44 protein-coding genes and 2 pseudogenes (2 of these 46 cut by a window edge) are annotated in these 57671 nt (G+C 61.2%); 32 read left to right on the top strand and 14 right to left on the bottom strand.

Annotation, left to right across the window (positions count from 1 at the left end):
- The 8 genes from GEM_RS23360 to GEM_RS23325 all read left to right on the top strand — a co-directional run.
- A protein-coding gene (locus GEM_RS23360; RefSeq protein ID WP_014899876.1) for an MDR family oxidoreductase crosses the window boundary here: on the top strand, positions 1-585 show its 3' portion. It extends 417 nt beyond the left edge of the window; 585 of the gene's 1002 nt are visible here — the last part of the coding sequence; its start codon lies off the left edge, out of view; it ends in the stop codon at positions 583-585.
- A 39-nt stretch (positions 586-624) separates the two neighbouring features.
- Positions 625-2757 (top strand): acetate--CoA ligase family protein, encoded by a 2133-nt coding sequence (locus GEM_RS23355; RefSeq protein ID WP_014899875.1) that lies wholly within the window; start codon positions 625-627, stop codon positions 2755-2757.
- Positions 2758-2830: 73 nt separating this feature from the next.
- A complete protein-coding gene (locus tag GEM_RS23350; protein WP_014899874.1) occupies positions 2831-3643 on the top strand; it encodes an enoyl-CoA hydratase/isomerase family protein in 813 nt (270 codons plus the stop codon).
- 174 nt (positions 3644-3817) lie between these two features.
- Positions 3818-5146, top strand: a complete 1329-nt coding sequence (locus tag GEM_RS23345) for a TauD/TfdA family dioxygenase (protein WP_014899873.1) — start codon at positions 3818-3820, stop codon at positions 5144-5146.
- Positions 5147-5175: 29 nt separating this feature from the next.
- Positions 5176-5739: an HD domain-containing protein gene (locus GEM_RS23340; RefSeq protein ID WP_014899872.1), complete on the top strand. Its 564-nt coding sequence runs from the start codon at positions 5176-5178 to the stop codon at positions 5737-5739.
- A gap of 189 nt (positions 5740-5928) precedes the next feature.
- Positions 5929-7398, top strand: a complete 1470-nt coding sequence (locus tag GEM_RS23335; RefSeq protein WP_014899871.1) for an APC family permease — start codon at positions 5929-5931, stop codon at positions 7396-7398.
- 88 nt (positions 7399-7486) lie between these two features.
- The gene (locus tag GEM_RS23330; protein ID WP_014899870.1) at positions 7487-9121 is read left to right on the top strand and encodes a choline dehydrogenase; all 1635 of its coding nucleotides are present in this window, start codon (positions 7487-7489) and stop codon (positions 9119-9121) included.
- A gap of 57 nt (positions 9122-9178) precedes the next feature.
- Positions 9179-10603 carry an aldehyde dehydrogenase family protein gene (locus GEM_RS23325; RefSeq protein ID WP_014899869.1) on the top strand — a complete coding sequence of 475 codons (1425 nt, stop codon included), beginning with the start codon at positions 9179-9181 and terminating at the stop codon, positions 10601-10603.
- Positions 10604-11089: 486 nt separating this feature from the next.
- On the opposite strand, the gene choX is transcribed toward GEM_RS23325, so the two are convergent.
- The gene (gene choX, locus GEM_RS23320) at positions 11090-12031 is read right to left on the bottom strand and encodes a choline ABC transporter substrate-binding protein (protein WP_014899868.1); all 942 of its coding nucleotides are present in this window, start codon (positions 12029-12031) and stop codon (positions 11090-11092) included.
- 1049 nt (positions 12032-13080) lie between these two features.
- Here choX and GEM_RS23315 point away from each other — a divergent pair.
- Together GEM_RS23315 and GEM_RS23310 are read left to right on the top strand one after the other, a co-directional pair.
- Entirely contained in the window at positions 13081-14142 is a 1062-nt protein-coding gene (locus tag GEM_RS23315; protein WP_014899867.1) for a polyamine ABC transporter substrate-binding protein, read from the top strand.
- Between the two features lie 172 nt (positions 14143-14314).
- On the top strand, positions 14315-15367 hold the full coding sequence (locus tag GEM_RS23310) for a proline racemase family protein (protein WP_014899866.1): 1053 nt from the start codon (positions 14315-14317) through the stop codon (positions 15365-15367).
- Positions 15368-15459: 92 nt separating this feature from the next.
- Here GEM_RS23310 and GEM_RS23305 read toward each other — a convergent pair whose 3' ends face one another.
- On the bottom strand, positions 15460-16434 hold the full coding sequence (locus GEM_RS23305; protein WP_272148396.1) for an Ldh family oxidoreductase: 975 nt from the start codon (positions 16432-16434) through the stop codon (positions 15460-15462).
- A 718-nt stretch (positions 16435-17152) separates the two neighbouring features.
- Here GEM_RS23305 and GEM_RS23300 point away from each other — a divergent pair.
- A complete protein-coding gene (locus GEM_RS23300; RefSeq protein ID WP_014899864.1) occupies positions 17153-17992 on the top strand; it encodes an N-formylglutamate amidohydrolase in 840 nt (279 codons plus the stop codon).
- A gap of 47 nt (positions 17993-18039) precedes the next feature.
- The gene (locus GEM_RS23295) at positions 18040-19050 is read left to right on the top strand and encodes a LysR family transcriptional regulator (RefSeq protein WP_041490802.1); all 1011 of its coding nucleotides are present in this window, start codon (positions 18040-18042) and stop codon (positions 19048-19050) included.
- Here the strand turns inward: GEM_RS23295 and betI are convergent, their stop codons facing one another.
- A complete protein-coding gene (betI, locus tag GEM_RS23290; protein WP_014899862.1) occupies positions 19051-19728 on the bottom strand; it encodes a transcriptional regulator BetI in 678 nt (225 codons plus the stop codon).
- 410 nt (positions 19729-20138) lie between these two features.
- On the opposite strand from betI, the pseudogene GEM_RS23285 reads away from it, so the two are divergent.
- The 8 genes and pseudogenes from GEM_RS23285 to hutG all read left to right on the top strand — a co-directional run bounded on the left by GEM_RS23285 (position 20139) and on the right by hutG (position 33091).
- A pseudogene (locus tag GEM_RS23285) lies at positions 20139-21287 on the top strand (branched-chain amino acid ABC transporter substrate-binding protein).
- Positions 21288-21491: 204 nt separating this feature from the next.
- On the top strand, positions 21492-23102 hold the full coding sequence (gene pruA / locus GEM_RS23280; protein ID WP_014899861.1) for an L-glutamate gamma-semialdehyde dehydrogenase: 1611 nt from the start codon (positions 21492-21494) through the stop codon (positions 23100-23102).
- Between the two features lie 179 nt (positions 23103-23281).
- Entirely contained in the window at positions 23282-24358 is a 1077-nt protein-coding gene (locus GEM_RS23275; protein WP_014899860.1) for an ABC transporter ATP-binding protein, read from the top strand.
- A 190-nt stretch (positions 24359-24548) separates the two neighbouring features.
- Positions 24549-25868 (top strand): ABC transporter permease, encoded by a 1320-nt coding sequence (locus tag GEM_RS23270; protein ID WP_014899859.1) that lies wholly within the window; start codon positions 24549-24551, stop codon positions 25866-25868.
- 5 nt (positions 25869-25873) lie between these two features.
- A complete protein-coding gene (locus GEM_RS23265) occupies positions 25874-26710 on the top strand; it encodes an ABC transporter permease (RefSeq protein WP_014899858.1) in 837 nt (278 codons plus the stop codon).
- Between the two features lie 70 nt (positions 26711-26780).
- Positions 26781-30521, top strand: coding sequence for a bifunctional proline dehydrogenase/L-glutamate gamma-semialdehyde dehydrogenase PutA (gene putA, locus GEM_RS23260; RefSeq protein WP_014899857.1), 3741 nt, complete (start codon positions 26781-26783; stop codon positions 30519-30521).
- Between the two features lie 444 nt (positions 30522-30965).
- The gene (locus GEM_RS23255) at positions 30966-32108 is read left to right on the top strand and encodes a porin (RefSeq protein WP_014899856.1); all 1143 of its coding nucleotides are present in this window, start codon (positions 30966-30968) and stop codon (positions 32106-32108) included.
- A 182-nt stretch (positions 32109-32290) separates the two neighbouring features.
- Positions 32291-33091, top strand: a complete 801-nt coding sequence (gene hutG / locus GEM_RS23250; RefSeq protein WP_014899855.1) for an N-formylglutamate deformylase — start codon at positions 32291-32293, stop codon at positions 33089-33091.
- Positions 33092-33231: 140 nt separating this feature from the next.
- Here hutG and GEM_RS23245 read toward each other — a convergent pair whose 3' ends face one another.
- Genes GEM_RS23245 through GEM_RS23230 form a run of 4 tightly spaced genes read right to left on the bottom strand, consistent with a single transcriptional unit; the run spans position 33232 to position 36727 of the window.
- Entirely contained in the window at positions 33232-34161 is a 930-nt protein-coding gene (locus GEM_RS23245; protein ID WP_014899854.1) for an electron transfer flavoprotein subunit alpha/FixB family protein, read from the bottom strand.
- Positions 34162-34911, bottom strand: a complete 750-nt coding sequence (locus tag GEM_RS23240) for an electron transfer flavoprotein subunit beta/FixA family protein (RefSeq protein WP_014899853.1) — start codon at positions 34909-34911, stop codon at positions 34162-34164.
- An 18-nt stretch (positions 34912-34929) separates the two neighbouring features.
- Positions 34930-35529 carry a HutD family protein gene (locus GEM_RS23235; protein ID WP_014899852.1) on the bottom strand — a complete coding sequence of 200 codons (600 nt, stop codon included), beginning with the start codon at positions 35527-35529 and terminating at the stop codon, positions 34930-34932.
- Between the two features lie 10 nt (positions 35530-35539).
- Positions 35540-36727: an NAD(P)/FAD-dependent oxidoreductase gene (locus GEM_RS23230; RefSeq protein WP_014899851.1), complete on the bottom strand. Its 1188-nt coding sequence runs from the start codon at positions 36725-36727 to the stop codon at positions 35540-35542.
- 346 nt (positions 36728-37073) lie between these two features.
- Between GEM_RS23230 and GEM_RS23225 the strand changes: the two genes are divergently transcribed.
- The 11 genes from GEM_RS23225 to GEM_RS23170 all read left to right on the top strand — a co-directional run bounded on the left by GEM_RS23225 (position 37074) and on the right by GEM_RS23170 (position 51084).
- Positions 37074-38747 carry an electron transfer flavoprotein-ubiquinone oxidoreductase gene (locus GEM_RS23225; protein WP_041490801.1) on the top strand — a complete coding sequence of 558 codons (1674 nt, stop codon included), beginning with the start codon at positions 37074-37076 and terminating at the stop codon, positions 38745-38747.
- Between the two features lie 346 nt (positions 38748-39093).
- Positions 39094-39909 (top strand): pyrroline-5-carboxylate reductase, encoded by an 816-nt coding sequence (gene proC, locus GEM_RS23215; protein ID WP_014899848.1) that lies wholly within the window; start codon positions 39094-39096, stop codon positions 39907-39909.
- A 278-nt stretch (positions 39910-40187) separates the two neighbouring features.
- Positions 40188-41549, top strand: a complete 1362-nt coding sequence (locus GEM_RS23210) for an MFS transporter (RefSeq protein ID WP_272148395.1) — start codon at positions 40188-40190, stop codon at positions 41547-41549.
- A 284-nt stretch (positions 41550-41833) separates the two neighbouring features.
- A complete protein-coding gene (locus tag GEM_RS23205) occupies positions 41834-43165 on the top strand; it encodes an FAD-dependent oxidoreductase (protein ID WP_041490800.1) in 1332 nt (443 codons plus the stop codon).
- 35 nt (positions 43166-43200) lie between these two features.
- Complete coding sequence (locus GEM_RS23200; protein ID WP_014899845.1) at positions 43201-43566, top strand: RidA family protein; 366 nt, start codon at positions 43201-43203, stop codon at positions 43564-43566.
- 66 nt (positions 43567-43632) lie between these two features.
- On the top strand, positions 43633-43920 hold the full coding sequence (locus tag GEM_RS23195) for a DUF1330 domain-containing protein (protein ID WP_014899844.1): 288 nt from the start codon (positions 43633-43635) through the stop codon (positions 43918-43920).
- A gap of 21 nt (positions 43921-43941) precedes the next feature.
- A complete protein-coding gene (gene fadB, locus GEM_RS23190) occupies positions 43942-46419 on the top strand; it encodes a fatty acid oxidation complex subunit alpha FadB (RefSeq protein ID WP_272148393.1) in 2478 nt (825 codons plus the stop codon).
- A 9-nt stretch (positions 46420-46428) separates the two neighbouring features.
- On the top strand, positions 46429-47676 hold the full coding sequence (locus GEM_RS23185) for an acyl-CoA dehydrogenase family protein (protein ID WP_014899842.1): 1248 nt from the start codon (positions 46429-46431) through the stop codon (positions 47674-47676).
- A gap of 216 nt (positions 47677-47892) precedes the next feature.
- Positions 47893-48879: an NAD(P)H-dependent flavin oxidoreductase gene (locus GEM_RS23180; RefSeq protein ID WP_014899841.1), complete on the top strand. Its 987-nt coding sequence runs from the start codon at positions 47893-47895 to the stop codon at positions 48877-48879.
- Positions 48873-49874 (top strand): NADPH:quinone oxidoreductase family protein, encoded by a 1002-nt coding sequence (locus tag GEM_RS23175; protein WP_014899840.1) that lies wholly within the window; start codon positions 48873-48875, stop codon positions 49872-49874. The genes GEM_RS23180 and GEM_RS23175 overlap by 7 nt, the downstream gene beginning before the upstream one ends.
- A gap of 61 nt (positions 49875-49935) precedes the next feature.
- Positions 49936-51084, top strand: coding sequence for an acyl-CoA dehydrogenase family protein (locus GEM_RS23170; protein ID WP_014899839.1), 1149 nt, complete (start codon positions 49936-49938; stop codon positions 51082-51084).
- A 105-nt stretch (positions 51085-51189) separates the two neighbouring features.
- Here GEM_RS23170 and GEM_RS23165 read toward each other — a convergent pair whose 3' ends face one another.
- The 5 genes from GEM_RS23165 to GEM_RS23155 all read right to left on the bottom strand — a co-directional run bounded on the left by GEM_RS23165 (position 51190) and on the right by GEM_RS23155 (position 55585).
- Positions 51190-52473, bottom strand: coding sequence for an MFS transporter (locus tag GEM_RS23165; protein ID WP_014899838.1), 1284 nt, complete (start codon positions 52471-52473; stop codon positions 51190-51192).
- Positions 52474-52710: 237 nt separating this feature from the next.
- Entirely contained in the window at positions 52711-53931 is a 1221-nt protein-coding gene (locus tag GEM_RS23160) for a UxaA family hydrolase (RefSeq protein ID WP_014899837.1), read from the bottom strand.
- Positions 53928-54221 carry a UxaA family hydrolase gene (locus tag GEM_RS30460; protein WP_080599508.1) on the bottom strand — a complete coding sequence of 98 codons (294 nt, stop codon included), beginning with the start codon at positions 54219-54221 and terminating at the stop codon, positions 53928-53930. The genes GEM_RS23160 and GEM_RS30460 overlap by 4 nt, the downstream gene beginning before the upstream one ends.
- Before the next feature lie 917 nt (positions 54222-55138).
- The gene (locus GEM_RS31520) at positions 55139-55339 is read right to left on the bottom strand and encodes a transposase (protein WP_014899835.1); all 201 of its coding nucleotides are present in this window, start codon (positions 55337-55339) and stop codon (positions 55139-55141) included.
- A 9-nt stretch (positions 55340-55348) separates the two neighbouring features.
- The gene (locus tag GEM_RS23155) at positions 55349-55585 is read right to left on the bottom strand and encodes a hypothetical protein (protein WP_014899834.1); all 237 of its coding nucleotides are present in this window, start codon (positions 55583-55585) and stop codon (positions 55349-55351) included.
- A 50-nt stretch (positions 55586-55635) separates the two neighbouring features.
- Here GEM_RS23155 and GEM_RS23150 point away from each other — a divergent pair, with 50 nt between their 5' ends.
- A complete protein-coding gene (locus GEM_RS23150) occupies positions 55636-56595 on the top strand; it encodes a LysR substrate-binding domain-containing protein (protein WP_014899833.1) in 960 nt (319 codons plus the stop codon).
- Here the strand turns inward: GEM_RS23150 and GEM_RS30455 are convergent.
- A pseudogene (locus GEM_RS30455) lies at positions 56596-57125 on the bottom strand (DUF3363 domain-containing protein); the annotation flags it as partial.
- A 416-nt stretch (positions 57126-57541) separates the two neighbouring features.
- Positions 57542-57671, bottom strand: the end of a protein-coding gene (locus GEM_RS23145; RefSeq protein WP_334311452.1) for an acyl-CoA synthetase. The gene runs 1361 nt beyond the window's last position; the window shows 130 of its 1491 coding nt (coding positions 1362-1491); its start codon lies off the right edge, out of view; its stop codon occupies positions 57542-57544.

Genomic DNA, 57671 nt, shown 5'->3' with positions numbered 1-57671 from the left:
CAGACGCTCGAGGAAGCAGGTATCGAACCCGGTGCAGGAAGCGTGCTGGTTACGGGCGCGGCGGGCGGCGTGGGTAGCGTCGCCGTTGCGCTGTTGGCGTCCCTGGGTTACCGGGTGTCGGCCCTCGTCCCTCATCCAGCATTGGCCGAGCAAGTCGAGTATTTGCGCAACCTGGGCGCGCAAGAGGTGATTTCGGGGGACGAATGGCGCACCGCGCCGGCGCCGCTTGAAAAGCAGCGATGGGCAGCGGCGATCGATACCGTCGGGTCGGTCGTTCTTGCGCGTGCGCTGGCTGAAGTGTCGTACGGCGGGGCGGTGGCCGCGTGCGGGCTTGCCGGCGGATCGGACCTGACGACAACGGTGATGCCTTTCATTCTGCGTGGCGTGAGGTTGCTGGGCGTTGACTCGGTGCAATGTCCGGCGGAGCGGCGTGCGAACGTCTGGGAGCGAATCGCGCGGCAAATTGCGGACACGCGGCTCGATCAGGTTGCTTCGACCATCGGCCTGAGCGAAGTAGTTCGGTACGGCGCCGAGCTGATGAGCGGAAAGACGCGTGGGCGGACCGTGGTGGATGTTAACCGCTGAGCATACGAATCACACAACACAAAAAAGTCGGAGACACCCATGTCGAACATCGCACATTCGCTACAGCCGCTGCTTGCGCCCGCGTCGATCGCCCTGGTCGGCGTTTCGCCGCAAGCCGACGCGACCGGCAACGATATGCTGCTGGAACTCAGGCAGTCCGGCTATGCCGGGACGATCTATTTCGTCAATCCGAAGTACGACCAGATTGACGGGGTACGCTGTTACGCTACGCTGGCCGAGCTGCCTGGCATACCGGACTTGACGGTTCTCGCCGTCGGCAACGCGCGGCTCGAGGTTCTGGTCGACGAGGCGATCCGGAGCGGTACACGAGCGCTCGTGCTTTTCGGCAGCGCTCACCTCGAGGAGGAGCACGGGTGCGAATCGAAGCTGGTGGATCGCATCCGCGCCAAGGCCAGGCAGGCCGGAATCCCGGTATGCGGTGCAAACTGCATGGGCTATTACAACCTCGATCAGAGCCTTCGCGTGTTCCCGCAGTTTCTGCCGAGGCGACTGGTTAGCGGGAACGTCGCCTATATCAGCCAATCCGGCTCCGCGCTGACCGCATTGCTCTGGAACAACAGCAAGTTGAGGTTCAATCTCGCCGTGTCGTCCGGCCAGGAAATCGTAACAACCGCGGCCGATTACCTCGACTATGCGCTGGACATGCCGACCACCCGCGTAGTGGCAATGTTCCTTGAGGCAATCCGCGATCCCGACAAGTTCGCGCGTGCGCTCGAAAAGGCGAACGCGAAGGAAATTCCGGTCGTGGTGCTGAAGGTTGGTCGCACCGAGGCATCGGCCGCGCTCGCACTCAGTCATACGGGGGCTGTCGCCGGGAATGATGCGGTGTACCAGGCGTTGTTTGCCCGTTATGGTGTCGCGGTGGTGGAAACGCTCGACGAGCTCGCGGCCACGGCCGCGCTGTTCTCGATGCCGAATCGCGTAGCCGCGGGCGGAGTCGCGGCGATCCTCGATTCGGGCGGTGAGCGCGAACTTCTTGTCGACGTTGCCGAGAAGATGGACGTTCCGTTCGCAAGTATCTCGGAAGAAACCCGGGATGTGCTTCGAAACGAGCTCGACCCTGGTCTCGAGCCGATCAACCCGCTCGACGCATGGGGTACCGGGAGGGACTACGAAAGGATCTTCAGCAATTGCTTCAGTGCGCTGGTTCGGGACCCGGCCACGTCGGTGGGTGTGCTGGTTGCCGACGTAACTTCGGGCTTCTGGCTTCACGAGGGTTTTGCACGTGTTTGCCGCAGTCTCGCATATCGCAGCGACAAGCCGATCGTGCTTGTCACGAACCACGTCGGTACGGAAACACAAGATCTCGCGATGAGACTTGTCGACCAGGGCGTGTGCGTTCTGGACGGTACCAAACCGGCACTGCTGGCGTTAAAGCACGCGATGGCTTATCGCGACTTCCTGCACCGAGCGTACGACACACTTCCCGACCCTGTGGAGCCGACGATCAAGGCGCGCTGGAGACATCGGCTGGCTGCCGGCGGGACGCTTGGCGAGGCCGAAGGGCTGTCTCTGCTGGCCGATTACGGAATTTCGGTCCAGCGGTCCATGCATGCCGAGTCGGTCGAAGCGGCCCTCGATGGATCCGACTCGCTCGGTTATCCCGTCGTTCTGAAGACTGCGATGCCTGACATTCTCCACAAATCCGACGTTGGGGGTGTCGCACTGAATCTGCGGGATCGCGAAGCGGTGCGTGACGCGTATCTGAACATCTCAGGTCGCCTCGGTCCGAAGGTGCTCGTGGGGGCGATGGCTGAAGGGTCGGTTGAACTGGCAATCGGCGTGCTGCAGGACGAGCAGTTCGGATCGGTCGTGATGGTTGCAGCCGGGGGGATCTTCATCGAGTTGCTACGCGATCGTGCAGTTCGCCTCGCCCCCTTCGGGGTGACGACTGCGCACGCGATGCTGGATTCCCTTGCTTGTCGCCCGCTGCTTGATGGCTTGCGTGGAGCGCAAGCGTGCGATGTCGGCAAGTTGGCGCTCGCGCTGTCACGCGTGTCCCTGCTTGCACACGATTTGGGCGATCTCATCGGAGAAATGGACATCAATCCGATCAAGGTCAGCCATCGTGGTTGCATCGCTGTCGATGCATTGGTCACGCCGAAGCATACGCCTGTCGACCATCGCGAAGAAGCACGTGAAGTGGTCTAGGGTTGTTCGGCCGAGCAACGCGGATGGCAACGCAATATCACTCCGAATCGACACGATTGAAAGGTAGCGATCAATGGCAGACTACACAGCAACCGTCGAGTGCGAGATCGACGGCAGGGTCGGAATCCTGCGTCTCAACCGACCGAGACAACACAATGCAATCAACCAGCAGATGATGACCGAGGCGACCGAGGCTTTGCGTCGCTTCAACGAAGACGAGCGGATTCACTCGATTCTCGTGACAGGTAGTGGCGCATCGTTCTGTGCCGGATTTGACCTCAAGGAAATCGCGGCGAAGGGCTATACGACCATGTCGCAATGGCGCGATGCGATTACTGCCGACTTCGAATTCGTCATGCAGTTCTGGACATCGGTTAAGCCCACCGTCGCTGCGGTGCACGGCTATTGTCTTGGAAGCGGCCTGGAACTGGCTGTCGCGTGCGATGTGACGGTGGCGGACGAGAAGGCGACGTTTGGCGAGCCGGAGGTGAAGTTCGGCTCAAGCATAGTGGCGCTGATCTTACCCTGGATCGTCGGGCCGAAGTACGCGAAGGAATGGTTGCTGACCGGCAACGATCGTATGCCGGCGTCGCGTGCGGCTGAAATCGGCTTGGTGAATCGGGTCGTGAGCGAGGGGACAGTAGAGGCCCGGGCACTCGAACTGGCGCACGAAATTGCCGCCGCATCGCCCATGTCCGTGCAGATGACCAAGCGGGCCATCAACCGCACTGCAGATATCCAGGGAATGCGAGAAGCGCTGCTGTCTGCGGTCGATACATCGATCCTCATCGAATCGAACTTGAGCCCGGAAACCGCGGAGTTCAACCGAATCGCCAATCGCGACGGTATGAAAGCCGCGGTTGCCTGGCGCGACGGCAGACACTGACTGGATGCCTGAACTGCAGCAAGGACGCCAGCCCGGCGTCCTTGCTCTTTGCGATTGCGCGGGACGATCAAACCCGCTCACGGTGCCGCTGCTGCGAGCATCGCCAAATTCCAAGTCCTCATCGATGGATCACGATTCTGCATTTCCTGGCACCGTCCATGCGAGGCAGTTCAAGTGTTCACCCGCGAGGTGATCGCGGTAGATTGCCGGTCCGAGCTGCGCCATAAGAAAAATGCATTGCTTCCATGCAATTTCTGGTGGTGGTGCGCCGATTATGGTTGTCGATACTGGAACCGTCTCCCGAGTCAGCCAAACCAGTTTTCGCGGCTCACGGGGAACGAGAAATCACCGCTAACCGACATCACCTATCAGGGACGCAGCATGGCATCGCTCTCATTTCACATCGACGAGGCGTCTGGGCGCATCGATATCGTTTCAGACAGTCAAGTGCGGCCGGTCAATGCACTTTGGTTGCGCGAACGTGCCCAGGACACCGGTAGTCTGGATCCGATCACGCAGCAACGGCTTTTCGATCCCCACATGATGGATCCGGAGCTACGAATCGTGAAAGTCGTGCGACTGGACAACGGTGAGATTCGGGTGACCTTCAGCGATGGTTATACGGGAAGCTATTCCACATCGATCTTTCTGGCCGAGTTTGATTCCAGCGATGGATTGCCGCGAGCCGAACCATGGATGAGCGATCTCGACCAATCGAGAATCCGCTTCTCCTATCTCCATCTCGACGACGATCGGCAACGTCTCCTTGCGATGGAGGCGTACCTTCGCTTCGGTGCGATCATTCTCCAGGATGTACCGACCGACCCGGAGCGCATCCTGGAAGTTGCGGAGAAATTCGGCCACGTGCGGGTGACGAACTTCGGCCGCTATTTCGAAGTGTATTCGCGCCCGAACTCCAACGATCTCGCCTATCGTCCGGTCCGCTTGGGCCCGCATACCGACAACCCGTACCGCGAGCCCGTGCCGGGCATTCAGCTCCTGCACTGCTTGATCAACGAAACGAGCGGCGGCGATTCGACGCTTGTCGACAGCCTCAGCGTCCTGCGTGATCTCGCGCATGAGGATCCGACGGGCGTCGACCTGCTCGCGAAGATCTCGGTGAAATTCCGCTTCCTCGATGGAGATACGGAACTGATCGAACGCCGACCGATGATCGAACTGGATCATCTGAAGCGCCCGACCGGCGTGCACTACAGCCCGCGGCTGGATTACTTGCCGCTGATGGACGCGGTGACGACCGTCGCCTTTCATCGTGCGCGCATGCGTCTTGGGGAAATGTTCTCCGATCCGCGCTACGAACTGCGCTTCAGATTGCAGGCTGGCGAACTGATGATGTTTGACAACAATCGCGTCTTGCATGGACGGACTGCATTCGATCCGAACGAGGGTCGTCGGCACCTTCAGGGATGCTACATCGATCTCGACGGACCGCGAGGGCGCTACAAATCTCTTGCACGCCGGCTCGCCGGCTGCCTTGCGTAATCGCATTCGCTCGATCCATCGGAAAAATCATGACCGAAAAGGTGAAGTTCAAACAGATGAAGGACGGCACGTTCGAGGAGTACGCGCTCCTTCGAGAGCTCGAAGAGCCGTTCCTGCGCCGCACGGCTCAAAGGCTGATCGATGAGTTGAAGCGCCAGAAGTTCGAAACGCTCGAAGGCTATCGCGTCACTCGATATGAGCACGCTCTGCAAACCGCTACGCGTGCGCTGCGGGATGGTGCCGATGACGATTGGGTCGTGGGTGCACTGTTCCATGACATCGCGGACGGTTTGGCGCCGCAAAACCACGATCGCGTTGCCGCGGAAGTGTTGCGTCCGTTCGTCCGTGACGACGTGTGCTGGGTCGTGCAGCACCATGGCATATTTCAGACGTACTACTACGGCCATCACTATGGCTGGGACCGGTTTGCCCGAAACGAGTTTCTGACCCATCCGTTCTATCAGAAGGCAGTCGACTTCTGCGAAAGGTGGGATCAGTCGTCGTTCGACGACGAATACGCTTCCGAGCCGATCGAAACCTTCGAGCCGATCGTCATGCGCGTTTTCTCCCGAAAGGCGTATGCCACGAGTTGATTTCATCGAAGCACGTGGTGCGATCTGCCATTCGCCAGCGGCCGGATGTTGGTTGATCCTGGTTGCGACGAGTGACGGATTGACCGATGCGAGAAAACCGGGCATCCGTCTCGAATAACGGGAAGCGCCAAAGCGACCTGGCTCGTAAGCCGTGCGCGAGAACATATTCAAAACATGGAGTGAGACAAAATGAGTGAAATCGAGTACGTCCCCCAACAGTCCGGCTCGCATGGACGACCAAGCGACGAGGCCCCGAAGACATTGTCTGGCCATCTGGGAACACTGGACATTGTGTTCACCGTTCTTGCGTACAACGCACCGCTGACGGTCGTCATCGGCATGATCCCGCTCGTCATGTCGATGGGAAACGGCCTTGGCGCGCCGGTGACGTTTCTCGTGGCCGGCGCAATGATGCTGCTCTTTGCCGTGGGTTTCACGACGATGTCGAAACACGTTCCCAACGCCGGCGCGTACTACGCGTATATTTCGGCTGGCCTGGGTAAGCCGCTTGGGCTCGGCAGCGCGTTCATGGCAATCACGGCCTACTTCTTGATGATCGTCGGGGTATATCTGTACGTGGGCGTCATCTACGTATCGTTATTCAAGTCGTTGTTCAACGCCGAGCCGCTTCCGTGGTGGCAGTGGTCGTTGCTGGTCTGGGCGATCGTTTCGGTTCTCGGTTATCTGCGGATCGAATTCTCTGCGAAGGTGCTGACAATAGCGCTGGCGTGCGAAGTGATTCTGGTATGTGCGTGGGAGCTTGCGATTGTCGGCACACGCGGGGCGTCGCACTTGACCATCGACTGGCTCAAGCCTTCCGTCGTCACGTCCGGATCAGCAGGACTTGCCATCCTGTTCGCGGTGACGTGCTTCGCTGGCTTCGAGGCGACTGCGGTGTTTCGTGAGGAGGCGCGCGATCCGGCCAGGACGGTTCCTCGCGCAACCTACGTGGCCATCCTGGTCATGGCAGCCCTGTTTGCGTCGGGCGCGTACTTCTTCATCACGGCGACGGGCCCGGCAAAGGCGCTGGCCTTGTCTCAGTCAGATCCCAGCAATTCCGTGTTGAGCTCGATCGGAACCTTCCTGGGGAAAACGGGCCTTGAACTGGTGAATGTGCTGATGTGCTCCAGCATCTTCGCATGCGCGCTGGCGATGCATAACATTTTGTCGCGATACATCTACTCTCTCGGCGTCGACGGGACTTTCCCGAAAGCGTGCAGTGCCGTTCATCATCGGCATGGTTCGCCTCATCGCGCGTCGCTGATCGTATCCGTACTTTCCATTGCTGGCCTGTTCTATGTCGTCCAGCAATCGATCGCACCGTATGACGGTTACGCTGCCCTGATGGGCGTGTCCGGCTATGCGTTGCTTTTGCTTCAGGTATTGACGTCGGCATCCGTCATCTCGTTCTTCATCGGCAGATCGTTGGCAGTATCCCGGATCAAGACATTCTGGATTCCACTGGTCAGTCTCACCGGGCTAACGGCGACGGCATGGCTCGCGACGATCAACATGGCGTTGCTGACGGGCAGCGAACGCGCGGCCGAGATCTTGCTCTTCATCATCTTCGGGTCGCTGGTGGTGGGTGCGATCTACGCCCTTGTTCTTCGATCGAAGAGACCAGCGGTGTATCGAGCGATCGGCCGGCAGACGATTTAGCGGGGCGGTCGGTATGTGCACCCCGGCTATGGAGTGTCGGGGGCGAAAGGCAGCACTTCAGTATCCATTTGAGCAGCAAAAGACCATCATGAAAAAGTCATACGATTATGTCGTCGTCGGTGCGGGATCGGCCGGTTGCGTTTTGGCGAACAGGCTGACGGAGGACCCGGATGTCCGAGTGCTGCTGCTCGAGGCGGGGCCCGTCGATCGCAGCTTGTTCATCCATATGCCTGCCGGTGTGTATCGAGCATGGAAGGATGAGCGGATCAACTGGAACTACGTCAGCGAACCCGAGAAGCGCATGCGAGGCAGAGCCATCGCCGTTCCCCGCGGAAAGGTGCTGGGCGGCAGCTCGTCCATCAACTCGATGGTGTATTTTCGCGGCCATCCGACGGACTTTGACGAATGGGCGCGTGAATTCACGCTGCCCGACTGGGACTTTGCACACTGCCTGCCGTATTTCAAAAAGGCCGAGCGTAACGAGCGAGGCGCAGATGACTGGCATGGCGACGCAGGCCCGCTCGGGGTGAGCAAGGGCGATACGCCAAACGTTCTTTTCGACGCGTTCGTCCAGGCAGGCGAGGAGTCCGGATATGGGCGTACTGATGATCTCAACGGCTTTCGTCCGGAGGGGCTCGGTCGCTACGACAACACGACGTGGAACGGGAAGCGCAGCTCGACTGCAGTCGCCTATCTTCATCCTGTCGCACACCGGGAAAACCTGACCGTCTTGACTGGTGCGTCGGTTCTGCAGGTGCTGTTGACTGGCGATCGCGCCACTGGCGTGATGTTCGAGCGGAACGGCGTTGTGTCGTCCGTAGCGGTCGACCGGGAAATCATCCTGTCGGGTGGGGCAATCAATTCGCCCCATATCCTGATGTGTTCCGGTATTGGCCCGGCTGACGAACTTCGAAAAGCGGGTGTCCGAACGCAAGTCGAATTGCATGGAGTCGGGCAGAATCTGCAGGACCATATCGACTTCGTCATGCAGTGGAAATGCGAAAGGGCGGTTACATGGAACAACCTGACCAATCCACTCGTGCAGCTCGGTTTGGGCGCACGCTGGGTAATGAACAAAAGCGGACTGGTCAGCTCGCCGATCTGGGAGGCCGGTGGCGTGATTCGCACCGAAAGTAGTCCGCTCAGGCCGAATATTCAATATCATTTCGCGCCTGTCGCGATCGACTATTCCGGGGCGAAGATCCGCCTCATTCAGGGATTCCAGTTTCACGTATCGCAACTTCGCCAGGAGTCGAGAGGGTACGTCGGTCTCAAGAGCGGCAATCCGAAAGAGGCACCTAGCATCAACTTCAATTTTCTGGCCACAGACAAGGACAAACGTGAACTCGTCGAGGCCGCGCAGGCCGCGCGCCACATTGTCGCGCAGCCGTCGTTTCGCGGTTTTGCCGGCGACGAGATTTTGCCTGGCGGCAAATATCGCACCGATCGCGACTTGCTCGAATACATCGAATCGGCGGCCGAGACCGAATTTCACCCGTCCTGCACGTGTCGAATGGGCCACGACGACATGGCAGTCGTCGACGAGCAGCTTCGGGTGCGTGGCGTGGATGGGTTGCGAGTCGTCGACGCGTCGGTGATGCCGAACGTCATCAGCTCGAACCTGAACGCGACGGTCATCATGATTGCCGAAAAGGCGGCCGATATGATTCGTGGCAAAGCGCCTCTCGCACCCCACCGGCCTCGCTTCTTCTTCGATGCCTAGAAGTCGGTCGGTACAGACTCTTTCATTACTTCAAGCCTGCCTTTCGAGGGCCCCAACATGAACGATTACACGAAATTCTTTATCGACGGATCGTGGGTCGATCCGGTTCATCCGAGAACGATGGCGGTAATCGACCCGAAGGACGAATCCACGTTCGCAACCATTTCGCTCGGGTCTGCCCATGACGTAGAACGCGCAGTGCAAGCGGCGCGCGCTGCGTTTCCGGCATTTTCGCTTCTTTCGAAAGCAGAGCGTCTCGCGTTGCTTCGCAAGGTTCTCGCGGTATACGTCGAGAGAATCCACGATATCGCGGCTGCGATCCATCGCGAGATGGGGGCGCCGCCGGACTTCGCATTGCACGCCCAGGCGGCGAGCGGGCAAGCACATCTCGAAGCAACCATCGCGGCACTGGAAGCGTTCGAGTTCGACGAGCACCGTGGTAGCACGATGGTGATTCGTGAGGCAATCGGTGTGTGTGCACTGATAACGCCGTGGAACTGGCCGATCAATCAGATTGTCTGCAAGGTCGCGCCCGCGCTTGCGGCAGGTTGCACGGTGATCCTGAAGCCGAGCGAGATCGCGCCGATCAGCGCACTGGTGTTTGCGGAGATTCTGGATGCTGCCGGGGTTCCGTCGGGTGTTTTCAATCTCGTGAACGGAACGGGTCCGGATGTCGGTCAGGTGCTCGCTGAGCATCCCGAAGTGGATATGGTGTCGTTTACGGGATCCACCCGGGCCGGGGTTATCGTGGCCAAGGCCGCGGCCGAGACGGTGAAGCGCGTTGCCCAGGAACTAGGCGGCAAATCGGCGAATATCATTCTTGCGGATGCCGATCTGGAATCCTCGGTGACGGAAGGCGTGCACGCATGCTTCAGCAACAGCGGCCAATCGTGCGATGCGCCCACGCGGATGCTCGTGCCGAGAGATAGGGCCGATGAGGCGTACCGGATCGCGAAGGCAGCCGCGGATTTGTATCAGGTCGGAGGAACCAGGGAGAACGATCTGGGGCCGCTGGTGAGTGAACTGCAATTCGAAAAAGTGCAGCACTACATCAACGCGGGAATCGAGCAGGGCGCGAAGTTGCTGTCCGGCGGAGCCGGAAAGCCAGAAGGTCGCGGGCGTGGTTATTTCGTCAAGCCGACGGTCTTTGGCGATGTCACGCCGGACATGAAGATTGCCGAGGAGGAAATCTTCGGGCCGGTTCTGGCAATCCTGCCTTATGACGATGAGGAGGATGCCGTCAGAATGGCGAATGACACCGTCTTCGGGCTCGCCGCCTATGTGCAGTCGACGGACCTCGCACATGCACGTCGCGTCGCCAGGCAGATGCGCGCGGGTTCGGTGTACGTCAATTATCCGGATTGGGACGTAAGCGCTCCATTCGGCGGGTACAAGCAGTCAGGAAACGGGCGTGAATACGCCGACTTCGGCATTGCCGACTTTCTGGAGATCAAGGGCATTGTCGGCTGGGGACGCGCGTAGCCCACAGGGTCTGGTCGTTCAAGGCCAATAGTCGAAAGCGACGGCGAATGTTCTTTCCGGCCACGGTCGTCGTAGACGATTCGTGGCCGGGAATGCAGAGGCATTGCAGGGGACAAAACTCATGGGCGCGGGCTAGCGCTAGCGGCGCACCGTGCGCGCATCTCGATCAGCGCAGGCGCGTGCGACGCAAAAGCAGCCCGAATTTCGGCGGGTGGGGTTACCCCCGAGGGGGGTGACCGGATGCCCCGGCTTCCACGACCGGCCAGCGGATTGCACCGCTCCAGGATGAGATCTCCGTGCGCTGTCGTCGACCGAATCGTGCGGTGCGTCGTAAATGGCTCAGCACCGGCGGCGAATTGTCGAAGCTGTGTTGCCTTTCTTGAGCGGTATCCGCGTTGTGCAGGGCGCGGTATTCGCCGCCGCGCCCCGCATCTGGCTCCTGCCAAATCCTGTGTGTCGTCGCCGTCAACGGGCGGCGGCAGACCACTAGAGTCCCAGATACCTTCGAACTGCCGGCAAGCCCGGTTTCCCGTCGATAGTCGTGACGCCGGTCAGCCATGCATCGAGAACCTGCGGATTGTGCTGCAACCACGTTTTCGCCACGACCATCGGATCCGCCTTCTTGACTACCGATTGCATGATTTCCTCTTCCATCCGGTTGGTGAACCGCAGATTTGAGACGAGTTTGGCAGCATTCGGGCAACGATCGGCGTAGCCGTTCGCAACGACTGTATGAACCTGGGCGGCACCGTAGTTCGGGCCGAATGCCTCGTCTCCGCCGGACAAGTACTTGATTCTGTATGTCAGGTTCATCGGGTGAGGTTCCCACCCAAGAAAGACGATCCATTCCTTGTGAGCGATCGCCCGATCCACGGAAACGAGCATGCCTGCTTCGCTGGATTCCATGAGTTTGAAATCGCCGAGATCGTGCTGGTTGGATTTGATCATCTTGCTGATCGAAAGATTTCCGTCATCCCCAGGCTCGATGCCGTAGATCTTTCCGCCGAGTTTTTCCTTGAATTTCGCAATATCGTCAAAGGATTTGAGTCCGGCGTCATAGACATAATCAGGTACGGCAAGCGTAAATTTCGCGTCGACGAGATTGGGAGGGGTGAGAAGAGTGACGGCGTGCGAGTCGAGGAATGGTTTTGCGATGACTTCCTGGGAAGGGGTCCAGTATCCCAGATAGATGTCGAGATCCTGTTTCTTCAGGCCGACGTAAGCAAGTGGAATGGACAAGGTCGACGACGTCGGCTTATAGCCGAGCCCGAGCATCAAGTTCGACGCGAGTGCGGTCGTCGATTCCAGGTCGGCCCAGCCGATCTTGGCGAACCGAGGCGCGGAACACGTGGAGACGTTGTCGGCAAATGCCTGCGTACCGGTCAACAATCCGGCAGTCACCATGGCCGTGACGATAATGTTTTTCATGAAAAGCACCTCAGTCGATGGATTGAAAAATATTGGGATAAATGGTGCGTTGATGAAGTGGATGTCAATAAAGGAAAAGGATGTGAAGCCGGATCGAGTAATATATTTGCCTTTGATTGGCGGTATTAACGAATGCTGCTGTCCGCTCAGCATGCTATATTCTTGAAATCCCATCTTTTCCTATGATTTATGGTGGCTCGTATAGAGCACCTTTGCCGTGCCACCGGATGGAAGCTTCGCTCGATTCCGGTGATCATAAATATAAGAAAATTGCATGCGGCGTATGCGAATTTCCTGGGGTTTGCGGAATATATCGGCCGTGCGTCTCGCGTCATGAATTTTGTATGAGTATTGCGCTTCGTGATTTTCCGCCGTCGTCGCGCGATCGCGCTCATCCACACGTTCGCTGCGACTGACTCGCTGGCTCAGGAATGACGATCCTTCGGCAGTCGCTGGCCGGCTGCACCGCGCATCCGAACTTTCATTCGAGGCCGTCGACAAGCAAGTCCAGGCAGGCCGATCAGACCGGCGACGTGCGTCGTGAAGGAGGGAACGCGGATGCCGCACGCGTGCCGCATTGCACGGTTCGGCAACGCGGCGGCGCGGGCAAGGCGATCGGGCGCAGTCCGGCGATGGTCACCGACATGCATTGCGGATGCGAAGCGCAACCGCGCGTGTTGCAGTGCCGACATGGCACGTCTTCACCTCGAGGGGCGAGTCGAGGTTTCGCGCAGTGACCCGGTTCCAGTCTGAAAGCGTGTGTTCGACCGAATCGGCCGCAGCCGATGGGCGTCCATAACGCGCCACGATTTTCAGCATAAGCGGATCTGAAGCAATGCATGGGCTTTTTTTCCACCACTAGTCTGAAGCTCAGGTGTTCCGGATCCGGTGGCGCGTATTGCCGGGGGGCGGGCGCCCGGGCGCGTGAACGGTGTACTTCCGCGTGAGACCAAGAGCAGCGCTTCTGTGGTGGGCCGGTGAAATCAGCAAGGCGGTCTACGGTTTGCGGTGGCTCGTATTCATACAAGTTTTACCTACTGGAGTCGAAGATGAAGTCCGTGTTCAAGCTGGGATTGATCGCCGCATCCCTGATCAGCGCGTCCGCGATGGCGGCTCAGGTGACCTTCGTATCGTGGGGAGGCAACTATCAGGACGCTCAGGATAAGACTGCCCTCAAGCCGTTCGCTGCCGCAGGCAACGTGCAGGTCAAGAGCGATTCGTACAACGGCGGTATCGCGCAGATCCGAAGCCAGGTGCAGACGAACAACGTGACGTGGGACGTCGTCGACATGCAATTGTCGGATGTCACCCGCGCATGCGACGAGGGGTTGCTCGAGAAAATCAACCCGAACAACCTGGCTGCCGCTCCAAACGGCACGCCGGCGAAGAGCGACTACGTGCCGAACGGTGTTTCCGAGTGTATGGCCGGGAATATCGCGTGGTCGTCGCTCATCACTTACAACACGGATAAGTTCAAGGGCCACGAGCCGAGCAAGATTGCGGACTTCTTCGACTTGAAGAAGTATCCCGGCAAGCGCGGCCTGCGGAAGTCGCCGGAAGGCGCGCTGGAGTGGGCCTTGCTGGCCGACGGTGTGGCGCCGGCGGACGTCTACAAGGTCCTGGGCACGCCGGCGGGGCTCGACCGCGCGTTCAAGAAGCTGGACACGATCAAATCGTCGATCGTCTGGTGGGAGACCGGCTCGCAACCGGTTCAACTGTTGGCTGACGGCGAGGTGACGATGACCAGCGCGTACAACGGCCGCATCTACGCCGCGATGATGCAGGACAAGAAGCCGTTCAATTTCATTTGGGACGGTCAGGTCAAATATCTGGAAGGCTATGTGATCGTCAAGGGTACGAAGAATCTGAAGGCGGCACAGGATTTCGTCAAGTACGCGACGCAATCCGCGGTCCTGGCGAAGCTCGCTCCGCTGACGGCAAACGGCCCGATCAGACAGTCGTCGGTCGCGATGGTCGATCCGAAGGTGTTGCCTTACCTGCCGACTGCACCGGCCAACCAGAAAGGTGCGGTCGAGTCCGACGTCGCTTTCTGGGCTGACCACTCCGACGACCTGAACCAGAAATTTGCAGTCTGGCTCAGCAAGAAGTAATCGGGTCGCGCATTCGATCCTGCCCGGATGGTGCATGCCGCTCTTCGATGATCGGATCGGGAGGCGGTCGCTCATCCGGGCTTTTTCACGCGTGGCCTCCGTGTGCGCATGCAGTGTTTTATGGACAGCAAGGCGGGCGTCGATCTCGCTGCACTAATCAAGGGTAAATGAAATGACTTTCAAGCGAATGTTCCACGCGGTGGAAACGCATGCTGGCGAGCCGATGCGGGTGATCACCGGCGGCGTGCCGCACATCCCGGGCAACACGGTTTACGAGCAGATGAAATGGCTCGAGGAAAACGACGATCAGATTCGTCAGCTGATGTTGCGTGAGCCGCGCGGCTATCCGCCGGTGTGCTGCAATCTGGTCGTGCCGGCGAAGCATCCGGATGCGGCGGCCGGCTACATCATCATGGAGCAGGTGGAGTACCCGGTGATGAGTGGCGGCAATACCATTTCGGTTGCAACCGTGCTGCTCGAAACCGGGATGCTGCCGATGACCGAACCGGTCACGGAGTTTCAACTCGAAGCGCCGGCGGGTCTCATCGGCATCAAGGCCGAGTGCAAGGGCGGGAAAGTCACGCAGGTCACCTTCAAGAACGTTCCCGCGTTCGCGCCGTACCTCGATGCGGTCATTGACGTTCCGACGCTGGGCAAGGTCACGGTCGACGTGGGCTGGGGCGGCATGTTCTACGTGATCGCCGACGTACGTCAATTCAAGGGCCTCGAGCTCATTCCCGAACACGGCAAGGAGATCGCCCGGGTCTCGGCGCTGATTACGAAGGCGGCGCAGGACCAGCTGCCGGTCTCGCATCCTCACTATCCGGGCATCGGCATCACCATTGCGCAGTTGTCGGGTCCCACCGAAAACCCGAACGCCGATTGGCGAAATGCCGTGACGGTGGCGAGCGGCGCCATCGATTTCGACAATCCAGCCACCTGGACGGGGGCAATCGATCGGTGTGCTTGCGGTACCGGCACTTGCGCAAAGATGGCCACGCTCCATGCGAAGGGCGAGCTCAAGCTGGATCAGCCATTCCGGCATGAAGGGCTGCTCGGCATTACGTACACCGGCAATCTGATCGAAGAGACGCGGATCGGCGACTTTAAGGCGGTTGTTCCGACCATCTCGGGTCGTTCCTGGATCTACGGCTACAACACGTGGGTGCTGGATCCGACCGATCCGTTCCCGAACGGCTATACCGTTGGCGATTTGTGGGCGTGATCTGCCGGATCTGATGGGGCGAATGCATGGACCGGACAGGTGAGTCCGGCCATGCCGGGGGGGCCGCGTCAGCCGTCAGTGCGGCCCCCGCGTCATTCGGATCGATTGAACTCGCGGATCCTTGCGAGCACGGCGTCAGGAACCTCGAGTTCGGTAACGTCAAGATGGCTGCCGGGAATGCGCACACCCAGCCCGGCAAGGCGTTCGATCTGGGCGGACAGCCTGCTGGCAAAATCCGGCACGAGCAGATCCGGTTTGAATGCGACCACGAACAGGCCGACTGCTGGACAGTCGCTTCCCGATGCGAACGACGGCGCATCCATCGACCAGTTTCCGCCCGTCATGCCGGCGGCCATGATTTCGATCATCAGCGCGATATTGGCCCCTCGCGCGCCGCCGAATGCCAGTAGAAGGCCTTTGACGGCTTCCCGCGGATCCGTGGTCGGCTGACCGTTCGCATCGACCGCCCAACCTTCGGGAATCGTCCCGCCACTCTCGGCGGCCTTTCTGACGTTGACGAATGCGGTTGCGCTGGATGCCTGGTCGATCACAAACGGCTTGCCGCTGCTCGTCGGCGCAGCGAACGCCATCGGATTGGTGCCATACACCGGCTTGCAGCTCTCGAGCGTGGTCATCTGCGCGGTGGCATTCGTCACAGCGAGCGCCACGAGGCTCTTTTCGGCGAGGCGTCGTGGATAGTAGCCGAGCTCGCCGACCGTGTAGTTGTTCGACTGAGAAAAGACGGTAACGCCGAACGTGCCGGCGCGCTCGACGATCTGATCGAACGCGCGGTCAAAACCCAGTTGTGCGATGCCGCGGTGGGCTTCCGCCTGTAACACGGCGGGAGCAGGCGAGGTGAGAGACGGCTCGGCAGTTGTCGAGATGCGTCCTTGTCCGAATCCATCCAGATAGTCTGGAAGGTGGGCGAAGCCGACGGCGCGGCTGCCGGCCCATTCGGCCGAAACGACAGCGTTGGCCAGCGATGTTGCGATGGCATCGGTCGCGCCTGCGTCGAGTACTGCCTGTCGGGCGATTGCAAAAGCTTCTTGCGTTTCAAGTCGCATCATTGTCCTCTCACATAAATCGGGGCGCCGAGCGCGCCGTACCCGGATCCCGGCGCTGCCGGCATCAGCCGTGTCCGGCCTGCGCTCTCGGCGTCCATCAAATCTCATTCGAAGGCGAAACCGCGGCGCGTCTGGATTTTCGGTCCGGCGTGACCGGGAGCATAAACCGGGGGGATCCCCGCGGCCCGCGCCGGAGCCCGCAGCGACTCGATGTCGACGATAGCGGCCAGGATCCCGACACGCCACGAGCGTCCGTCGAAACGAGGGCTGGACGCCGGCTACACGCGGTCAGCGACGGGTCGTCCTGCCTGCGGTTGGTGATTCAAACTCTGCGCCTTGCTCGAACAATCGCCGTCGTCGTAAGCGGTGCTTATATTTAGCGATGGTGCGGCTTACGGTACCCGCTGCCCGCCTCGGTGACGCGGTAACGGGGTTCGTGCTCGGTTGAGCGACCGCACGCGGCGCGATCGCCAGGGTCGATGTTCTTGGCCCGACGATGCTTCGGCGGGATGCATGCCGCAATCGACTGGATCGCCTGTGATGCCGCGGCACTCGACAACGTTGCCGCAAGAAGCGCTTATACATAGCTGAAGGCCTGCTTACGATACTGTTCATGCGCCTCGTCGCAAGTACCCTCCATTCGGAATCGCCCGGGGTAGATGCCAGGGCGACATTGACGTGACTTCACCTGAAGGCGAAAGAACATCACGGGTGCCGATATATGCATGACGACGACTACGGCAGCATCTACCAAGGTGACGGACCGATCCTGGTGGCGGCACCGCACATCGGGACGTTCGTTCCAGAGGCGCTGACGTTGCAGCCGGCGTGGTCGGCGATACAGGGGCGGCTTGCCGATCCGACCGGATTCGTACTCCGGGCGGTCGCCGAGGCGCGCGGCTTCACGTGCATTGCCGCGCGCCATCACCCATGCATCATCGACTGCAACGTGCCGGCCGATCGCAGGCCGCTTTCTCCGGGGCTCGCGCACGCGAACCTGTGCCGAACCCATACGTCCGACGGAGAGCCCCTCTACGGGCAGGGTGAAGGACCGTCGGAGGAGGAGATCGCGCGGCGCGTTGCGCGCTACTGGCGACCGTATCATCACGCACTGGGCGGCGAACTGCGGCGTCTGCGCAGTGTGCACGACCATGTGCTTTTATTGATTTCCCACGCGAGCGCGTGGTTGTCTCCGTATCGACAGCAAGCCGGCACTTACGACTGCAACGTAGGAACCCACCACGGTTCGTCGTGTGACAGGCGCCTGGTGAGTGCACTCACCAAGACTGTCCAGCACGGAGGGCGATCATGGGTCGTGAACGGAAAGTGTGCGGATGTTTTTCCGGCGCAGCATTACGGGATGCCGGGCAGCGGCATTCATGTGATGGAGGTCGAGTTTGCGGGAAACTGGCGGAAGGAGTGTGAGCTCGAACCTGCGGTCACGCGTACGACCGCGGCGCTTTTCGGCGTGATGCTGGACAACCTGCTCGCGACCCTGGAGACGCTGCCGAAGAGCAGCGGCGTGCCTCATCCGGAGCCGTCGTTCAATCTGTATGGGTGACGGTTTCCGGCCGGTGTTGAATCGTGCTAGAGTCATCCGTCACTTTGATGCCAACCATGAAAGAGAGCGGACCTGAGCGATATCCCGACTGGGACCTTCTGGCGAGTTGGGTCGCCGTTGTGGAGGCGGGCTCCATCTCGGATGCCGCAGACCGGCTGACAATTTCCCAGGCGGGCGTCTCGCAGCGCATCAAGGCACTGGAGACGCTGCTCGACACGACCCTGCTCGATCGTACGACGCGGCCGGCTCGCCCGACCGCGGCAGGTCAGCGACTGTTCGAACATGCGACGGTGCTGCTGCAGGGCGCCGACCAGATGGTCGAAAGCGTCCGCAGCGTGTCCCGCGCGAAGCGGGTCGTCGTTCGGCTCGGATGCGTCGATTCATTCGCAGCGACGATCGGCCCGATCATCATCAAGGCGTTGTCCGGCACCTCGCACCAGATTCGTCTCTGGTCCGGCATTACGCCCGTGCTGGACGCGCAACTCGAGGCTCGTCAAGTTGACGTAGCGGTGACGACGAGCAGCGCCGCACAGGCGCCCGGCATTCGAAAGCAGAAGCTATTTTCGGAGCCGTACTTTGTCGTGCTGCCCAAGGGCTTCGAAATCGACCATTTCACCACGCTGGCGGACCTGAGCAGGCATCTCCAGTTGATCCGTTACAGTGCGCGGTCCGTGATTGGCCAGCATGTCGACGCGTACCTGGCCGCGCATGCGGAGAACATCGAGCGATCGTGCGAATTCGATGCGACGGATCCGATGCTGAGCCTGGTTGCGGCAGGGCTCGGGTTCGCCATTACGACGCCGATCTGCGTCTGGCAGTCCCGTCACTATGCGCCCGAGATCAGGGTCGTGCCGCTCTCGGCATTTTCACGACACGGCCGTCCGCACGCACGACTGAGCCGTTCGTTCTACCTGTCGTACCGGGAGAACGAACTCGGCCATCTTCCCGCCGATTTGTACGATCTGCTCTGTCGGGCCTACGAACGGCAAGTGTCGAAGGATATCGCGAAGGCGCTGTCGCTGCGGCCGGAAGACGTGTACCTGCGCGAAGAGGCGTGATCAGGGGAGTCGGCGCTCGGTTGTTCGCTGAAGCGATCGGCTCATGTTTTGTCGCCAGATCTGTCTCGTGGCATCCTCGATCATCCCGTGAAAGATCCCCATGACCTCGTCGATCGTGATCGTCTCGGACACGCGATGCTCGATCCAGAGGCCGTGTACCAGCGCCATGGCTTGAACGGCCCAGATGTAGGCCATGGTGTTGTCGCAGCCTGCCTGCCTCAGGTCATGCACGAAATTGGATCGCAGGCGTCGTGAAAACGCCGTGCACAGTCGCCGTACTTCAACGTCGTGAGCGGACGAACTCCACATGTGTGGCCACACGTTCGCGGCGCCGGGGCTCAGCACTTCGTCGCTGAAGCACATGTCCGCGGTGAATTTCATGCGTGCTACCGGCTCGTCGATCCCTCTGCGCCCTGCGGTCAGCTGCTCCCGGACGCGCCGGATAAGGTACACGAAGGTCTTGTAAACCAGATCTCCCTTGTTCTCGAAGTGATGGTGCACGAGGCCCACCGAGACGCCGGCGTGCTCGCTGACCTTGCGGATGGTCAGGTTCTCGAGGCCGACCTGGCCAACGACCTCCAGCGTCGATTCGATGAGCTTGTACCGCATCCCCTCGTATTGCACGGCGTCATCCTTGCGGCTGTCCGGCTGCGTGGTGCGGGCGCTGCTGTCATTCATGGTCGCTTCATTCCTTCAACAAGATGCTGCCCGGCCTGGGCGGCCGGAGCAGCCACGAGTGTGCCCAATATATACCCAACACACCAAACTGAACATTCGTTCATGTAATTTATTGGGGGCCATATCGATTGCCGTGAAATGAAATTGAACAAACGTTCACATCATTTTCGTGGCATGGGCCTGCTATCTCGCCAGAATGGTCGAGATGTTGGTGTAAATACTGACGCTGTCCAGCGAATTTTGTTTTTGATCGCTCGTAATTTGCATATATAGTCCATAGCGACGAGTTTGATCTGAACGGATGTTCAGTGAAATTCCCGGGTGAGTGTCACGGCGATCCGTCGAGATTGCATTGGGGCGAGATGCTTGGGCCGTCAGACGCCTTCCGTTTACCATTTGGGATTGAACAAATGATCAGCCTTTCGCGAAAATTGCTCGTCACGAGTCTGAGCGCCCTCGCGCTGTCCGCTGCCTGTGACGTTGCGTACGGCCAGTTGGTCGTGAAAATCGGAGTCTCGAGCCCGCTTACCGGGATCAATGCCGCCAACGGCAAGGACATCGAGAATGGCGTTCGCCTGGCAGTCGAGGAGGCGAACGCGCAGCACATCAAGCTCAGTGGACAGGATGTCCGGTTCGAACTCGATTCGGTCGACGATCAAAGCGATCCGCGCATCGGTGTCCAAGTGGCGCAGAAGCTCGTCGATGACGGCGTGGCCGCAGTTGTCGGGTATTACAACTCGGGGGTTGCACTGCCATCGGCGCCGATCTTCGCGAAGGCGGGCATCCCGTTGATCGACCCGGCCGCGACGAATCCCGCCATCACGCATCAGGGGTTGAAGACGGTCTTCCGGATTATTGCAACCGATACGCAAAACTCCGGCAACGCCGGCAAGTACGCGGTGACCGTCACGAAGGCGCAGCGCATTGCGGTCATGGATGACCGGACGGCCTTCGGGCAAGGCGCCGTCGAGGAGTTCAAGAAGGCCGTGGCCGCCGCCGGCGGCAAGATCGCGTCGTCCGAATACACCAACGACAAGGCGGTCGAGTTCAATGCCCAGCTCACGAACATCAAGGCGGCCAACGCCGATCTGCTGTTCTTCGGCGGCGGCGACAACCAGGCCGCACTCATTACGAAGCGGATGAAGCAGCTCGGCATGCGCACGCAGTTCGTCGGCAGCGGCGGCATCGCCGACAGCATCTTCATCAATGTCGCAGGCGCGGCAGCCGAGGGCGCGATGGCGTGGGAATACGGACGTCCGATCGACTCGCTGCCGCAAGGCAAGGCCTTCATGCAGAAATTCAAGAAGCGCTTCGGGGCGGACATCCTCACCTACGCGCCGTTCGCGTACGACTGCGCATAGGTGGCCATCAACGCGATGAAGCAGGCCAACTCTGCAAAGCCGGCGGAATTCCTGTCGGCGCTGCACGCGACGCACTACGAAGGCATCACGGGAAAGATCGCGTTCGACGCGAATGGCGATCTCAAGAATCCGACCTCGACGCTTTACCAGGTGAAGGGCGGTCGCTGGGTGCCGGTGACGACGATGGGTGCCGAGTAACGTGTCGGGACTTCATCACGTTGCACGATTCATTGCATAAGTCGACGTGAATAAAGGACGGCTTCGTTTTGTAGCCCCTACTCTCGAAACTGAAGTTGCCGTTTGACGCAAATCTGCCGCAAAGCCCCGTGGCACTAGGGAAAACCCGGTGGCGAATGCAAACAATGCGACGCTTTCAACCATTCGTTTTATTAAGGAGTTGCCGTGAGTTCAGGTCCTCAATTTCCGCTGCCGGCCAATGAACCGGAAGTATCCTTCCGCCCGGGAACCGCAGCTGCCGACGCACTGAGCAAAGCCCTCGAGCAACGTGAAGTCGTCGATATCCCGACCGTAATCGGTGGAAAGAAGTACTTCTCGAACGATACCGTCGAGGTTCGTGCGCCGCACGATCATCAGCGTGTGCTGGCTCGCATTCACCGCCCGACGGAAGCGCAGGTTGCCGAAGCGATCGCGAGCTCGAAATCGGTCGCGCGCGACTGGGCGAGCCTGACGCATTCGAGCCGCGCGACGATTCTTCATCGGGCCGCCGAGATCATCGCGACGCGTTTGCGCGTAAAGATCAATGCAGCGACGATGCTCGGCCAGAGCAAGACGATCGACCAGGCCGAGCCGGACAGTGCTTGCGAGCTCATCGACTTCCTGCGCTTCAATGCGTTCAACGCGCAGCGCGTGTACGCGGAGCAGCCGATGTCGGTGCCGACCGCGGTCAATCGTGCCGATTGGCGCCCGCTCGAGGGTTTCGTGTACGCGATCTCGCCGTTCAACTTCACGGCGATCGGCGGGAACCTGACGACCGCGCCGGCCATCATGGGCAACACGGTGCTGTGGAAGCCGTCGGAAAAGTCGGCGCTCGCGAACTACATCTTCTTCGAAGCACTGGAAGAGGCGGGCCTTCCGCCGGGCGTCATCAATTTCGTGCCGGGCGATGCCGAGATGACGACGCGCGTCGCGCTCGCCTCGCGCGATCTGGCGGGTATCCATTTCACGGGTTCGTCGGCCGTATTCCAGTCTCTGTGGAAGGGTGTCGCATCGAAGGTCGACGCATTCCGCACGATCCCGCGCCTGGTTGGTGAAACGGGCGGCAAGGACTTCGTCCTGGCGCATGCGTCGGCGAACCCGTCCGAAGTTGCCATTGCGCTCATTCGCGGCGCGTTCGAGTACCAGGGCCAGAAGTGCAGCGCGGCATCGCGTGCCTATATTCCGGTCAGCCTGTGGCCGGCGGTGAGCAAGGAACTGCGCGAGCGCCTGGCGGAACTCAAGGTCGGCGATGTCGCCGATGCCAACACCTTCATGGGTGCGGTGATTTCGGAGGTGTCGTACCAGAAGCTCAGCCGCGTGATCGCTGCGGCGAAGGAAGACGGCGCGGTGACCGTCGTGTCGGGCGGCAAGACCTGGTCGGATCCCGGCTACTTCGTCGAGCCGACTGTGCTGCAGGTATCGGATCCGCGCCACGCACTGATGACGGAAGAGCTGTTCGGTCCGGTTCTGTCGGTGTTCGTCTACGACGACAACGCCTGGACCGACACGCTCGAGCTCATCGACGCGACCAGCCCGTACGCGCTGACCGGTTCGATTTTCAGCACTGACCGCTTCGCGCTGCACCAGGCCGAGGCCGCGCTGATCAATGCCGCGGGCAACCTGTACCTGAACGACAAGCCGACGGGCGCGATGATCGGCCAGCAGCCGTTCGGCGGCGGCCGGGCGAGCGGCACGAACGACAAGGCGGGTTCGTACCTGAACCTGTTGCGCTGGGCGTCGCCGCGCGTGGTCAAGGAAACCTATCTGCCGCCGCGCGAATGGCAGTTCGGCGCGTAAGCCCGGGACGGGTTTGCGCAGGGCTTTGCCTCCGGCCAGGTTGCGAAGCCCAGAACAGGAGTCAGCGCTGAAGCAGTGACGCTGGTCGACGCAGGGCAGGAATGTCGACCCTGAACGACCACGAAGCATGGGATCCGGGCAAGCGTATCGACGCTTGCCCGGATCGACAGGAGAACACGATGTCGACGATTGTCTCATTCAAGAACGTCCAGAAGACCTACGACGGCGAAACGCTGGTCGTGAAGAATCTCAACCTCGAGATCGAGAAGGGGGAATTCCTCACGATGCTCGGGCCGTCGGGGTCGGGGAAAACGACCTGTCTGATGATGCTGGCGGGTTTCGAAACGGCCACGCACGGCGAGATTCTGCTTCAGGGAAAGCCGATCAACCGGATTCCGCCAGAGCGGCGCAACATCGGCATGGTGTTCCAGAGCTACGCGCTGTTTCCGCACAAATCCGTCGCCGAGAATCTTGCATTTCCGTTGAAGGTCCGGAAGGTTGCGAAGAGCGAGATCGAACGAAAGGTGACGAAAGCCCTGCGGATGGTGAACATGGAGAAGTTCGCCCACCGCATGCCCGCGCAACTGTCGGGCGGTCAGCAGCAACGCATCGCCGTGGCACGTGCGCTCGTGTTCGAGCCGGCGCTTGTGTTGATGGACGAGCCGCTTGGCGCGCTCGACAAGCAATTGCGCGAGCAAATGCAGTACGAAATCAAGCAGATTCACGAACAGAGCGGGCTCACGGTCGTATACGTCACGCATGACCAGGGCGAGGCGTTGACCATGTCGGACCGCATCGCCGTGTTCAACAACGGCATCATCCAGCAGCTCGCGTCACCGTCCGAGCTCTACGAGAAGCCTGAAAACGCGTTCGTCGCGCGCTTCATCGGCGAGAGCAATGAACTGCAGGGTGTCGTTTCGGAGATCGAGCAGCAGCGTTGCACCGTGAAGCTCGATGGCGGTCACAGTATTTACGCGAGCACCGGTGCCGCAGTTCGTGCGGCCGGCAGTGCGCGCGTATCGCTGCGGCCCGAGAGAATCGTTGTCGGCGACCAAGCGCGCGCATGCGACAACGTATTTCCGGGCGGGGTGAAAGACCTGATCTACTACGGCGATCATCTTCGTATCGTGATGCAGGTGTGCGGGCGTGACGACTTCATCGTCAAGCTTCCCAACGACGTTGCGGCTCGCCGGCTGCGTATCGGCGACTCGGTCGACGTCGGCTGGATGACCGACGCGTGCCGTGCGTTGATGTAGATCCCGCTATCGAAGCCTAACGATCGCCTGAGCGAATAGTTCTGTCAACTGGATTGACCGCTCTGGATCGAATGATTAGGTATGCGTAGATTGTCAGGAAGAATCATGACGGTGAAGACGACGCGGATGGCGTTGTCGACGCGAAGGCCGCCGTACTGGTTCGACCCGAATTGAACGATTCCGACGTTGCATGAACGAGGAGGGCGCGGCGGATGCCGCGGGAACGACGATGATTCTCCCAACCGATATTTCCGTGCCGGCAAGCGATGCCGGGCAGGTCGCAATCGCCGATTCGCGAAGTCTGAAGGCGAAGCTCCGCAGCGCGGAGCGTGCCGAGCGAGTCAAGGCGATGCTGCTCGTCCTTCCGCTGCTCGCGTTCCTTCTCGCTACGTTCCTCGTTCCTATCGGCAGCCTGCTGATGAAGAGCTTTCGAGACCCGACCATCTCCAATGAATTGCCGCATGCTGCGGGACTGCTTCGCGAATGGGATCCCGCGACGGGCAAGCTTCCTGGCGAACATGTCTATGAGGCGTTCGGTCAGGACCTGCTCGCGGCAAAGGTAAGCGAGGGCGTTAGCCGTGTGGCGTCGCGGCTCAATTACGACGAAGCGGGCATGCGCGGCCTCATCATGAAAACTGCACGGCGGCTGGGTGACAGCGACGCCGGGACATGGCACCAGCGTCTGTCCGCGATCGATTCCCGTTGGGATGACGTCGCCGCGTGGTCGACGCTGAAATATGCATCGTCGCCGTGGACGCTGGGCTATTACCTGAAGGCATTCGACTTCAAGCGCGGCAGCGACGGCACGATCGTGCGTCAACCGAGGAGCGAACGACTCTACATCGACGTGTTCGTCCGCACCGCCTGGGTCAGCATTTCCGTCAGCGCACTGTGCCTGCTGTTCGGGTACCCGGTCGCCTATTTCCTCGCGAACATTCCGGCGCGATTCAGCAACCTGTTCATGATCATGGTGCTGTTGCCGTTCTGGACATCGATTCTGGTTCGCACGACGGCATGGGTCGTCGTGCTGCAGACGAACGGCGTGCTGAACGATCTTCTGATTCACCTGGGGCTCACGAATACGGGATTCGCGCTGATCTACAACCGGTTCGGTGTGCTCGTCGCGATGACCCATATTCTTTTACCGTACGCCATTCTGTCGCTCTATGCGGTCATGAAGGGCGTGCCGAACATCTACGTGAAAGCCGCTCGATCGCTCGGCGCCGGTCCGATCCGCTCATTCTTTCAGGCCTATTTTCCGCAGACGCTTCCGGGTGTCGGCGCGGCGGGTCTGCTGACTTTCATCCTGGCGGTCGGCTACTACATTACGCCGGCGATCGTGGGCGGCCCGGACGACCAGCTCGCGAGCTACTACATCGCCAACCACGTCAACTCGACGCTGAACTGGGGGCTGGCAAGCGCACTCGCGTCGATTCTTCTGGGCGGCGTGCTGCTCGTGTACGCGATCTTCGTGCGGATGACCGGCGGTGCCGGCGTGAAACTGGGGTAAACGAAATGTTCAACTTTCCAGCTTATGTAACGGTCTGGGGGCGCCTCGGTCGGCTTTTCCACGTCGGCGTGTCGCTGGGCGTGCTGCTCTTCCTGGTTTCGCCGGTTCTTGTCGTGATGCCGCTGTCGTTCAACTCGCAGCCGTATTTCACCTATCCGTTACCTGGTGTGAGCCTGCGCTGGTACCACGACTTCCTCAACAGCCCGGAATGGATGCTCGCACTGAAGAACACGATGATCGTCGGCGTCGTGTCGACTTTCATCGCGACCGTGCTGGGTGTGACCGCATCGCTTGGGCTGATGAATCCCAAGCTGAAACACAAGGCGCTGATCACCGGCATCCTAGTTTCGCCGATGATCGTTCCGCTGATCATCACGGCGGTTGGCGTGTACTTCGCGTTCAGTCCGCTCGGTCTGACGAACAGCCTGACCGGCTTGATCCTCGCGCATGCGGCGCTCGGCGTTCCGTTCGTCGTCGTCACGGTGACCGCGACGCTCGCCGGCTTCAACGAAGCGTTGTCGCGTGCAGGCCGAAGCCTCGGCGCTTCGCCCGTTCGCGTGTTCATGCAGGTCAAGCTGCCGATCATCGCGCCGGGTGTGATCTCCGGGGCGCTGTTCGCGTTCGCCACATCGTTCGACGAGATCGTGGTCGCGCTCTTCCTGACGGGCACTGATCAGCGCACGGTGCCGCGACAGATGTGGGCCGGTATTCGCGAACAGCTCAGCCCGACGATTCTCGCTGTCGCTACTGTCCTCGTCGTGATCTCGACGCTTCTGCTCGTCACGCTGGAACTGCTGCGTCGCCGAACCGAGCGGCTGCGCGGCAGCGCGAATGCTTTCTGATTTGAGCCATTCAATACGCTCTGAACCATCAATATCGGGTCATCTCATCATGTTGTCGGAAATCCAAGCCATGCAGACCGTCTCGTCCACCCTCTCTGTACTGCGCCAGAGAATCCACGATGCAACGGGCCTGCCCGAGGAAGTCGTCGTGCAGGCGCTGATGAAAGAAGCGCAGATGGACGCCACTACGCTCGCCAGGACGCAGGAGCTTGCGTCGCGGCTCGCACAAGGCGTTCGCGACGCGCGCATCGATGCGGGCGGTGTCGATCTGTTGACACAGGAATTCTCGCTCGACAGCCGCGAAGGCATTGCGCTGATGTGTCTCGCGGAGGCGATGCTGCGGATTCCCGACACGGAAACGCGCAACCAGCTGATTCGTGACAAGATCGTCGACGCCGACTGGCGTGCCCATATCGGCAAGTCACCGTCGCTGTTCGTCAATGCGACGGCCTGGGGACTCCTTATTACCGGCAAGCTGCTGAAGAAGCCGGACGATGCCGCGCTGACCGAAGCGCTGACCAGCGTGCTCCGGAAAGGTGGCGAAACGGTGGTGCGCGCCGGCGTCGCGTATGCGATGAAGATGCTCGGCAAGCAGTTCGTGACGGGGCAGACTATCGAGGAAGCGATCGGTGTCGCGAAGGGCCATGAGTCGAGCGGCTATCGCTATACGTACGACATGCTCGGCGAGGCCGCGCTGACCGACGAGGATGCGTTGGCGTACTTCAACTCGTACAAGCACGCGATCGAAGCGATCGGCAAGGATGCAAAGGGGCTCGGGCCGATCGACGGGCCCGGCGTGTCGGTCAAGATCTCGGGATTGCATGCGCGATACGAACTGGCACAGCGGGAGCGCGTCATCGCGGAACTCTATCCGCGGCTGCTGCAGCTCGCGGAGCTTGCCAAGCGCTATCAGATCGGCTTCCACCTCGATCAGGAGGAGTCGGCGCGGTTCGACCTGACGCTCGAGATGCTCGAGCGGCTCTGTCATGAACCGAGCCTGCGTGGCTGGAACGGCATCGGCATTTCGCTGCAGGCCTATCAGAAGCGCGGGCGCGCGGTGGCCGACTGGATGATCGCGCTCGCTCGCGCGACGGGGCGACGGATCAATATCCGCCTCGTGAAAGGCGCGTACTGGGACACGGAAATCAAGCTCGCGCAAGATGCGGGTGCGATCGGCTACCCGGTCTTCACCCGCAAGGTGCATTCCGACGTCAGCTACATCGCTTGCGCCAAAGTGCTGCTGGCGGCGCCCGACGCGATCTACCCGCAGTTTGCGACGCACAATGCGTTCTCGATTGCCGCAGCGTACACGCTCGGCGGAAATCAGGAATTCGAGTTCCAGTGCCTGCACGGCATGGGCGAAACCGTCTACGACCAGGTCGTCGGCAAATCGAAACTCGGCCGTGCATGCCGGATCTATGCGCCGGTCGGGCCGCATGCCACGCTGCTTGCCTACCTCGTGCGGCGCTTGCTCGAGAACGGCGCCAACTCGTCGTTCGTCAATCAGATCGTCGACGAGGCGGTGAAGATCAGCGACATCGTCGAAGATCCCGTCGCACGAGCTGCCCGCACGGGCGGAAAGCCCCACGCGGGCATCGTGATGCCGACCGGCGTCCTGCCGGGGCGCGTGAACGCACGGGCGCTGAGTTTCGGGCAATCGGCCGATTTCGATGCGGCATTGGCGGAATTGCGTGCGAATCGGATTGTCGCGCAGTCGATCGTGGCGGGCGTTCCCGACGTGCAGTCCGACTCGACTGCGTTCATGTACAGCGCGAGCGACTCGTCCGACGTGATCGGCAGCGTGGCGGCCTGCCGGCACGAGACGATTGCAGCGGCGCTGGCCGCTGCCGAGCAGGCGCTGCCCGGTTGGCGCGAACGGTCCGCGGCGGACCGCGCGTCATGCCTCGAAGCGATGGCGGACGTGCTGGAGAACCGCGCCGCGCGGCTGGGAGCACTGCTCGTGCTCGAGTCCGGATCGACGCTGGCCGAGGCCGCCGACGAGGTGCGGAAGTCGGTCAACCTGTGCCGCCTGTATGCGTATCAACTCAAGAGCGACGCGCGTCTGAATGCGGGCGAGTCACTCGGTATCGTCGCCAGCCTGTCGCCGGCGACGTTGCCCCTCGCGAATGTCGTCGGCCAGATCGCCGCGGCGCTCGCGGCCGGCAACGTCGTCATTGCGAAGCCGTCGTTGTCGTCGGGATCGCTGGCTGCCTACGAGGCCGTCGGCGCGTTCCTGGACGTCGGCGTCCCGGCCGGCGTCCTTCAGCTCCTGCTCGGCGACGGGCAGGGCGTTGGCCGCGCGCTGATCGCCGACGGCCGTATCGCGGCGGTGCTCTTTTCCGGATCGCGAAGCGGTGCGACGAACGTCTCGGGTCTGCTCGCGGAAATGGCGCGCCCGCCGAAATTCATTTCGACGGTCAGCGGGCTGAACGCAATGATCGTGGATAGCTCCGCGCTGCCCGAACAGGTCATCTCCGATGCGATGGTTTCGGCATTCAAGCATGCCGGGCAGCTCGCTTCGTCGCTGCGTGTTCTCTGCCTGCAGGACTCCACCGCGGAAACCGTGCTTCGCATGTTGGCCGGGATGTTGAGCGAACGCGAAATTGGCGATCCGCTCGATACGTCAACTGATATCGGGCCGCTTTCGACGCGGCGAGATCGAGACCAGGTCGAAGCCTATCTGGGGCAACTGGAGCGCCGTGGATTCAAGGTCACGCGCGCGCGGCTGTCCGACGCGTGCAGGAAAGGCAATTTCGTTGCGCCCGCGATCGTCGATCTCGGCGGGCTGGAGTCGCTGTCTGCCATCGATTCGGCGATCAGCGGCCCTGTCCTTCACGTTGTGCGCTGGAAGACCGGCTGCATGGACGAACTGCTTGACAGGCTGAACGTGATCGGCTGCGGCGTGATCGGGCTGCATACACGTATCAACGAGGCGGCGGGAAAGCTGCTGTCCGGGGCAAGCGCGAACAGCGTGTGCGTCAATCGCGCAATGCACAACGCGTTTATCGGCATGCAGCCGTTCGGCGGCGTCGGCGCATCGGGCACGGGTCCGATGATGGGCGGCCCGCTTACGCTGTTCGCGCTGACTCGCCAGGCGCCCGACACGTTCAGCGGCTCGCACGGTCCGTTCGCGCCTTCGTCGCGGCTGAATTGCGAGAAGTTCTACGAATTCCCCGTGCAGAAAGAGGCCGGAAAGTTCTTGGCGCGGAGCAGGGCGCTGCAGCAGGCCAAGGACGGGAACCAGGCGCGGATCGACGCGCTCCTGTCGCTCGCGGCCGAGCGGCATCGCGTCCCGGGCCGCATTGTGGACGTGAAAAGCAAACTGTCGCGCCTGGTTTCGGACTCCACGCCATTCGGCTTGCCCGCGCTGACCGGTGAAGAAAATACCGTCGAGCTCGTCGCGCGCGGTTCGGTGCTCTGCGCTGGCGAGTCCGTCGATGCCGTCATCATGCAGGCAATCGCGGCGACGGCATTCGGCAACGAAGTGATATTGCTGAAATCGCCGGTCGCCGGCGATATCGCGTCGCGATTGACCGGAAAGTGCCGCATCGTCGACACGACCGACGCGGTGCGCGTTGTGCGAGGGGAAATCGGCAACGTGCGCCCGTCCGTGATCCTCGTCGAAGACGGCTGTGCCAATCTGAGCGCGATTCGGAAGGCAGCCACCGCGGTATCGAGCTCGGTTGCCTGTTCAGACAAAAGCGGCATGTACGACTGGACCCAGCTTGTTCGCGAGCGGATAACGACCGTCAATGCGAGCGCCGCGGGCGGGAATACTCAACTCATGGTGCTGAGCGAGGACATGGCATAGCCGTGACCTGCGGCTCTCGCCGCGGAGGCATTTGCGCGCGCCGACGAAGCGGCACGCGGCGTCGATGCGCCGCGCCGGTTCGACGAAACGGGATCGGCAGCCGCGATGATTCGGTAGACCATGCTGTCGGGATCGTCGCGCCCCCCGGCCGGCAAAGGTGCGAAAGCGTCCGGGGCAGCCACGGTTGCGCATGCGTCAGGAGACGCACCCGTCACGCAACGTATTTGGCGCCATTGCAACGCGCGGCATCCCGGGCCGGGCAATGGTTGCCTCGCTTCATACCGAATGGCGGCCAGGCGACGCAGCGCTTGTTGCTGGCCGCCGGCAACCGGCCCGGGTTGGCGCCGGGACCCGCGCGCGCCGTCATCAGAGTTCGAGGGCCACGTAGCAAAATCGATAAATAAAAAATTTGGCTGTCAATTCAATATACGTTTGGAGAACTCAATGAAGAAGAAGTTGCTGGTTGCCATTTTGTCGGCGGTTTCGTTCCCGGTGATGGCGCAGAGCACCGTTACGCTCTACGGTGTGATCGACGAAGGTTTCAATTTCACCAATAACGTCAACGGAAACAAGGTGTACGAACTCCAGAGTGGATTCGTGCAGGGTAGCCGCTGGGGGATGAAGGGAACGGAAGATCTTGGCGGTGGATTGAAAGCAGTGTTTCAGCTCGAAAACGGGTTCAACGTGAACAACGGCCGCCTGGGCCAGGGTGGCCTGATGTTCGGCCGCCAGGCCTATGTCGGCCTGGCAAGCGACCGGCTCGGTACCGTCACGTTCGGCCGTCAATACGATTCGCTCGTCGACTTTCTCGCTCAGACGACCGCGAACGGGAACTGGGCGGGTTACATGTTTTCGCATCCGTACGACAACGACAATACGGATAACACGTTCCGCGTGAACAACACCGTCAAGTACATGAGCCCGGCGTTCTCCGGGTTTCAGTTTGGCGGCACGTACAGCTTCAGCAACGACACGAACTTCGCGAATAATCGTCAATACAGCGTGGGTGGGCAATACGCGAACGGCGGTCTGCTGATTGCGGCGGCGTACTTGCAAGCGAACAATCCGTCGGCGACCGCAGGCGGCGCGATCAACAACGGTGGCGACGAGAACTTCGTCGCGCAGCGGCTGCGCGTGTTCGGTGCCGGCGTCAACTACGGTTTCGGCCCCGCGACGCTGGGTTTCGCGTATACGAATACGAACGTGACGCAGCCGTTGAGCTCGGGATACGTCGGCGCGATCGCCGCGGCGACCGGAACGCTTTCGTCACTGCGCTTCCAGAACTTCGAGCTGAACGGGAAGTACCAGTTCACGCCGGCGTTCTATGTCGGCGCAATGTACACGTATACGCGCGCCGATTTCAATGCGACTTCCGGCAAGCAGCATCCGAACTACCAGACGGTCGGCCTGATGGCGGATTACAACCTGTCGAAGCGGACCGATCTTTATCTGCAAGGCGCGTATCAGCACGTCGGCGGTGATCGCACCGGCTCCGTGCTTGACGTCGCATATGTTCCGGGCGCCGACGATGTGTCGTCGAATCGCAATCAGTTGATGGTCCGTGCCGCAATTCGACACAAGTTCTGAACCTGACGGACACGCGCTCGCCCGGCTCGCCGATTGGGGGACGCGGACGCAAACAAGGCAGCATGTCGATCGACACGGCTGCCTTTCTTCCTTTCGGCCGGCCGGTCTTGCCGACTTCGGTGAGTTGCCGGCAATCCGGTCGAGCTTGTTCAATGAGCCGATCGTTCTCAAGGAGATTCCACTTGACCGACTCTGTATTCACCTTTCACAAGGGGACGCTTCCTCTCCTGATCTCGATTCCGCATCTCGGCACGGAGATTCCGCCCGAGGTCCGCGTGCAACTCGACGACGTCGCTTCTGCCGTTGCAGACACGGACTGGCATCTCGACCGGATATACGAGTTCGCGCGAGCGGCAGGCGCATCGATTCTGGCTGCGCGGGTCTCGCGTTATGTCATCGACCTGAATCGCCCGGCGGGCGGCGAGAGTCTCTATCCCGGACAGACGACCACCGGATTGTGCCCGACCGAAACGTTCCATGGAGAGCCGCTCTACCGTGACGGTCGTGGACCCGGCGAGACCGACGTTGCAGCACGGCTGAATGCATACTGGCAGCCTTATCATGCGAAGTTGCGTGCAGAGCTGGATCGTCTGAAAGCCGAGCACGGCAAGGTGCTGCTATGGGAAGCGCATTCGATTGCCAGCATCCTGCCGCGATTGTTCGACGGAAAATTACCCGATCTCAATCTCGGTACGAACGCGGGCGCGACGTGTGATGCGCGTATTCTCGACGCCGTTTCCGGAACGCTCGATCAGCAGCCTTTCACCTGGGTCGCGAACGGGCGATTCAAGGGCGGATACATCACGCGTCAGTACGGGTGTCCCGCAGACGGCGTGCATTCGATTCAGCTGGAGATGTGCCAGTCGACCTACATGAACGAAGCCGCGCCGTTCGATTATCGACCGGACCTCGCGGAAAAGGTGAAGCCGGTGGTGGAGCGTATGGTCATCGCGGCCTTCGAGGCGCTGCGAGCCATCTCGTAGCGCGACCGCGATTGCCGCAGCGAGCCGGCGCAGCAGCGCCGGCTTTTGTTCCTGCGTATCAAAAAAACCGCCATCACGGAGATCCGGTGATGGCGGCCAAAACGGGAGCCGCACCGGCTACCCGCATGCGCACGCGGCGCTCAGAGCAGCGCGGTCAACTGCGGGACGACTTCGAAAAGATCGCCGACGAGGCCGTAGTCCGCGACGCTGAAAATCGGTGCGTCCGCATCCTTGTTGATCGCGACGATGACCTTCGAGTCCTTCATGCCGGCCAGATGCTGGATCGCGCCGGAGATCCCGACCGCAATGTAAAGTTCGGGGGCGACGATCTTGCCGGTCTGGCCGACCTGCCAGTCGTTCGGTGCGTAGCCGGAATCGACGGCGGCGCGCGATGCGCCCACTGCCGCGCCGAGTTTTTCCGCGAGCGGGTCCAGCAGTGCGAAGTTCTCCGCGCTGCCGAGGCCTCGGCCACCTGAAACCACGACGCGAGCAGCGGTCAGCTCCGGCCGGTCATTCGTTGCCATTTCGCGTCGAACGAAGGTGGATAAACCGGTGTCCGGGACGGCCGGCACGGTTTCGACCGGCGCATTGCCGCCGTCTGCGGCGGCTGCGTCGAAGGCGGTGGTGCGGATGGTCGCGACCTTCACCGGATCGGGCGATTGCACGGTTGCGATCGCATTGCCCGCATAAATCGGACGCTGGAACGTATCGGCGGAGTCAATGGCAATTACATCCGAGATCTGCGCCGCGTCGAGCTTCGCCGCAACGCGCGGTGCGACGTTCTTGCCCGCGGCGGTTGCCGGAAACAGGATGTGCGAATAGTCGCCGGCGAGAGCCAGGACTTGCGCCGCGACGTTTTCGGCGAGTCCGTCCGCGAAGTGCGGCGCGTCGACCAGGATGACCTTGTCGACCCCGGCCACCTTGCGCACGGCTTCCGCCACCGGCTGCGCGGCATGACCGGCGACGAGCACATGAACGCCGTTCGACAGCTTCAGGGCCGCCGCAATCGTGTGAAGCGTCGAGGTCTTCAGTTGGGCGTTGTCGTGTTCTGCAATAACCAGCGTCGTCATTTAAATCACCTTTGCTTCGGATTTCAGTTTCTCGACCAGCGTCGCGACGTCGGCCACCCGCATGCCCGCCTTGCGAACCGGAGGTTCGACGACCTTCAGGGTCTTGAGGCGCGGTGACGGATCCACGCCGAGCGCCGCGGGCGCCACGGTGTCGAGCGGCTTCTTCTTTGCCTTCATGATGTTGGGCAGCGTCACGTAGCGCGGTTCGTTGAGGCGCAGGTCGGTCGTCACGATGGCAGGGAGTTTGAGCGAAATCACTTCGAGGCCGCCGTCGACCTCGCGCGTCACGGTGGCGACGCCGTCGCCGATTTCGATCTGGCTGGCGAAGGTGGCCTGCGGCCAGTCGAGCAGGGCCGCAAGCATTTGCCCGGTCTGGCCGGCATCGTCGTCGATGGCCTGCTTGCCCAGGATGACGAGTTGGGGCTGTTCCTTGTCGATGACGGCCTTCAGCAGTTTCGCGACGGCGAGCGGCTGGAGTTCCGCGTCCGTCTCAACGAGCACGCCGCGATCCGCGCCGATCGCGAGCGCGGTGCGCAGCGTCTCCTGCACCTGGCCGACGCCGCACGAGACGGCCACGACCTCGGTCGCGGTGCCGGCTTCCTTCAGTCTCGTCGCCGCTTCGACGGCGATTTCGTCGAACGGATTCATCGACATCTTGACGTTGCCGATGTCGACGCCGGTGTGGTCGGATTTCACGCGTACCTTGACGTTGTAGTCGACCACGCGTTTTACGGCTGCAATAACTTTCATGTCACATACCTCTGAATTTCAGGAGAGTTCCTGCGCTGGAGCAGATTCGATGGTCGCGAGCGCCGCGCAGGCGCAGCGTTCGGGCTTGCCGCACGTTGCGCCGCGAGGCGCCAGCAGCAGCGGGCGATCCTGGCGCTCCGATACCAGCACGTGGCCAGGCAGTAGATCGCCGGCCGGTGCATCACCGCCTTCGGCGTACGTACAGCCCGGGCCGAGCGCAACGGCGATCGCTGCGCGGCCGGGACCAACCACGACCGGCTCGTCGACGATACGCACGTCGACCAGATAGCGGCCTTTCGTGGCCATCACGTTCAGCGCAATCGACGGTCGGTCGACGAGCGCGGCATCCCAGTCGAGGTCGCCGTCGTAGGCTTCGGGGACCCACGGGCGCAACTGCACCACGGTCTCGCTGCTCGTCAGCGTGACACCGTCGCCACCGAGGATGAGCGACACGCGGGCAATACCCGGAAACCGCGAGTACGGGCCGTTACGCTCGATCGACGCGAGGCTGACTCGCCATTGCGTGCCGCCCGTGGCAATGGTCCTCGTCGTGCCGCCGCCGTTGCGCCACGCCTCCGTCGGAATGGATTCGACCGGATAGACGTCTATCAGCGCCATCGCCCGGTCCTCAGGAGACCGCGCCGAGACCGTACTTGCCGGTCAGCAGTTCGCCCGTCGCGAAGCGCTCGATCGAATACGGAGCAAGCGAGACCTCGGTCGGCAGCCCCAGCGCTTCCTGCGCGAGCACGAGACCGACGGTCGGCGACAGTTTGAAACCGTGGCCGGAGAAACCGTAACCGACGACCAGGCCCTCGATCCCGGGAAGTTTGCCGAGCACGGGGTTCCAGTCGGGCGTGACGTCGTACACGCCCGTCCAGGACGATGCGATGCCCGCCGTTTCGTAGGCGGGGAAACGTTCCGCGACCTGGGCGCCGACATCGACGATGTAGTCCATCGGAATGTCGCCCTGTTCGACTTCGGCCGTATTGAGCTTCTCGCCGACGACGCCTTCGCTGACCAGCATCTGGTTGCCGCCGTAGCTGCGGTAATACAGCATGCCGGGCGACGCGAGATCCTTGAAGACGGGCATCGAGAACGTGTACTTGGCGGCGTCGCACTCGAGCGCGAGGACCGCATGGCGTTCCGGCATGATCGGCAGCGTCTTGCCGGTCCAGCCGGCGAGTTCGGGCGTCCAGATGTTCTGCGTGCTGATGACCATCGACGTCGCGAAGTCGCCGATGTCGGTCGACACGCCGACCACCTTGCCGTTCTCGATCAACACCTTGTTGACGTTGACGTTTTCCTTCACGGTCACGCCGGCGCGCCGCGCGGAGCGCGCGAAGCTCGTCGCGACGAGATACGCGTCGGCGAAACCGGCTTCCGGCTCGTAGCCGATCAGCGCTGCGTCGTCGAAACGGGCGATCGGGAGCAACTCGGCTGCCTGCTGCTGACTGAGGAGCTCGAGCGGAATGCCTTGCTCCTTCTGCTGATTGAGCGACGCGCGCAAGGGTTCGAGCTTGTCGCCTTCAGCACCGACGATCATGTATCCGCACTTGACGAGGCCACACGATGCCTCGTCGTCGCCGAGGTATTCGGCGAAGTTGTTGAAGACGTGCCACGACTTCCGGGCAAGTTCCACGTTTTCCTTGACGGAATAGTGCGTACGCAGAATGCCGGAAGATTGCGACGTGGTGCCTGCGCCGATCGTTCCCCGGTCCAGAACGAGCACGTTCCTGGCGCCGAGTTTCGACAGATGAAATGCCACGGAGCTGCCGATCACGCCAGCACCGATAACGACGACGTCGTACGAGTTCATGATTCCGTTTCCTTCTGGTCAGGGTGTGAATCAAGTCTGACGCGGAAAAAATCGGCATACAGGAATATAAGCAGGGGCAATTTTTAGCAAAAGGCGCAGCCACTGAACACATCGGCTTCCGGCCTGCGCCGTGGCTTCCGGCCCGCCTCAATCTGCCGGATTCCGCCGGAAACCTAACCAGCCGTTGTGTGGAGCATAAGAGCGCCTTATGTCGAAACGGTCAGGATTTTCGCTGGCTAGGATTCGTTTGAAGCCGAACCCAAACGGTGCAAGGCAGGGTTTCGCCACGCCTTCTCGATGAACGGACGGTGGTCGGACTAATCGGACACTTTGGCACTTTCGCGATATGAATACACCCACGCTCACCGAACAATTCGGTCCTCGAGAATCGATGGAATATGACGTCGTTATCGTCGGCGGCGGTCCGGCTGGACTGTCAGCAGCGATCAGGCTCAAGCAGCTGGCCCGCGAGAAGGGCGGTGACGTCAGCGTCTGCGTACTCGAAAAGGGTTCCGAGGTCGGCGCCCATACGCTGTCCGGTGCCGTCATGGACCCGCGTGCGCTCGAGGAACTGTTGCCGGATTGGCGCGAGACAGGCGCGCCGCTCGACGTGGAAGTGACCGAAGACCGCTTCCTGTTTCTTTCGCAGACCGGCGCGAAGCAAGTGCCGAACTGGCTTCTTCCCGACAACTTCAAGAATCACGGAAATTATGTCGTCAGCCTGGGGAACGTCGCGCGTTGGCTGGCGCAGCGCGCCGAAGAGCTCGGCGTGGAGATTTTCGCCGGCTTTCCCGCGGCGGAGGTGCTGTACGGTGAGCGCGGGGAAGTGACGGGCGTCGCGACCGGAAACATGGGTGTGGGCAAGCATGGCGAACTGACCGGGAACTTCCAGCTTGGCATGGAGCTTCACGCGAAGTACACGCTGTTCGCCGAAGGCGCGCGAGGCCATCTCGGTCGCCAGTTGATGGACCGCTACAGATTGCGTGACGGTGCCGACCCGCAGGTATATGGCCTCGGCATCAAGGAACTGTGGGAAATCGATCCCGCCATGCACCAGGCAGGCCTCGTGATCCACACTGCCGGTTGGCCGCTCGGCACCGATACCTATGGCGGATCGTTCCTTTACCACCTCGATGACAATCAGGTAGTCGTCGGCTTTGTCGTCGGGCTCGGCTACTCGAATCCTTATCTGTCGCCATTCGAGGAATTCCAGCGCTACAAGACGCATCCCGAGATCCGGAAGTTCCTGGAAGGTGGCAAACGCATCTCGTATGGGGCTCGCGCCATTACCGCGGGCGGCCTGATGTCGCTGCCGAAGCTGACGTTTCCGGGTGGCGCGTTGATCGGATGCGAGGCGGGTTTTCTCAACGCTTCCCGAATCAAGGGCAGCCATGCCGCGATCGCGAGCGGGAAGATGGCCGCAGAGGCCGCATATGAAGCCCTGCAGATGGGGCGTCAGGGCGATGAACTGGTCGAGTACCCGCAAGCATTCGAGCGATCGTGGCTTCGCGAAGAACTGTATCGCGCCCGAAACTTCAAGCAATGGATGAGCAAGGGACTGTATGTCGGCACGTTGATGGTCGGTGTCGAGCAGAAACTGCTGGGCGGCCGCGTACCGTGGACACTTCATCATCGTCATGCGGATCACGAGACGCTGAAGCCTGCCGCCGAGTGCCGGGAAATCGTCTATCCGAAGCCGGACGGGAAGTTGACGTTCGACCGGTTGTCTTCCGTGTTTCTGTCCAACACGAACCATGAGGAGAATCAACCGGCCCACCTGACGCTGAAGGATGCAACGGTTCCGGTTCGCGTGAATCTCGAGAAGTATGCCGGACCGGAAACGCGATTCTGTCCGGCGGGCGTCTACGAGTTCAATTCGTCCGCGGACGCGACGAGCCACCTCGTTATCAATGCGCAGAACTGCGTGCACTGCAAGACCTGCGACATCAAGGACCCGACGCAAAACATCGTCTGGGTCACCCCGGAGGGCGGCGGCGGCCCCAACTATCCGAACATGTAATGCGATTGCTGCCGGGCGTCACCCGGTGTTCCGGCCGCGTTCAGTTGAGGAAGACATCATGTTGACGAGATACGACGAAAGAGCGATTTGCGTGAGTCCCGATAAGTCTCCGTTCACGTCGTCTGGCGACGTCAAGGCGAGCAGCACCTACAGGCAACTGCTCGATGAGCCACTGGCGACCTTGATGCGTTGCATCGACGACCATCCGCAGTGCGGCCATTGCGCGATTCTCGGGTATAACTAATTAGTTTAAGAAGTTTCGGCTTCGCATGAGTGGCCGGTGTGTATCGAACATCCGCGGCAGTTTTTCTTACCTCATGCTAATGCCATCGAACACCGGAAAGTCATGAAAATTGCCTTCATTGGCGGCGGGAATATGGCCGCCGCGCTTATCGGCGGTCTCGTCGGTCGCGGTATTCCGTGCGCCGACATGTTTGCAATCGATCCGGGAGAACTGGCTCGCACGCGCATCGAACAGCAGTTTGGCGTTGCCACCGGCACACGACCCGACGCGTCGCTGGAAGCGTTCGATGTCATCGTCCTTGCCGTCAAGCCGCAAGTGCTGAAGGATGCCGCGAAGGCGCTTGCGCCGTATCTGCGCCCGGCGCAACTGGTGATCAGCGTCGTGGCCGGGATCCGGAGCGCCGATCTTGCGCGATGGCTTGACGGTCACACGAGGATCGTTCGTACCATGCCCAATACACCCGCGTTGATCGGAATGGGCATGACAGCTCTGGTGTCGACGAGTGACGGCGATGTCGGCGACAGGGTACTGGCGACTCAGGTCCTCGGCGCGGTCGGACGGACGGTTTGGTTCGACGACGAGTCGAAACTGGACGCGGTGACCGCGATTTCCGGCAGCGGCCCCGCATACGTGTTCTATTTCATGGAAGCCGTTCAGGAGGCGGCATGCCAGCTCGGAATGACGGGTGATCAAGCGCGCGAGTTTGCCGTCGCGACGTTCGTCGGGGCCGCGACGCTCGCCGCGGAGTCGCCCGAGCCGCCCGGCGTGCTGCGCGAACGCGTGACGTCGCCAGGCGGCACGACAGCCGCCGCGCTTGCGTTGTTCGACGCGCGTGGCATCAAGGACGCCATTGTCAGCGGCGCGCGTGCCGCCGATGCACGCGCCACGGAAATGGGCGAGGAGTTCGGGCGGCAGTAGACGAGATTCGACCGTCCGTTACGGATGCTTGACTCATGGGCTCGCGACGATTCGGCAAGACGTCCTGACCGGCTCGTCTGCGTGCTCATGGTCGCCCATGCCCGCGAGGAAAACGTCGGGGTGGCTTCGGCCCGACACTCGAAGGGCTCGCCTCGCGCCGCGTCGTCGGCGCGCCCGGAGGCGCCGGCTTTCCCTTTCCCGAGCGGGTTCCGTCGCGCGGCCGGTCCGGACCATGCGTGCCGGATCGCGAACGTATAAAAAACTGGAGGAAACTACCCGTGTCATCGCAGAACAAGACTTTGGCCGCTTCTCGCGGATTCGCCATGGCGGAGACATCGACTGCATTCAAACGACGCTTCATGAGGAGGATGATCTTCGTCCTGACGGGCGGGATGTTTCTGGACGGTTACATCCTGGGGATCGTAGGTCCGGTCGCCAGCCGGTTGACAGCCGATCTCGGCATCTCGACGTTCTGGGAGGGGTTGATCGCCGCGGGCGCCTTGTTCGGCATCCTGTTCGGCTCCCCGCTCGGCGGCTGGGCGGCTGACCGGTATGGCCGCAAGCCGTTGTTCATGCTCGACATGAGTCTCTTCCTCGTTGCCTCGGCCTTGCAGTATTTCGTCGAGTCGCCCGCGCAACTGTTCGTGGTGCGCCTGTTGATGGGCATTGCGATCGGGGCCGAGTATTCCGTCGGTTGGCCGCTGATGTCGGAGTTCGCGCCCGCGAGACTCCGCGGGCGGCTCATGGGCATGACGCTGGTCGCCTGGTACGCGGGATTCATGATCGCCTTCGTCGTGGGCTATGTATTGAACGAGTCGACGCATATGGGTTGGCGCGCCATTCTGGGCACGAGCACCTTCATCGCCGGCATCCTGCTCGTTGCGCGACTCGGCCTGCCCGAGTCGCCGCGCTGGCTCTGGAACCAGAAGCGCGTGGTCGAAGCACGGGCCATCGCGCGACGATACATGGAGCACACGGCAGACATGGCGGACGTCGAGCGCGAATCCGCTGCCCGCGGGAGCAACGGTATCGCGATGCTCTTCTGCCGGCAGTACTGGCGGGCCACGCTGTTCATGTCGATGTTCTGGTTTTGTGCCGTCACACCGTATTTTGCGATCGCGACCTTCGCCGACAGCGTCCTGCAGAAGTACGGCTTCGGTGGCGGATTCGCCGGCGGGATCGGACTCTCGGCAATCGCGCTGGCCGGCGTCGTGACCACGGTGCTGCTGATCGACAAGGTCGGGCGACGGACGCTGACCGTGCCGCCGCAATGGCTGTGCACGATTGTCCTCGCGGTGATCGGCTTGTGGACGAGTGCGCCGCCCGTGGTGGTACTGCTGTTGTTCCTCGTCTTCTCCTTTTTCAATGCCGGGTACAACACGCTGACGGGCATTTACCCGGGAGAAGTTTTCCCGACCGAGGTTCGCGGAATCGGCACGGGCTTTGCCGCTGCCGTCAGCCGGATCGGAGCGGGTCTTGGTACGTTTCTGCTGCCTTGGTCGATGACCAACATCGGTGCGTCGGCGACCATGCTGGTGGCCGCCGGAATCGCTGCGCTCGGCGCGGGACTGTCGCACTGGCTTGCGCCGGAGACAAAGGGCAAGAGCCTCTCGGAAACGGCTGCCGGATACACGCACTAGTGTGCTTGCGGCGCATACACGCGCGCCGACGCGGCCCGTGGATCCGGTCTGGCGTTGGCGCACCGAAACGCCAAGCAGCTAAAACAAGTCACGCTGAACTTGGACATCAGCTACGTTGATGCAAGCACCACTTGGGTGCATACATGGGCAATATGGAAACAGGCGGGTTCACTGAGGAAGTTCGAACTCTGTTTCGCATACACGCGTCGTCGCGCGATCGGCACTCGCAGTATGGCTGCATGCGCTCGCGGCGCCCCAGTAACGTTTTGAACGTAGCCAAGACCATGAATACCGAGACACGCCATTCAGCACACCGTGCTGCCGACGGGAAGTATCCGACCTACCACGACTGTTCGGGCTGGAACGCCATGCTGCCGGAACGACTTGCGAAGGGACCGACGAACGGCCGTCGATTTGGAACAGTGGTGATCGGCGGCGGGTACACCGGCCTGGCCGCCGCGCGGCGCATTGCAGAGTTGCGACCGGACGAACAGGTGTTGGTGCTGGAGGCGTCGGCGATCGGCGAAGGCTCTTCCGGACGCAATTCCGGCTTCGTGATCAACCTGCCGCACAATACGCGGATGGGCGGCCATGCCAGCCCGCTGGAAGTCGCACGCAAGCAAATCGGAATGTATGGCGCTGGCCTTCGCTGGCTCGAGCAACTCGTGCGCGAGAACGGCATCGATTGCGGCTGGAATCCGGTGGGGAAGTTCCACGCGGCCGCAACGGAAGCCGGGGTTCAGAATCTCGAAGCTTCGCTCGCCCAGTATCGTGAATGGGGCGTGTCGTACGAAGTGTTCGATCGCGACGCGCTGCGGGAAAAACTTGGTACAACATATTATCGATACGGATATCACTCGTCCAATAACGTGTTCGTGCAGCCTGCCGCTCTGATCCGCGGGCTGGCCGATTCGTTGCCATCCAACGTCGTGCTGGTGGAAGGCGAGCCTGTCGTCGCGCTTGACGGAGGGCCGCGCTTCCGCGTCGGCACCGTGCGAGCGGAGTATGTCGCGGATCGCGTCGTACTTGCGAACAACGGGTTTGCAAAGGCCCTGGGCATCCTTCGCGACAGGCTGATCACGATTTTTACCTATGCGGCCCTGACTCCCCGGTTGGCCGAGTCCGAACTCGAGAAGCTGGGAGACACGCCGGAATGGGGCGTTATTCCCGCGAATCGCCTTGGAACGACGCTGCGCCGCGTGCGCGGCGGGCGCTTCATGGTGCGCAGTGCGTATTCGTACGAACGTGAGCAATCGTCCGCGCATACGCTGGCTCAGTTGACGGAAAGCTATCAACGCCGTTATCCGAATCTGAAGTCGCATCGATTCGAATTCATATGGGGCGGCACGACTGCATTGACACGTAACGGCGCAACGTTCTTCGGCGAACTGCGTCCGGGTCTGTTTGCCTCGTTGGGTTGCAACGGTGCAGGCGTGCTGAAGGGAAGTACCTACGGGAAGTTGCTGGGCGAGATGGCGATGGGTGCACAATCGTCGCATCTGTCCGATGCGCTCAGTCTCGAAGGGCCGAGCTGGTTGCCACCGGAGCCGTTTCGCCGCGCCGGGGTTGTCTCCGCAATCAAGTACCAGGCGGCGCGTGCCGGCCTGGAACGTTGAATTTCCAATGGGATCGTCAAGCTGGAGGGTTGAGAATGTCTGAAATCAAACGCAGTCATGTGGGAAAACGCTTGTCGGAGGCCGCCATCCACCAAGGCGTAATTTATCTGGCCGGTCAGGTGCCAAGCGATGTCGCGCAGGATATGTCCGGGCAGACGCGTCAGGTGTTGGCTTCCGTGGATGCGCTGCTCGCCGAACACGGGTCGGACAAGTCGCGCATCCTGTCCTGCCAGATCTTTCTGTCCGACATGTCGCAGGTTGCCAGGATGAACGAGGTCTGGGACGCATGGGTGACACCCGGGCAGACGCCGCCTCGCGCAACGGTAGGCGCCCAACTGGCATCGCCGGAGAAATTGATCGAAATCGTGATCGTTGCGGCGGTTGGACCCAACGATCGTTGACGGTTCCCCGATGCCGGCTCCGAAAGCATCCGGCATCGGTATTGCGCATTCGAAGAGAGGATTGAAATGGTTGCGTACGCAATATTCGTTGGAACCGTCCAGGATCATGACGCATACCAGGTCTATCGTGACAAGGTGATGCCGACCATTGACGCCTACGGTGGCCGGTTCATCACGCGTGGAGCGAACCTGCGGGTGATTGAAGGTGAATGGAACCTGCCCGCGCCGGTGATTCTTGAGTTTCCCAGCCGCAGTGCCGCCGAAGCGTGGTACGACTCGGCGGAATATCGGGAAATTCTCGACATCCGGTTGAACAGTGGCTCGGGCGTGTTCGTACTCGTGGACGGCGTCTGAGCCGGAAGACGGCCTGGACGATTGCTGTCGAACTCCCGGGACGTCGTGTCCCGGGAGGCGACCCGCCGGCATATCGCGGTCGTCATGCTGCGGCCGGCAGCCGGACGGCGGTATGCATGGCAAACGAGCCTGACCGGCATGCGCTCCGTTGTCTGCCGGCAGGTTGAAATTCGCGAGCCCGGAATCGCCGGCCCGAAATGCCTGCGCGCCGACAGGCACCAAGCGTCCGCGCGGGCCCGACCGTTGAGGCGATTCGTCGCTTCCGACGATGGGCGCGTCGCGCACAGCCTTCTAGACTTCCCTGCATTCTGGTCGGTGCCAGCAGGAGTCATCGTGTTTCAAGGGCAAAGCTTGCGCGTCTCGCCGCTAGGCGATAACGGCATTTTCGAATTGTGCTTCGATCGTCAGGGCGAATCCATCAACAAATTCGACCGCAGGACGATCGACGAATTGCGGCAGGCCAACCAGTACCTGCTGAATCAGGCCGGCCTGCGAGGCGTCCTGGTGACGAGCGCGAAGAACGTTTTCATCGTCGGAGCGGATATCACCGAATTCGGGGTCAAGTTCGCGCAGCCGGCGGCGGCCATTGCCGCGGACGTCGCGGGAAGCAACGACGCCTTCATCCAGTTCGAAGACCTGCCGGTTCCTTCCGTGGTGGCGATCAACGGCTTCGCGTTGGGTGGAGGCCTCGAATTTGCGCTGACTGGCGCAATGCGCGTCATGTCGAGCGACGCGCAGATCGGTGTGCCGGAAGTGAAGCTGGGGCTGTTCCCCGGATTCGGGGGCACGGTCCGGCTGGTGCGCATTGCGGGGCCCGCGGTGGCGTGCGACTGGGTTGCCGCCGGCAAACCTGCCACGCCTGCGGCCGCCTTCGCTGCCGGCGTGGTTGACGATATCGCGTCACCGGACGAACTGCGGTCCCGTGCGCTCCATTTGCTCGAGCGGGCGATCGCAAACGAAGTCGATTGGCAGGCGCTGCAGGATCGAAAACGCAAGCCGCTGTCAGCGGAAGTGGCCGCACAAGCCGCGGCTGCTTTCGAGCAAGGTCGCGCCATCGCAGCCGAACGTGGCTCGCCGCACCAGCCTGCCGCGCTCGCCGCAATCGACATGATGGCCGAGGGGGCGGCCCTCGACCGTGCCGGTGCGCTGGCTCTCGAAGCGAGAGTGTTCGGCGAAATCGCCCGTACCCAGGCCGCGTCGTCGATGGTTCAGACCTTTCTGAGCGAACAGGCTGTCAAGAAGATCGCGCGCCACCGCGAAAAAGGGGCTGGCAAGGTGTCCGGCGCGTTGGTGCTGGGCGCGGGGATCATGGGCGGCGGGATAGCGATCACCCATGCGCTGCGGAAGATCCCGGCCCGCATGTACGATCTGCAACAGCGAGCGCTCGACCAGGGCATGGCCGAGGCGCGCAAGCAGGTTGCCCGTCACGTCAAGACCGGGCGCCTGAGCGAATCCGCAAGCGTCGAGATTCTGTCGGCTGTCCGGCCGCAGCTGAATCTTGCCGGAATCGGCGACGCCGATGCCGTGGTCGAGGCGATCGTCGAGAACCTGGACGTCAAGCGCAAGGTCCTCGCTGATCTGGAGCCCTCGCTCAAGGAAGAGGCGATCCTGGTGTCCAACACGTCAAGTCTTCGCATCGACGACATCGCGGCGCCGCTCAAGCGTCCTGAACGGTTTGTCGGCATGCATTTCTTCAACCCGGTCCCGATGATGCCGCTCGTGGAAGTCGTGCGCGGCACGCGTACCTCCGATCAAGCCGTGGCGACCGCAGTGGCCTACGCGACAGCGCTGGGCAAAACCGCCATTGTCGTACGCGATTGCCCCGGGTTTCTCGTCAACCGGGTGCTGACCGCATACATACGCGGTTTTCTGAAGCTGATTGCCGACGGCGCGGACTTCGAGCAGGTCGACAAGGTCATGGAGTCGTTCGGCTGGCCGATGGGGCCGGCGTATCTCGAAGACGTGGTCGGCATGGACACGGGTAGCCATGTCAACAATGTCATTTCGGCCGGCTATGCGGACCGCATGCCCGAGCTCGCCGACGATGCGTTGCGCGTGATGGTGCGACATGGCCGCTTCGGTCAGAAGAACGGCCTGGGCTTTTACCGCTACGAGGCCAGCGCGACCGGCGGCAAGCCGCGACGTACGTCGTCGACGGACGCACACGCGCTGCTTGCGCAGCTGCAGTCGGAGGGGCGCCGGAATTTTACCGACGAAGAGATCGTCGACCGCATGATGCTCCCGATGGTGCTCGAGGCAGCGCGAACGTTGCACGAAGGTGTGGTCGCAACCGCGGCGGAAGTGGACCTGGCGATGCAGCTTGGTCTCGGCTTCCCTGCCTATGCCGGCGGCCCCCTCAAGTATGCCGACTGGCTGGGCCTGGCCGAAGTGGTGCACCGTTGCGATGCGCTGAGTGCACTGGGGCCGGCCTATGAGCCCGGCCAGCGACTGCGCGAGATGGCGTCGGCCAACGACCGCTTCTATCCGATTACCCAGTGAGGGCCTGACGTGCACTTCCAGCTTCCCGAAGACGTTCAGCAAATGCAGCAGACGCTGCGCCGGTTCGTGGATGAGCGGATACTCCCGCGCGACAACGAGTATCAACGCATCGCCGATTCCGGCCGCTTTCCGACGGAGATCGTCGAACCGCTCAAGCAGCAGGCGCGCGACGCGGGTCTATGGAATCTGTTTCTTCCGGGGCTGCTCGACAAAGAGCCAGGTACGCGGCTGACCAACATGCAGTACGCGCCGCTGGCCGAGATCATGGGTCGTGTCTCGTGGGCATCCGAGGTGTTCAACTGCAACGCGCCGGACACCGGCAACATGGAGTTGCTGCACCTGTTCGCGAATCCGGCGCAGCGCGATCGATGGCTCGTTCCGCTTCTCGACGGGACCATTCGCTCGTGCTTCGCCATGACTGAACCCGACGTGGCTTCGTCTGACGCGACCAACATCCAGACGTCCATCAGGCGCGAGGGCGACGAGTACGTCATCAACGGCCGAAAATGGTTCACCACGGGCGCGATGCACCCCAATTGCAAGCTGGCCATCGTGATGGGGGTGACCGACTTCGATCCGGACGCGGCCAAGCATCGCCGGCATTCGATGGTGCTCGTTCCGATGGATACGCCGGGTTTGCGCATCGTTCGCAACGTGCCGATCATGAGCCACCATCTGCCGGAGGGGCACTGCGAAATCGCGTTCGAGAACGTGCGCGTGCCGGTGTCGAACTTGCTCGGCGAAGAGAACAGCGGGTTCGCATTGGCGCAAGCTCGCCTGGGGCCCGGGCGGGTCCACCACTGCATGCGAACGATCGGCCAGTGCGAAGTCGCGCTGGACCTGATGTGCGAGCGTGCGCTGTCACGCCGCGCGTTCGGCAAGACCTTGTCGGACTTCGCCAACATTCAGGACTGGATTGCCTATTCGCGTGTCGAAATCGATCAAGCGCGCCTGTACGTGCTGCAAGCAGCCTGGAAGATGGACACCCATGGCAACAAGTCCGCCCACCTGGATGTTTCGGCGATCAAGCTCGTGGCGGCCCAGCTTCAGACGCGCGTCGTCGATCGGGCGATCCAGGTATTCGGCGCGATGGGTATCACACCCGACACGCCGCTGGCCTATCTCTGGTCATGGGGGCGGGCAATGCGCTTCTTCGATGGTCCCGACGAGGTTCACCTGCGCGCCATCGCCCGCGCCGAGTTGGCGAAGGCCAAGGAGCAGCTGGGGTCGACGGCGCCGTACTACCGTCACCATTGAGGGCCCACCGTCATGTCCGTGCCATCCCGGGCCACGGTCTGGCTGTGACGCGGCGACGGAACATCGTTCCTCGTGACCTGCCCGTGGCGGCTGGATCGATGTGTTCGTCGGGGGGGCATTACCGACGCCCGGGTACGCGGCATCGCCGCTGATGCAGAGGATGGCGTGCGTGCCTTCCTCATCAAACGTAACACCCGCTTTCAAGGAAGTTGAACGATGAAGACGCGTATCACCGAGATGTTCGACATCCGCTACCCGATCATCCAGGGCGGAATGCAATGGGTCGGCACCGCAGAAATGGCTTCCGCGGTGTCGAATGCAGGCGGGTTGGGCGTCCTCACGGCGCTCACCCAGCCGACGCCGGACGCGCTGGGCGCCGAGATCGACCGCTGCAGGACGATGACTGACCGCCCGTTCGGCGTCAACCTGACCATTCTCCCGACGGTCAAGCCGCCTCCGTATGACGCGTATCTCGACGTGGTGATCGCGAAGGGCATCCCGGTGGTCGAGACAGCCGGGAGCAGTCCGAAGGAATTCACCGCGCGCCTGAAGGCTGCGGGCATTCGGGTGATCCACAAGTGCACGAGTATTCGCCATGCGCTCTCGGCCGAGCGCAATGGTGTCGACGTTGTCAGTATCGACGGCTTCGAATGTGCCGGTCACCCGGGAGAAGACGATATCGGCGGACTCGTGCTCATTCCGCTCGCGGCGCGGGCGCTGAGCATCCCGGTGATTGCGTCGGGCGGTATCGCGGATGGCCGGGGGCTGGCGGCGGCATTGGCCTTGGGGGCGGAGGGCGTCAACATGGGAACGCGCTTCTGCGCGACCGTCGAGGCACCGATCCACGAAGACATCAAGTCCGCACTCGTATACGCCGACGAGCGCGAGACGAACCTGATCTTCCGCACCTTGCACAATACCGGCCGGGTCCTGCGCAACCAGGTATCGGACGAAGTCGTCTCGATCGAACGCCGTCCGGGCGGATGCGAGTTCAATGACATCCAGCCGCTCGTCTCCGGTCAGCGCGGTCGCGCTGCACTACAGAGCGGCAACGTGAACGCAGGCCTGGTATGGGCAGGGCAGACGGTCGGATTGGTCAAGGACATCCCGACCTGCGGCGAGCTTCTGGAGCGGATGGTGGCCGATTGCCGGGCCGCACTCGCGGGCGCATCCGGTCGGGCAAATGGAGCGGCATCATGCTAGCGCTGCGCGTACACGGATTTGACGGTCTCCATCAATGGAAGCTCGAACAGGCACCGGAAGTTGCGCCCGGTGTTGGCGAAGTGCAGGTCAGCGTCCTGGCAAATGCAATCTCGTATGTGGATTTGCTCTTTGCGCGCGGCGGCTACCAGGTCAGGCCGCCGCTGCCGCTCGTGCCAGGCACCGAATTCACCGGTGTCGTTGCCGCCCTTGGGCCCGGCGTCGACGGAGGCCTGAAGGTGGGGCAGCATGTCGTGGGCATGACGGTGGGCGGTGCGTGGGCCGAACGCATCAACGTCCCTGCCGGTGCGCTGGAGGTCTTGCCCCCGCATGTGGACATGCGCGCGGCATCGGCGCTGCCGGTCACGTATGCGACCGCGCTGTATGCGTTGAAGCACCGCGGGGCCCTTCGGGCGTCGGAGACCGTTCTGGTACTGGGTGCGGCAGGCGGTGTCGGCCTTGCTTGCGTGCAAGTCGCGAAAGCGCTTGGTGCAACCGTCGTCGCCGGTGTGACCGGCGACGAAAAAATGACAATCGCCCGGCAAGAAGGGGCCGATCACGTCATCGATGTTGGCGAGGCTGAATGGCGCGCCGCCGTGCAGGCAGCTGTGCCGGAAGGCGTCGACGTCGTGGTCGACACGATCGGCGATGCATACACCGAGACGGCATTCCGCACCCTTCGATGGGGCGGCCGTCACTTGGTCATCGGTTTTGCCGGCGGCAACATTCCGGCAATCCGCGCCAACTTGCCGCTGCTCAAGGGCGCCTCGCTCGTCGGCGTGGACATTCGCCAGTTCCGGGAGCGCGAGCCTGATCGCGCACGAGCCAATCTGGCCGAAGCGGTTGCGATGCTGGCGGCCGGTCAGCTTCGACCGCGCGTGGCGCAGGTCTATCCCGCTCCCGATTGGGCAGAGGCGATCCGGCACGCACAGGATGCTTCTACGGTGGGCCGAGTCGTTCTGGACTGGGGCGCGAAGACACCGAAGGCTCCGGGCTGATCGCGTCGAGGACTGCGGCGAATGGGCCGCCCAGCGGGCGTTCTACTAGGAAATCATATCTATGACGATTCAATTCAACCGCTCGTGGAGTGATCCCGATCTCGAGCAGTATCGCGACACCGTCGTGCGGTTCATCGAAGAGGAAATGCTTCCGCACGACGAGGCGGCTCGCCATCGCGGACACGTCGGGCACGACTTGTGGCAGAAGGCTGGCTCTCTCGGGATCCTGTGTGCGGATGTCCCGGAAGAATGGGGCGGCGCGGGCGGCGACTTCCGTCATGAAGCCGTATTCCATGAAGAGATGGCGCGACGCGCGCTCTCGGGAATGAACGCCTCCGTGCATGCGATCGTGGCTCACTATCTGCTGAACCACGGGACGGAAGCGCAGAAACGTCGTTACCTGCCGCGCCTGATATCGGGCGAACTCGTCGGCGCGATAGCGATGACCGAGCCGGGTGCCGGATCCGACCTGAAGGGTATTCGTACGCGGGCCGGGCGCACGCAGTACGGATGGTGCATCAATGGTGCCAAAACGTTCATTTCGAACGGGTTTCTGGCCGGCCTTGTCCTGGTGGTGGCGAAGACGGAGTCGGGTGAGGGTGCGCGCGGCATGTCGATCTTCCTGCTGGAGACGGCCGATTGCGACGGCTTCCGGGTCGGACGGTTGCTGGACAAGATCGGCATGAAGGCGCAGGACACCGCCGAGCTGTTTTTCGACGACGTGCTCGTCGGTGAGGATCAGATCCTGGGCGGAATGCCAGGACAGGGGTTCTACCAGCTGATGGCGGATCTCCCCTACGAACGGTTGCTCATCGGCGTGATGGCCCTGGCTGCAATGGAGGGCGCCTATGCGGAAACACTGGCGTATGTGCGTGATCGACAGGCATTCGGACAGGCGATTTCCACATTCCAGAACACCCGCTTCAAGCTGGCGGAGGTCGCCACGGAAATACAGGTCGGGCGGGCCTTCATCGATCGCTGCGTGCACGACTTGCTGGTCGGTCGTCTGGATACCGCAACCGCGTCGATGGCGAAACTCTGGGGTTCGGAGGCCCAAGGCAGAGTGGTCGATTCGTGCCTGCAGTTGTTCGGCGGTTACGGCTACATGAACGAATACACGATAGCGAGGATGTACACGGATGCCCGGGTTCAGCGCATCTACGGCGGCACGAGCGAAATCATGAAGGAAGTTATCGCACGAGCATTGTGATCGTGCGGGTTGCGCGGAGTATCTTGCATGGCGTACGAACGGCACGTAAGGCCCTGCGAACCGGGAAGTTCGCAGGGCCTTACGTGTTTCCCCGTGCCAGCAGAGTCATTTCCCCTTCAGCGTCATGCAAAGCATGATCAATCCGGCGAATATGCTGCATCCAACCAAGGCATATAGTCCATCCGCATAGGATCCAGTCGTCTTGACCACGAAGCCGATCATGAGCGGGGCAAGCGCAGACAAGCCGGTCGCCAAGCCGTTCATCATTCCTGCGCCGGCCCCGATTGAGTGAGATGGAACGAGGTCTTGAAGCAGCGTCCAAATGGCTGGCAAAGCGAAGCCCGTCGCGCCAATTCCAATCGCCAGCAGGATCGCCGAAATCGTTGCATTCTCCAAACTAGCGCCGAGATACACGCCCAACGTAACGGCAACCATCGCCCAGAAGATGAACGGTGCGCGTCGATTTGCGCGGTCCAACAGATACCCGCCGACAAACTTCGCGAACAACGAGACGATCCAAGGCAAGGACGACAGCAGACCCATGGCCGACCAAGAGAAACCGCGCGCCTCCTTCAAATACGTTGGGAGCCACGTCATCATTCCCCAGAATATCGCGTTGTGCAGAGCATAGTAGAGCGTCAGCAGCCAAAATTGATAATTCCCAGCGAATGACTTGATCTGCTGGACCGTTGTCTGATGGTTCTTCAGCGCCTCATGCTCTTTGCGCAATCCAGTCTCGATGTGCGTCAATTCGAGTTCGTTTACCCTCTTGTTCTGTCGTGGCGTATCGCTGGTAAAGAACCAAATCAAAGTGAGCGGGATGAGGCCGGCCGCGCAAAGAATAAAGAAGCTGGAGCGCCAACCGCTCGTGTGAATGATGAAAGTGAACAGTGGCATCGCCAGGGCTGGTGCAACAGAAATGCCTGCTTGCCAGATCGAATTCGCCTTCCCTCGTTCAGAAAGTGGATACCATTCTTTCACGTACTTGCTCTGCATCGGAAAATGCACGCCCTCGCTGAGTCCAAGAATGACGCGCGAGGCCAGCATTGCCGTGAAGGTCGAGGTAATACCGCCAACCAATAGGGAAACGGACCAGATCGCGATTGCAATTGACATCGCCTTGCGCGGACCCACCCGGTCCCCAAGCGGACTCAAGAAGACATTGCCAATGCCATATGCGGCCAGAAACACCGTCATCAGCATGCCTTTCTGTAAGGCGGAGCCCGCTATCCCCATGTCCGCGAGGAACTCCGGGTCGACGACCAAAATCGACACATTGACTCGGTCAATGAAAGAGAAGAAAAGTACAACCAAAAGGATTAGTGCCAAGACATGGCGCTGCCGCGAGGGGCTTTCCACGCGCGCCCCTGCTATTGATCTTGATTGCATGATGTCTCCATGTATGTGAGAATATTAGATTCATGCGGTTGTTTATCGTTAGAATCTTCTCGATAATTAAAGCAGTAAATTTAAGTCATGTGATGTCGAAGGATTTAGGGGCAAAGAGTCAAATCCATTGACGAAGTGTTTCTCAAGATGGCGCACTATATTGCGCGCCATCATTCTTTGAAATCACCTCTGCGAGCAGGTAACACAATTCAAGCAGACTGAAGATTGGATGGCCGGTCAGAAGAATGGACCGTCGAACCATACCTCGGTCGCGTCTTTGAAGTTGGTCGTTTCGCCCCAAGTTAGGCGCCCACTCGCAGTCTCGATCAGGGCGTGAAGTATTTCTGCACCGATTTCTGGCAAGGTTCGCTCACCTGTCAGAACGGCAGAAGAGTTGAAATCGAGTCCGATCTCCAATTTCTCTGCAAGATTCGGATTTCCGCTCATGAAGAACGTCGGCGCGACGACCCCGGGATTTACCGCCGGCACCGGGGGGTCGAACGGCATATCGCCGCCACCACTCTGGAACACGGTGATCTGTGCGCCAGCCGCCGCTAGTCCGGGAATGAGTGTGTGCGCCGCCATCCAGCCATCCATGAAATGGAGTCCGTTGCCCCGCGGCTGAGTGGCATACTCCAAGGCGCCCTGCAATGTAGATGTTCCGCCCTTGGCAATAGCCCCCAAGGATTTTTCTTCAAGTGTGGAAATGCCTGCCCGAATGTTGGAGGGAATCGGATTGATAGATCGGATATCCTCTCCTACCGAACGCGCCTGCGCTTCCGTACGGGCAACCATATCGAGAATGCGTCGACGCGTCTCGTCGTCGACCGCGCGCTCTGCCAGAATCGCCTCAGCACCAATGATTTCGGTGGTCTCCGAGAAGATAACCGTTCCCCCGGCATCAACGAGACAATCCATCGCTGCACCAAGCGCGGGGTTGCCTGCAATGCCTGACGTTCCGTCTGAAATGCCGCATTTAATACCGATGGTGAGGTTAGACAAGGGGACCGGGACGCGCCGCTGGAGTGCAGCTTCGCGCACCATCTTGCGCGCAATTTTCTGTGCGGTGAGCGTAGCTTGTCCCATACCGCCATGTTCGCTCGCCATCACAACTTCGAACCGCTTGCCGCGTTGCTCGAGGAACTCGACGACGCGCGCCAGACGCGTCTCCGGATAATTGAAATCAGCCCGCACCCCAATCAACAAGACACTGTGCACGTTCGGGTTGCACGCAAGTCCAGCTACGACGCGAAACAGCCGATCACGATCCTTGGAGTGCTTCCCCATGTCCCCGGGCGTGATGAACCGGGCGACGCCAGCCACGACGTTTTCCACAGCCCACGCAATCTGATTGGAAAAACGATCCATTGGCAGAATTAGAACTTTGTTGCGAACGCCAGCGCCACCACTTTCCCGCTCATATCCCCAGAATTCATTATTGGGTGCAGCCTGAATCATTGCGACTCTCCTCGAAGATTGGCGCGATGACCGCCAAGGTTATGTGTGTGAACATGCATGCCAACAGAAATGTCTTGCGTAGCTACCCCAATAGGCTGGCCATACTTGCTGACCGTCTCGCCCACAGCAATGTCTCGCACTGCCAATTTATGCCCGAATGGCACGTCGCTCCTCAGGGTCACGGTCGACGTTGTGCCATTCACGTTCTGTATCCAACATTCTTGTCCCGCGCCTCCGTTTCCGACCGCGACAGCTACGTGATCACCGTCGTGGAGGACAAGAGCCTTCATGAAGCCGGCGTGCACCGGTTCTTCGGCACTTCTTGTGCGTGTTTCTGATGACATGTGGATCGACCTCATTTTTCAAGTTTCCCGCTTTTGCTGCGGTTGATTGGATGTTCCAAAGATCAGTCCAATTTGATGTCCATGGACTTGACGATTTCTCCCCGCTGCTCATACTCGCCCGAGATGAACTTGGCATAGGCTCGCGGTGAGCTACCGACCGGAATTGCGCCGAGGTTACCTACCTTCTTCGCCGTGCCGGGAGAATTGAGAGATAGGAGACCAGAAGGAGCGTACGGCCATTCGCGGCGTACCGCGCCACGTACTTGTGCGCCAACCGTGCTCCCGCACCCGGAAACTTCTCAACGACGATGGGCTGCCCAAGTTCAGCACTCGAATTGACTCCGATGATTCGCGCAATAGACTTCGAGCTTTCCGAATGTGCGAAAGGCACAACCAGAGTAATGGGGCGGTCTCGCCAAGCAGCCGCGAAGGAAGTTTTTGAAGCCATACACAGATGGCTTGTGCAACCATTAAAAGAAGCCGCTTGAAGCGGACCATCTGCTGTCTCCTGATCTTCTGTCGGGCAAATTCGCAACACGCCAACGTGCCTATTGCGTAATCTTAGGAGGCTGTCATATCCTTGGAAAACTGTTTTTTCCGGTTCTGAGATGAAGAAATTATGTAACTGGACGCAGAATGGTTTCCATGCTCCCGTGCATGGGGCAACGGAATGTGCTGAGAAGCTGTGGACGATTTGACATGCGTGGTGCCTGATGAGCGTTGTTGACGCTGCCAGCCGTAATGGCACACGAGTAGCTCCTGGATGCCTGCAGTCCGCGCGCCACGATCGCCATACCAAGCCCTGGGGTCCTCCAGGGATAGTGCAGCCGATCAGGCACGTGCGGTGCGAATCGGCCGGGGCTTCAGTTCACTGCGATCGCGATGCCATGCGAGCGCATACGCATGAGGTTGTGCGCCAACCCGTTCCACAGCAGCACGGCATGGGCATTGAGCAACCCGCGCACGTTGAACTGCTGCAAGCTCCGGCGGCGCAACTGTACGTTGGCGCATTCCACCGGGGCGCCACGCTGACGGTAATACGCCTTGCCAGCATCGCTGCTCATGAGGTCGCTCTACCGCGCCAGCGCGGTGCTGCCGCTGTCCTTGGGCGCGAAGGGATCAATGGTGGAGTTGCGACCGCTGGGCAGACTTACCACGGCCTGCGTGGCCCTGGTCTGCAGTTCCTCGGTGGCCTGCAGCTTCGTAAGGCTGCCATCGGCCAACCAGTGCTCGGGCACACGACAGTAGCGTCGCGCCCGCTGCTGATGCATGGGCGCCATCTGGCCCATGCCGCTGACGCTATTGGTCACGCATACGACTTCGGAATATTCGGCTCCGCCTTCTTCCCAAAGACAACGCAATGCTATTGAGAACTCTCCGCGCACTAATTGCTTTCCATCGTCTGGGCACGGTTGTCGCGGCCGCGGAAGAAGTACACCTTTCCCCCGCTGCCGTCAGTGCGCAGTTCAAGTTGCTTGAGGAGCGCTTGGGCATCCCCCTGTTCGTCCGGACGAAGCGATCATTGACGCTTTCCTCCACCGGGATTCGGATGCTTCCTATCGCGGCGAAGATGCTCTCGACATATGAGGAACTGCAGCAGCTCTCTGACACCGATGCATTGCAAGGTCAGATTTCCCTAGGCGTCATCAACACAGTCTTGATCGGTATCTTTCCAGAGGTACTGGAGCGCCTGAAAACTAAGAATCCCAGGCTGAAGATCAGGATCGTAATTGGGACTGCATCAAGCCTTGTCGCTCAGGTGGAGGCGGGTATTCTGGATGCAGCGATAGTAAACAACCCACCTGGCGCTTTGGATCCCACCCTGACCGTACATCACTTGTATACGGATCCGGTTGCACTGGTTCAGTCCGCGAACCATCCCAAATTGACACTCGATGAGGCGATGCGGTCTGCTTCGTACATCGCACTGGACCGGAATACCTGGGCCGGGCGAATGATCGATCAATTTCTTCTTCAGAACGACCTTCGGGTTGAACCTGAATTGGAGCTCGATTCACAAGTGGCGATTCTCGCCTTGGTCAGACATGGCCTCGGCGTCTCAGTCTTGCCGGTTATCCGCGGAACGACGGCCGCCGACACTTCGCTGCGCTTTACGCCATTGAAGGGCATCCAACGCTTTGTCGTGCTGGTAGAGCGGGGTGCGCATTCTTATGCGCACATTACCGCGGAACTGATACGGACGATTCAGGAGGTTGCCCGTCTGACGGACCCGCGTTCGCGTGCATCTGTGCTCGCGGCGGGGAATCCAGAAAAGACGGCGGCAAGGAAACGCCGACAAACAAACTTGCAGCGGAAGTAGTCAACCATTTCCACTACATAGAGAGCCCACGCCCCGCCGCCGTATCTCCCAGGACACTCCGCCGCCGCGCACCGTCGCAACTAGCCGCTGCCTCAGCCGCTGTCCGATAACCGGCTTCCATGGCACCATGGCCGACCCCCACGCCATCATCCAGTATGGCGTAGCGCCCGATGGCAAGCATGATGCTGCGCCGGTATATGCCGGCCACGCGTTGTCCGCTGGCCACCGGTCGATGCTCCAGGCCGGATTCGACCGTGATGTTCTGCGCAACCCTGACCAACTCACGCCCATGTAATGTCGCTGGCAGGTTGCCCGCGAGGATGACGCGCTGCCCGCGTCGCATGCGCCAGCCTTTGTTCGGCCAGGAGGTCGACGCGATGGGGTAGCGCGTCCTTCACCTCGGCACCAAAGCCCAGATCGCCCAGCCCCTTGCCGCCACCGATCAACTGCTGGTCGAGTCAGGTGGAGCCGATGACGGACAGGTGCGATTTCGACTCCATCGCCACGCCACCGCCAAGGCGCTGCGCCTCACGCGGGTCACGCTCGGGGCCGCAGCCTGACCTTGGGCGACAGCCGAGTGGTGATATCGCACGAAAGCGCTTCCCCGCGGGGCTGTGGAAGCCCGCACGCGCTTCATCAAGCACGCATGGCGGGGCGTTGGTGCGAAGGCGGGAATACCCGCCACACCCGATCGGGGTGGCGGAAGAAGTACATCCTCACGAGTTCGCCGTGACCGGCGAGCTCGACGTATACGCATCGTCGAGCGCCGCGTCCGGCCAAGCGAACCACTCTGGTTTGCGTGGTCGAGGGCTGCCCCAGCCAATACTCGACCAGCGCATGCAGGGATTTCGCGCCTGTGCTCATGTGATCATCCGTCGCATCCCGGGAGCGCGCCCCGTTACCGCTCGAAGGAATGCGGGAAGAGGTTGCGGGCGCATCTGGTACATCAGGCGCTTTCGCGAGCGAGATACTGCTTTCGCAATTCGCCCTTCTGCAGCTTTCCGGTAGGCGTACGCGGCAATTCGTCGACAAAGTCGACGCTCTTCGGTGCCTTGTATGAGGCAATCCGCGACTTC

Origin of the sequence: Burkholderia cepacia GG4 (genome assembly GCF_000292915.1) — a bacterium.
GTDB classification, from domain to species: domain Bacteria; phylum Pseudomonadota; class Gammaproteobacteria; order Burkholderiales; family Burkholderiaceae; genus Burkholderia; species Burkholderia cepacia_D.
This window is presented reverse-complemented; position numbering and strand designations above follow the sequence as displayed.

Coding starts and splice junctions, on each gene's coding strand:
- GEM_RS23355 (WP_014899875.1), top strand. CDS start 625: ATGTCGAACATCGCACATTCGCTACAGCCGCTGCTTGCGCCCGCGTCG.
- GEM_RS23350 (WP_014899874.1), top strand. CDS start 2,831: ATGGCAGACTACACAGCAACCGTCGAGTGCGAGATCGACGGCAGGGTC.
- GEM_RS23340 (WP_014899872.1), top strand. CDS start 5,176: ATGACCGAAAAGGTGAAGTTCAAACAGATGAAGGACGGCACGTTCGAG.
- GEM_RS23335 (WP_014899871.1), top strand. CDS start 5,929: ATGAGTGAAATCGAGTACGTCCCCCAACAGTCCGGCTCGCATGGACGA.
- GEM_RS23330 (WP_014899870.1), top strand. CDS start 7,487: ATGAAAAAGTCATACGATTATGTCGTCGTCGGTGCGGGATCGGCCGGT.
- GEM_RS23325 (WP_014899869.1), top strand. CDS start 9,179: ATGAACGATTACACGAAATTCTTTATCGACGGATCGTGGGTCGATCCG.
- choX (WP_014899868.1), bottom strand. CDS start 12,031: ATGAAAAACATTATCGTCACGGCCATGGTGACTGCCGGATTGTTGACC.
- GEM_RS23315 (WP_014899867.1), top strand. CDS start 13,081: ATGAAGTCCGTGTTCAAGCTGGGATTGATCGCCGCATCCCTGATCAGC.
- GEM_RS23310 (WP_014899866.1), top strand. CDS start 14,315: ATGACTTTCAAGCGAATGTTCCACGCGGTGGAAACGCATGCTGGCGAG.
- GEM_RS23305 (WP_272148396.1), bottom strand. CDS start 16,434: ATGATGCGACTTGAAACGCAAGAAGCTTTTGCAATCGCCCGACAGGCA.
- GEM_RS23300 (WP_014899864.1), top strand. CDS start 17,153: ATGCATGACGACGACTACGGCAGCATCTACCAAGGTGACGGACCGATC.
- GEM_RS23295 (WP_041490802.1), top strand. CDS start 18,040: ATGCCAACCATGAAAGAGAGCGGACCTGAGCGATATCCCGACTGGGAC.
- betI (WP_014899862.1), bottom strand. CDS start 19,728: ATGAATGACAGCAGCGCCCGCACCACGCAGCCGGACAGCCGCAAGGAT.
- GEM_RS23275 (WP_014899860.1), top strand. CDS start 23,282: ATGTCGACGATTGTCTCATTCAAGAACGTCCAGAAGACCTACGACGGC.
- GEM_RS23270 (WP_014899859.1), top strand. CDS start 24,549: ATGAACGAGGAGGGCGCGGCGGATGCCGCGGGAACGACGATGATTCTC.
- GEM_RS23265 (WP_014899858.1), top strand. CDS start 25,874: ATGTTCAACTTTCCAGCTTATGTAACGGTCTGGGGGCGCCTCGGTCGG.
- putA (WP_014899857.1), top strand. CDS start 26,781: ATGCAGACCGTCTCGTCCACCCTCTCTGTACTGCGCCAGAGAATCCAC.
- GEM_RS23255 (WP_014899856.1), top strand. CDS start 30,966: ATGAAGAAGAAGTTGCTGGTTGCCATTTTGTCGGCGGTTTCGTTCCCG.
- GEM_RS23245 (WP_014899854.1), bottom strand. CDS start 34,161: ATGACGACGCTGGTTATTGCAGAACACGACAACGCCCAACTGAAGACC.
- GEM_RS23240 (WP_014899853.1), bottom strand. CDS start 34,911: ATGAAAGTTATTGCAGCCGTAAAACGCGTGGTCGACTACAACGTCAAG.
- GEM_RS23235 (WP_014899852.1), bottom strand. CDS start 35,529: ATGGCGCTGATAGACGTCTATCCGGTCGAATCCATTCCGACGGAGGCG.
- GEM_RS23230 (WP_014899851.1), bottom strand. CDS start 36,727: ATGAACTCGTACGACGTCGTCGTTATCGGTGCTGGCGTGATCGGCAGC.
- GEM_RS23225 (WP_041490801.1), top strand. CDS start 37,074: ATGAATACACCCACGCTCACCGAACAATTCGGTCCTCGAGAATCGATG.
- proC (WP_014899848.1), top strand. CDS start 39,094: ATGAAAATTGCCTTCATTGGCGGCGGGAATATGGCCGCCGCGCTTATC.
- GEM_RS23205 (WP_041490800.1), top strand. CDS start 41,834: ATGAATACCGAGACACGCCATTCAGCACACCGTGCTGCCGACGGGAAG.
- GEM_RS23200 (WP_014899845.1), top strand. CDS start 43,201: ATGTCTGAAATCAAACGCAGTCATGTGGGAAAACGCTTGTCGGAGGCC.
- GEM_RS23195 (WP_014899844.1), top strand. CDS start 43,633: ATGGTTGCGTACGCAATATTCGTTGGAACCGTCCAGGATCATGACGCA.
- GEM_RS23180 (WP_014899841.1), top strand. CDS start 47,893: ATGAAGACGCGTATCACCGAGATGTTCGACATCCGCTACCCGATCATC.
- GEM_RS23175 (WP_014899840.1), top strand. CDS start 48,873: ATGCTAGCGCTGCGCGTACACGGATTTGACGGTCTCCATCAATGGAAG.
- GEM_RS23170 (WP_014899839.1), top strand. CDS start 49,936: ATGACGATTCAATTCAACCGCTCGTGGAGTGATCCCGATCTCGAGCAG.
- GEM_RS23165 (WP_014899838.1), bottom strand. CDS start 52,473: ATGCAATCAAGATCAATAGCAGGGGCGCGCGTGGAAAGCCCCTCGCGG.
- GEM_RS23160 (WP_014899837.1), bottom strand. CDS start 53,931: ATGATTCAGGCTGCACCCAATAATGAATTCTGGGGATATGAGCGGGAA.
- GEM_RS30460 (WP_080599508.1), bottom strand. CDS start 54,221: ATGAAGGCTCTTGTCCTCCACGACGGTGATCACGTAGCTGTCGCGGTC.
- GEM_RS31520 (WP_014899835.1), bottom strand. CDS start 55,339: ATGAGCAGCGATGCTGGCAAGGCGTATTACCGTCAGCGTGGCGCCCCG.
- GEM_RS23150 (WP_014899833.1), top strand. CDS start 55,636: ATGCTATTGAGAACTCTCCGCGCACTAATTGCTTTCCATCGTCTGGGC.